This is a genomic window from Streptomyces guryensis (genome assembly GCF_021261325.1).
In the GTDB taxonomy this organism is placed as follows: Bacteria; Actinomycetota; Actinomycetes; order Streptomycetales; family Streptomycetaceae; genus Streptomyces; species Streptomyces guryensis.
In genome coordinates this window covers 226,574-284,244 of the sequence record NZ_JAJSBI010000004.1, presented here as the reverse complement: position 1 = coordinate 284,244, position 57,671 = coordinate 226,574, and the positions used below count along the sequence as shown (strand labels likewise).

47 protein-coding genes and 1 pseudogene (2 of these 48 running past the window's edge) are annotated in these 57,671 nt (G+C 70.5%); 31 read left to right on the top strand and 17 right to left on the bottom strand.

Annotation, left to right across the window (positions count from 1 at the left end):
* From LJ657_RS10810 to LJ657_RS10795, 4 genes are all read right to left on the bottom strand, one after another.
* Positions 1–754: the 5' portion of a phytoene desaturase family protein gene (locus tag LJ657_RS10810; protein WP_232648215.1), read on the bottom strand. Its footprint begins 746 nt before the window's first position; only the first 754 of its 1,500 coding nucleotides appear in the window; the start codon lies at positions 752–754; its stop codon lies off the left edge, out of view.
* A 466-nt stretch (positions 755–1,220) separates the two neighbouring features.
* On the bottom strand, positions 1,221–1,856 hold the full coding sequence (locus LJ657_RS10805) for a TetR/AcrR family transcriptional regulator (protein WP_232648214.1): 636 nt from the start codon (positions 1,854–1,856) through the stop codon (positions 1,221–1,223).
* 47 nt (positions 1,857–1,903) lie between these two features.
* Positions 1,904–3,988, bottom strand: a complete 2,085-nt coding sequence (locus LJ657_RS10800; protein ID WP_232648213.1) for a YhgE/Pip family protein — start codon at positions 3,986–3,988, stop codon at positions 1,904–1,906.
* The gene (locus tag LJ657_RS10795) at positions 3,960–4,715 is read right to left on the bottom strand and encodes an ATP-binding cassette domain-containing protein (RefSeq protein WP_232648212.1); all 756 of its coding nucleotides are present in this window, start codon (positions 4,713–4,715) and stop codon (positions 3,960–3,962) included. The genes LJ657_RS10800 and LJ657_RS10795 overlap by 29 nt, the downstream gene beginning before the upstream one ends.
* A gap of 172 nt (positions 4,716–4,887) precedes the next feature.
* Between LJ657_RS10795 and LJ657_RS10790 the strand changes: the two genes are divergently transcribed.
* The 3 genes from LJ657_RS10790 to LJ657_RS10780 all read left to right on the top strand — a co-directional run bounded on the left by LJ657_RS10790 (position 4,888) and on the right by LJ657_RS10780 (position 7,067).
* Complete coding sequence (locus LJ657_RS10790) at positions 4,888–5,454, top strand: SAV_6107 family HEPN domain-containing protein (RefSeq protein WP_232648211.1); 567 nt, start codon at positions 4,888–4,890, stop codon at positions 5,452–5,454.
* Between the two features lie 172 nt (positions 5,455–5,626).
* Entirely contained in the window at positions 5,627–6,397 is a 771-nt protein-coding gene (locus LJ657_RS10785; RefSeq protein ID WP_232648210.1) for a methyltransferase, read from the top strand.
* 277 nt (positions 6,398–6,674) lie between these two features.
* Complete coding sequence (locus LJ657_RS10780; protein ID WP_232648209.1) at positions 6,675–7,067, top strand: SCO2097 family morphological protein; 393 nt, start codon at positions 6,675–6,677, stop codon at positions 7,065–7,067.
* Positions 7,068–7,178: 111 nt separating this feature from the next.
* Here LJ657_RS10780 and LJ657_RS10775 read toward each other — a convergent pair whose 3' ends face one another.
* The 4 genes from LJ657_RS10775 to LJ657_RS10760 form a co-directional block, all read right to left on the bottom strand.
* Positions 7,179–9,683, bottom strand: coding sequence for a transglutaminase TgpA family protein (locus tag LJ657_RS10775; RefSeq protein ID WP_232648208.1), 2,505 nt, complete (start codon positions 9,681–9,683; stop codon positions 7,179–7,181).
* Positions 9,680–11,053, bottom strand: a complete 1,374-nt coding sequence (locus LJ657_RS10770; RefSeq protein ID WP_232648207.1) for a DUF58 domain-containing protein — start codon at positions 11,051–11,053, stop codon at positions 9,680–9,682. The genes LJ657_RS10775 and LJ657_RS10770 overlap by 4 nt, the downstream gene beginning before the upstream one ends.
* On the bottom strand, positions 11,053–12,093 hold the full coding sequence (locus LJ657_RS10765; protein WP_232648206.1) for an AAA family ATPase: 1,041 nt from the start codon (positions 12,091–12,093) through the stop codon (positions 11,053–11,055). The genes LJ657_RS10770 and LJ657_RS10765 overlap by 1 nt, the downstream gene beginning before the upstream one ends.
* Before the next feature lie 238 nt (positions 12,094–12,331).
* The gene (locus LJ657_RS10760) at positions 12,332–12,940 is read right to left on the bottom strand and encodes a beta-class carbonic anhydrase (protein ID WP_372487897.1); all 609 of its coding nucleotides are present in this window, start codon (positions 12,938–12,940) and stop codon (positions 12,332–12,334) included.
* A 359-nt stretch (positions 12,941–13,299) separates the two neighbouring features.
* Between LJ657_RS10760 and rsmH the strand changes: the two genes are divergently transcribed.
* The 16 genes from rsmH to LJ657_RS10680 all read left to right on the top strand — a co-directional run bounded on the left by rsmH (position 13,300) and on the right by LJ657_RS10680 (position 31,195).
* Entirely contained in the window at positions 13,300–14,256 is a 957-nt protein-coding gene (gene rsmH, locus LJ657_RS10755) for a 16S rRNA (cytosine(1402)-N(4))-methyltransferase RsmH (RefSeq protein WP_269786292.1), read from the top strand.
* A gap of 58 nt (positions 14,257–14,314) precedes the next feature.
* Positions 14,315–14,818 (top strand): cell division protein FtsL, encoded by a 504-nt coding sequence (gene ftsL / locus LJ657_RS10750; protein ID WP_232648204.1) that lies wholly within the window; start codon positions 14,315–14,317, stop codon positions 14,816–14,818.
* Between the two features lie 5 nt (positions 14,819–14,823).
* The gene (locus tag LJ657_RS10745; RefSeq protein ID WP_308117019.1) at positions 14,824–16,761 is read left to right on the top strand and encodes a peptidoglycan D,D-transpeptidase FtsI family protein; all 1,938 of its coding nucleotides are present in this window, start codon (positions 14,824–14,826) and stop codon (positions 16,759–16,761) included.
* A gap of 215 nt (positions 16,762–16,976) precedes the next feature.
* Positions 16,977–18,497, top strand: coding sequence for a UDP-N-acetylmuramoyl-L-alanyl-D-glutamate--2,6-diaminopimelate ligase (locus LJ657_RS10740; RefSeq protein WP_232648202.1), 1,521 nt, complete (start codon positions 16,977–16,979; stop codon positions 18,495–18,497).
* 4 nt (positions 18,498–18,501) lie between these two features.
* Complete coding sequence (locus LJ657_RS10735; protein ID WP_232648201.1) at positions 18,502–19,908, top strand: UDP-N-acetylmuramoyl-tripeptide--D-alanyl-D-alanine ligase; 1,407 nt, start codon at positions 18,502–18,504, stop codon at positions 19,906–19,908.
* Entirely contained in the window at positions 19,908–20,978 is a 1,071-nt protein-coding gene (gene mraY, locus LJ657_RS10730; protein WP_232648421.1) for a phospho-N-acetylmuramoyl-pentapeptide-transferase, read from the top strand. Before LJ657_RS10735 ends, mraY begins: the two co-directional genes overlap by 1 nt.
* Positions 20,960–22,387 (top strand): UDP-N-acetylmuramoyl-L-alanine--D-glutamate ligase, encoded by a 1,428-nt coding sequence (murD, locus tag LJ657_RS10725; protein WP_232648200.1) that lies wholly within the window; start codon positions 20,960–20,962, stop codon positions 22,385–22,387. Before mraY ends, murD begins: the two co-directional genes overlap by 19 nt.
* A gap of 234 nt (positions 22,388–22,621) precedes the next feature.
* Complete coding sequence (gene ftsW, locus LJ657_RS10720) at positions 22,622–23,983, top strand: putative lipid II flippase FtsW (RefSeq protein ID WP_232648199.1); 1,362 nt, start codon at positions 22,622–22,624, stop codon at positions 23,981–23,983.
* Between the two features lie 6 nt (positions 23,984–23,989).
* On the top strand, positions 23,990–25,087 hold the full coding sequence (murG, locus tag LJ657_RS10715; protein ID WP_232648198.1) for an undecaprenyldiphospho-muramoylpentapeptide beta-N-acetylglucosaminyltransferase: 1,098 nt from the start codon (positions 23,990–23,992) through the stop codon (positions 25,085–25,087).
* Between the two features lie 34 nt (positions 25,088–25,121).
* Entirely contained in the window at positions 25,122–25,916 is a 795-nt protein-coding gene (locus tag LJ657_RS10710) for a cell division protein FtsQ/DivIB (RefSeq protein WP_232648197.1), read from the top strand.
* Between the two features lie 278 nt (positions 25,917–26,194).
* A complete protein-coding gene (gene ftsZ / locus LJ657_RS10705) occupies positions 26,195–27,391 on the top strand; it encodes a cell division protein FtsZ (protein WP_232648196.1) in 1,197 nt (398 codons plus the stop codon).
* A gap of 26 nt (positions 27,392–27,417) precedes the next feature.
* The gene (pgeF, locus tag LJ657_RS10700; RefSeq protein WP_372487896.1) at positions 27,418–28,125 is read left to right on the top strand and encodes a peptidoglycan editing factor PgeF; all 708 of its coding nucleotides are present in this window, start codon (positions 27,418–27,420) and stop codon (positions 28,123–28,125) included.
* A 5-nt stretch (positions 28,126–28,130) separates the two neighbouring features.
* Entirely contained in the window at positions 28,131–28,850 is a 720-nt protein-coding gene (locus LJ657_RS10695) for a YggS family pyridoxal phosphate-dependent enzyme (protein ID WP_232648194.1), read from the top strand.
* Positions 28,851–28,978: 128 nt separating this feature from the next.
* On the top strand, positions 28,979–29,620 hold the full coding sequence (locus tag LJ657_RS10690) for a cell division protein SepF (RefSeq protein WP_099928165.1): 642 nt from the start codon (positions 28,979–28,981) through the stop codon (positions 29,618–29,620).
* 73 nt (positions 29,621–29,693) lie between these two features.
* Positions 29,694–29,978 (top strand): YggT family protein, encoded by a 285-nt coding sequence (locus LJ657_RS10685; protein WP_007448661.1) that lies wholly within the window; start codon positions 29,694–29,696, stop codon positions 29,976–29,978.
* Between the two features lie 56 nt (positions 29,979–30,034).
* The gene (locus tag LJ657_RS10680) at positions 30,035–31,195 is read left to right on the top strand and encodes a DivIVA domain-containing protein (RefSeq protein ID WP_232648193.1); all 1,161 of its coding nucleotides are present in this window, start codon (positions 30,035–30,037) and stop codon (positions 31,193–31,195) included.
* 183 nt (positions 31,196–31,378) lie between these two features.
* On the opposite strand, the gene ileS is transcribed toward LJ657_RS10680, so the two are convergent.
* Positions 31,379–34,522, bottom strand: coding sequence for an isoleucine--tRNA ligase (ileS, locus tag LJ657_RS10675; protein ID WP_232648192.1), 3,144 nt, complete (start codon positions 34,520–34,522; stop codon positions 31,379–31,381).
* A gap of 604 nt (positions 34,523–35,126) precedes the next feature.
* Here ileS and LJ657_RS10670 point away from each other — a divergent pair.
* From LJ657_RS10670 to LJ657_RS10645, 6 genes and pseudogenes are all read left to right on the top strand, one after another.
* Positions 35,127–36,650 (top strand): TraR/DksA family transcriptional regulator, encoded by a 1,524-nt coding sequence (locus LJ657_RS10670; RefSeq protein ID WP_269786291.1) that lies wholly within the window; start codon positions 35,127–35,129, stop codon positions 36,648–36,650.
* 61 nt (positions 36,651–36,711) lie between these two features.
* Entirely contained in the window at positions 36,712–37,287 is a 576-nt protein-coding gene (gene lspA, locus LJ657_RS10665; protein WP_232648191.1) for a signal peptidase II, read from the top strand.
* A gap of 88 nt (positions 37,288–37,375) precedes the next feature.
* Positions 37,376–38,320: an RluA family pseudouridine synthase gene (locus tag LJ657_RS10660; protein ID WP_232648190.1), complete on the top strand. Its 945-nt coding sequence runs from the start codon at positions 37,376–37,378 to the stop codon at positions 38,318–38,320.
* A complete protein-coding gene (locus LJ657_RS10655) occupies positions 38,317–38,790 on the top strand; it encodes a GNAT family N-acetyltransferase (RefSeq protein ID WP_232648189.1) in 474 nt (157 codons plus the stop codon). The genes LJ657_RS10660 and LJ657_RS10655 overlap by 4 nt, the downstream gene beginning before the upstream one ends.
* A gap of 85 nt (positions 38,791–38,875) precedes the next feature.
* A complete protein-coding gene (locus LJ657_RS10650; RefSeq protein ID WP_232648188.1) occupies positions 38,876–40,462 on the top strand; it encodes a Na+/H+ antiporter in 1,587 nt (528 codons plus the stop codon).
* A gap of 76 nt (positions 40,463–40,538) precedes the next feature.
* Positions 40,539–41,278, top strand: a pseudogene (locus LJ657_RS10645) (SDR family NAD(P)-dependent oxidoreductase).
* Between the two features lie 6 nt (positions 41,279–41,284).
* Here LJ657_RS10645 and LJ657_RS10640 read toward each other — a convergent pair.
* The gene (locus tag LJ657_RS10640; RefSeq protein WP_232648187.1) at positions 41,285–42,385 is read right to left on the bottom strand and encodes a mechanosensitive ion channel family protein; all 1,101 of its coding nucleotides are present in this window, start codon (positions 42,383–42,385) and stop codon (positions 41,285–41,287) included.
* 107 nt (positions 42,386–42,492) lie between these two features.
* On the opposite strand from LJ657_RS10640, the gene LJ657_RS10635 reads away from it, so the two are divergent.
* Positions 42,493–43,062: a dienelactone hydrolase family protein gene (locus tag LJ657_RS10635; RefSeq protein WP_232648186.1), complete on the top strand. Its 570-nt coding sequence runs from the start codon at positions 42,493–42,495 to the stop codon at positions 43,060–43,062.
* A gap of 22 nt (positions 43,063–43,084) precedes the next feature.
* On the opposite strand, the gene LJ657_RS10630 is transcribed toward LJ657_RS10635, so the two are convergent.
* The 4 genes from LJ657_RS10630 to LJ657_RS10615 all read right to left on the bottom strand — a co-directional run bounded on the left by LJ657_RS10630 (position 43,085) and on the right by LJ657_RS10615 (position 47,882).
* The gene (locus LJ657_RS10630; protein ID WP_232648185.1) at positions 43,085–44,755 is read right to left on the bottom strand and encodes an alkaline phosphatase D family protein; all 1,671 of its coding nucleotides are present in this window, start codon (positions 44,753–44,755) and stop codon (positions 43,085–43,087) included.
* 75 nt (positions 44,756–44,830) lie between these two features.
* On the bottom strand, positions 44,831–45,655 hold the full coding sequence (locus LJ657_RS10625) for a thioredoxin domain-containing protein (RefSeq protein ID WP_232648184.1): 825 nt from the start codon (positions 45,653–45,655) through the stop codon (positions 44,831–44,833).
* A 118-nt stretch (positions 45,656–45,773) separates the two neighbouring features.
* On the bottom strand, positions 45,774–46,478 hold the full coding sequence (locus LJ657_RS10620) for a hypothetical protein (RefSeq protein ID WP_232648183.1): 705 nt from the start codon (positions 46,476–46,478) through the stop codon (positions 45,774–45,776).
* Positions 46,479–46,556: 78 nt separating this feature from the next.
* Complete coding sequence (locus LJ657_RS10615) at positions 46,557–47,882, bottom strand: DUF2252 domain-containing protein (RefSeq protein ID WP_232648182.1); 1,326 nt, start codon at positions 47,880–47,882, stop codon at positions 46,557–46,559.
* Between the two features lie 204 nt (positions 47,883–48,086).
* Here LJ657_RS10615 and dnaE point away from each other — a divergent pair, with 204 nt between their 5' ends.
* Entirely contained in the window at positions 48,087–51,626 is a 3,540-nt protein-coding gene (dnaE, locus tag LJ657_RS10610; RefSeq protein ID WP_232648181.1) for a DNA polymerase III subunit alpha, read from the top strand.
* Between the two features lie 119 nt (positions 51,627–51,745).
* On the opposite strand, the gene LJ657_RS10605 is transcribed toward dnaE, so the two are convergent.
* Entirely contained in the window at positions 51,746–51,910 is a 165-nt protein-coding gene (locus LJ657_RS10605; protein WP_232648180.1) for a hypothetical protein, read from the bottom strand.
* Positions 51,911–52,144: 234 nt separating this feature from the next.
* On the opposite strand from LJ657_RS10605, the gene LJ657_RS10600 reads away from it, so the two are divergent.
* From LJ657_RS10600 to LJ657_RS10585, 4 genes are all read left to right on the top strand, one after another.
* Positions 52,145–53,356, top strand: coding sequence for an NYN domain-containing protein (locus tag LJ657_RS10600; RefSeq protein WP_232648179.1), 1,212 nt, complete (start codon positions 52,145–52,147; stop codon positions 53,354–53,356).
* A gap of 146 nt (positions 53,357–53,502) precedes the next feature.
* On the top strand, positions 53,503–54,477 hold the full coding sequence (locus tag LJ657_RS10595; RefSeq protein ID WP_232648419.1) for an ABC transporter ATP-binding protein: 975 nt from the start codon (positions 53,503–53,505) through the stop codon (positions 54,475–54,477).
* 118 nt (positions 54,478–54,595) lie between these two features.
* Positions 54,596–55,417 carry an ABC transporter permease gene (locus LJ657_RS10590; RefSeq protein WP_232648178.1) on the top strand — a complete coding sequence of 274 codons (822 nt, stop codon included), beginning with the start codon at positions 54,596–54,598 and terminating at the stop codon, positions 55,415–55,417.
* A gap of 34 nt (positions 55,418–55,451) precedes the next feature.
* Positions 55,452–56,147: an AAA family ATPase gene (locus LJ657_RS10585; protein ID WP_232648177.1), complete on the top strand. Its 696-nt coding sequence runs from the start codon at positions 55,452–55,454 to the stop codon at positions 56,145–56,147.
* Between the two features lie 309 nt (positions 56,148–56,456).
* Here LJ657_RS10585 and ybaK read toward each other — a convergent pair whose 3' ends face one another.
* Together ybaK and LJ657_RS10575 are read right to left on the bottom strand one after the other, a co-directional pair.
* Complete coding sequence (ybaK, locus tag LJ657_RS10580) at positions 56,457–56,960, bottom strand: Cys-tRNA(Pro) deacylase (RefSeq protein ID WP_232648176.1); 504 nt, start codon at positions 56,958–56,960, stop codon at positions 56,457–56,459.
* Positions 56,961–56,972: 12 nt separating this feature from the next.
* Positions 56,973–57,671, bottom strand: partial view of an LON peptidase substrate-binding domain-containing protein gene (locus LJ657_RS10575; protein WP_232648175.1) — the 3' portion only. Its footprint extends 42 nt past the window's final position; only the last 699 of its 741 coding nucleotides appear in the window; its start codon lies off the right edge, out of view; it ends in the stop codon at positions 56,973–56,975.

Genomic DNA, 57,671 nt, shown 5'->3' with positions numbered 1-57,671 from the left:
CGAAGTGGAACTCGACCCTGCGGGCCACGCATCGCTCGTACACCGCGCGCGCCAACTCCCGTACGCCGCCGCGGACGTACCAGGTCCCGAAGGCGTGCTCCATGTACGGCAGCACGGCCGCGCTCGCCGGGGTGACCCGCGGGTCGAGGCCGTGTGCGAGGGCATAACTCTCCAGGAGCGCCGTGAGCCGGGGGTCGCGCAGCTCCCAGGCGCCGACCTCGGCGAGTGTGGCGGCGCGGCGGGTGCGCAGCAGCCGCTTGTGCGGCACCGCCGGATACGGCTCGCGGCCCGCCAGCACTGGCCAGTTGGGCCACAGGGGCTCCTCCAGCAGCGGCCGACGGGTGCGGTCCCAGGCCTCACGGGACCGCACCAGGAAGTCGCCCCAGCGGCTGCCCGCGCCCGCCCCGAGCGCCTCGTCCAGAGCGGCGACCACCCCCGCGCGGGAGGCGTTCGGCAGCGCGACCGCGGTGCCGTCCGCGAAGACGTGCCGCGAGGACGGGTCGACCTGGACCAGCTCGACGCGGTCCTCCAGCGGCTCCTTGCCGGTCTTGATGAACAGATCGCGCCAGACCGCGGGGAGCGTCAGCAGCCCGGGACCGGTGTCGAAGCCGAACCCGTCCCGCTCGAAGCGGCGCACCGCTCCGCCGTACGTCTGCGCACGCTCGTACACCGCCACCCGGTGGCCCGCGACGGCCAGCCGGGCGGCGGCCGCCATCGCGCCCATCCCGGCGCCGATCACCGCAATCCGTCCCATGCCTGCGACTTTATCGACCGCCACTGACAGTCACCGCACGGGCGGTCCGCCGGACGGACTCCCAGCCCCCGGGCCCGAGGGGAGTACGGACACGGACGTGTTCATCACCAGTCGGCAACGGGGCGTTCTGGGCATGAGTGCGGAGGTCTGAGTATCCGTACCTAGGGGGTGAGATGAGTACGCGCGCGGATGGGGCCCGACCTGCGCGAACGAGAGAGTGGAGACACGGAAAGGGGCACGGCTCCGGCACCGGCGACACGGGGCGCCGGAACGGAGCCGCCCCGGATCCGCTCCTTCCGCGGGCCGAGGTCGGCGGGAGCGAGGCACGGGGTAACCCGGGGGAACGACCGATACGGGGGCCCAACAGGGGAAAACCGGGGGAGCACAACGGGGGAGCACGAGAAGGCGCCGGTTCGAGGTGGCCCGCGGGGGACGCGGCCACACCGGACCGGCGCTTTCGTGTCGGTCAGCTCCCGCTGCGGCCGCTGACGCGCCCCTGGAGCAGCCGGGAGAGCGCCGCATGGACGTCGTCCAGGGAGCGCTCCGGCTGGAAGGACTGCCAGTCCAGGGCGGCCACCAGGACCATGCCGACCAGCGCCGACGCGGTCAGCGGCACATCGATCTCTGCGCTGAACTCGCCCGCTGCCACGCCCTCGTGCAGCACGCCCTCGACGACCGCGACCGCCTGCTGTCTCACCACCATCAGGGTGGACTGCCAGGCCCGGTTGGTGCGCCACAGCTCGGCCACGTACAGCTGGGTGAAGGCCGGATAGCGTTCGATGAAGACGAGACCGGCCCGGATCATCGCGTCCAGGGCGTCCACCTTGGTGCCGCCGTCCCTGGCCGTGCGCTCGGCCGCTTCCCGGAGGGAGGCGGTGAGAAGGCCGACCCCGTGCCGCAGCAGCTCCTCGAAGAGGACCGACTTGCTCGCGAAGTTGTAGTAGACCGTGCCCTTCGCGACCCCGGCCCGCTCGGCGATCTCGTCCACCGTGGTGGCGGAGAAGCCCTGCTCGGCGATGAGCGTGACGGCGGCCTCGTAGAGCTTCTGCCGGGTGGCCTCGCGGCGGGTGCTGCCGCCCCGCGTGGCGCTGCTGCTTTCCATGGGCCTGATTGTCACAGGAGCCGTGCCTGAGGACGTCACCTCCGGGCTCACAGGCTCAGCTCCGGGTGCAGCCGGTCCAGCGTCCACACCTGCCGGCGGCGGGCGGACACCGCGGTCAGCGCGAGGGCGCCCGCGGCGAACGCGACGAGCACCACGCACGCGTGCCACACCGGTCCCAGGCCGCCGCCCGTGATGAGCCTGCGCAGGGCGCCCACGATGTAGCTCATCGGGAGGAAGGGGTGGAGCGCGTTGAAGAAGCCGGGGCTGGTCTGCACCGGGTAGGTGCCGCCCGCGGACGTCAACTGGAGCATCAGCAGGGCGAGGACGAGGATCCGGCCCGCCGCTCCGAAGCGCGCGTTCAGCCACTGCACGATCGCCCCGAAGCACGCCGTGACCAGGAACAGGAAGCCGATCGTTCCGGCCGCCCGGGTCATCTGGAGGCCGATCGCCCAGTGCAGTACCGCCATCAGGGACACCGTCTGCAGGACGCCGATCGCCACCACCGGGAGCCAGCCGGCCAGCGCGATCCGCCACGCGGGGGCGCCCGTGGCGAGCGCGCGCCGGTTCATCGGCGGGATCAGCATGTACGCCACCATCGCGCCCACCCACAGGGACAGCGGGATGAAGTACGGGGCGAACCCGGTGCCGTAGTTGGGCGCCTTGTGCAGGTCCTTGGAGACCAGCTTGACGGGGTCGGCCATGACGTCGGTGCGCCGGTCGCGATCCTGCTTGTCGTAGTCGGGGATCTTTCCGGCGCCGTCGTGCAGGCCGCCCGCGAGTTTCCCGGAGCCGTCGACGAGCCTGAACATGCCGCCGTTGAGGGTCTCGGCGCCGGTCTTCAGCTTGCCGAGGCCCTCGTCCAGGTCTCCAGCGCCGCTCGTGGCGGTACCGAGCCCCTGGTGCAGCTTCCGCGCTCCGGCGGCGACCTTTCCGGCGCCCTCGTTCAGCTTGTTGATCTTGGAGACGGCGTCATCGAGGTCCTCGGACAGGTGCGGCGCCCGGTCGGCGAGCGCCTGGGCCTGCGTCTGGAGTGTGGCCAGGTTGCCGTCGAGCTTCTTCAGGTCGCCGTGCTGGTCGCCGATCAGCGAGTTCAGGTCGTCGGCGACCGTCGCCACGTCGGCGGCCGCGTCCTTCGCCTTCTTCAGGTCGGAGCAGGCCGGATCCGGCAGTACGGCGTCCTCGCAGCGCGCCCGGTAGACGTCGTTCAGTGCGGTGGAGGCCGCGTGGGCGCCCTTGGCGGCGGCCGGGGCCGTCTTCACCAGGGTGTCCAGGTTGTCGCGGATCGCCTTCGAGGAGTCGGCGACGAGCCGGGCGGTGTCCCCGATGGTCTTCTCGTTGCCCTTGAGGAAGGGGCCCACCTTCTCGTCGATCCCGTCGACCTTGTCGGCGAGCGTCTGTGTGCCCGCGGCGACCTGCTTCGAGCCGTCCGCCAGGGCGCCCGCGCCGGTGTCGAGCCTCGTCAGGCCCTTCGACAGCCTGCCGCTGCCGTCCTTGGCGTCCTTCAGGCCGTCGGCGAGGTCCTTGGATCCCTGCTCCGCCTTGCCGATGCCGCCGTTGAGCTGGTCGGCGCCGTTCGCTGCCTTCACCGTCGCCCCGTGGATGTCGGAGAACGAGATGAAGATCTTGTCCAGGAAGGACCGCGACGCCTTCGTGGACGCGGCCTGGCGCACCTCGCTGAAAACCGTCCGGGAGATCTGCCCGACGATGTAGTTGTTGGCGTCGTTCGTGCGCACCTGGAGCGCGCCCGTCTCCGGGGAGGCGCCCGCACTGGACGCGATCCGCTTGCTGAAGTCCGACGGCATGGTCAGCGACAGGTAGTACGTCCCGTCCTCCACGCCCGCGCGTGCCTCGCCGGCACTCACCTCGTGCCAGTCGAAGGTGTCGCTGTCGCGCAGCCCCTCGGTGATGGCGTCGCCCGCAGCGATCTTCTTCCCGTCGGCCGTCGCCCCCTTGTCGTCGTTGACGAGCGCCACGGGGATGCGGTCCAGACGGCCGTACGGGTCCCAGAACGACCACAGGTACAGCGCGCCGTACAGCAGCGGCAGCACCAGCAGCGCCACCAGTGCGGCGCGCGGCAGCCTGCCCCGGCGGAACCGCCTGAGCTCAAGAGCGGCCAGTTTCGGCGAGCGCATCGGCCTTCCCCTTCCCCGTGATGGCCTTCTCCGTTGCGGCCTTCTCCGTTGTGGCTACGACGACCGTGTCCTGTGGGGCCTCGCTGCACACCGCGACGACGGTCGTCCCGGCCCCGGCGATCGACCTCAACAGCGTCCAGACCTCGGCGCGTTCGGCGTCCGAGAGCTTCAGGTCGGTGTCGTCGACGCCGAGCAGCCTGGGGCGGCCGAGCAGGGCGAGCGCGATGGACAGCCGCAGCGCCTCCAGCCGCTCCAGGTCGCGTACGGCCGTCCGGGAACCCTTGGGCAGGGCCTCCCGGTCCAGCCCCGCGGCGGCCAGTGCGGTGTCGATCCGCTGTCTGGCCTCGGCCGTGCGCTCCTTGCGCGGCCGCAGCAGCGCGCGCAGCGAGTCGGCGAACCGCCGCTGCAGCAGGGCCCGTTCGAGCAGATGCTCGCCCACGGTCAGGGCCGGTTCGAGGTCGGTGACCCCGGCGACGTGCGCGAGCCCGCTGACCCGGCGCACGGCCGCCATCTGCTTGGGCAGTGTCCATTCACCCACCGCGGCTGCTCCCGCGGTGGGCTTCATCCGTCCCGTGAGCGCGAGCAGCAGGCAGGTACGGCCGGACCCGGACGGTCCCTCGATCGCGATCAGCGAGCCGGGCTCCGCGTCGAACGTGACGTCGCGGAACGCCCAGCCGCGAGGGCCCCTGACTCCCAGGCCGCGGGCCGTGACACCGATTCCGGGCACGGTTCCCCCATCCCCTGTAATTGAACTGACTGGTCAGTGCAAAAACTACTCCGAACCTTCGATCGAAGCAAAAGTGCAGGTCGGAACGGATTGTCAGTGGCATACCGCACGATGGGCACATACGGCATCCCGTATCAGGGCATGCCGTCACGCAGACGACAGGAGGTTCGTCATGGCCAGCTATCACGCAGCCGCCGCCCGCCGGCGCCGCGCCACCGGCCCTGCCCCCTCACTGACCGGCCCGGCGAGCGACGTCCACCCGGTGCTCCGCCGGTCCACGGCCCCGCCCGCCGCCCTCGACCTGCTCGCCCAGGCCCGCGCAGGACTTGACGAGGCAGCAGTCCTCGAAACGCCCAACGAGCGCTATGCCACCGCGCACCTCGCCGCTCTGCGCACGGCCGCCGCCGTGCTCGCCGCGCGAGGCCGCCCCGAGCCCACCTCCCGACGCCGCGCCCGCATCAGGAGCGCCTGGGAAGTGCTCCCCGAGATCGCGCCCGAACTGACCGAGTGGAGCGCGCTGTTCGCCTCCGGGGCGCGGCGCCGCGCCCTGGCCGAGGCGGGCATCCAGGGCGCGGCCGGCCGCCGGGACGCCGACGACCTGATACGCGACGTGGCGATGTTCCTGCGCCTCGTCGAGCGGATGCTCGTCCTCCAGCCGGTCCTGCCGCAGCCGCGCCAGGACGCCGACCATCCGCAGGCCGACGCGGAGAGCGACCGCGGCTTCCCCGACACGGGCTGAGCGCGTCCGCCGTACGAGACGTTCGGCGGGCAGGCCCGCGCGGTGACCAGGTGGGGCGGCGGAGGCAATAGGGTGGAGGGCGCCTGAAGCCTTCCCTCCGTACCCCGGCCGGGGAGGCGCCCCGTTCGCTCCGCCGTGCAATGGGCGGTGCCGCGCCGAGGAGTCAACTGCCGTGTCGGATCCGAGCCGCCCCCGCGCCTCCCTCCGTACCGCCGTGGTCTGGGAGGTCCTCCAGGACGCCCTCGAACGCCGGGTGAAGGCCACCGGGCGGGAGTCGCTGGACGTGCTCGACACCGGGGGCGGCAGCGGCAAGTTCGCGGTGCCCGTCGCCCGCCTCGGCCACCGGGTCACCGTCGTCGACCCCAGCCCGAACGCGCTGTTCGCGCTGGAGCGCCGCACCGCCGAGGCCGGCGTCGCCGATCGGGTGAAGGGTGTCCAGGGCGACGCCCACGGCCTCTTCGACGTCGTCGAGCGCGGTGGCTATGACGTGGTGCTGTGCCACGGCGTCCTGGAGTACGTCGACGACCCGGCCGAGGGCGTGCGCAACGCGGTGGCCGCCCTGCGCTCCGAGGGCGTCCTCAGCGTGCTCGCCGCCGGCCTCGGCGGCGCCGTGCTCGCACGCGCCCTCGCCGGCCACTTCAAGGAGGCGCGGCAGGCCCTCGCCGATCCGAACGGCCGCTGGGGCGCGGGCGACCCCGTGCCGCGCCGCTTCACCGCAGAACAGCTCACCGGGCTGGTCGAGGGCGCGGGCCTCAGGGTCGGCGCGGTGCACGGCGTGCGGGTCTTCGCCGACCTCGTCCCGGGCGTCCTCGTGGACACCGAGCCCGGTGCCCTGGAGGCGCTGCTGAAACTGGAGGAGGCAGCGGCGGAACTCCCCGCCTTCCACTCCGTGGCCACCCAGCTCCATGTGCTCGGCGAGACACAGGGGGCCACCGAGGCCTGAGCCGCCTCCTGTGGTGCGCCGCTGATCAGGGACTTGGCCGCACATGGAGTACGCCACAGGCCCCCCGATCGGGCGTTCAGCGCCGTATGATCGAGGGAGACCGCTCGGCATGACGGGTCGGCCGCTGGGGAATGCAAGATTCAGCGAGCCGGGACGTCCATGGCGGATTCCGGTTGGCCAATTGGCGTAGAGGGGCGGGTTTCACGGGGGCGATTCCCTGCCTATCCTGAAGGGACCCCCCGGGTCGCCCCGGCGACTGCACGATGAGGAGGACTCCGTGCCGCTCTCGGAGCACGAGCAGCGCATGCTCGAGCAGATGGAGCGAGCGCTGTACGCCGAAGATCCCAAGTTCGCGACAGCGCTTGAGGGAAGCGGGCTGCGTACGTACACCCGGCGACGGGTCTACCAGGCGGTCGCGGGCTTCCTCGTGGGTATCGCGCTCCTCATGGCTGGAATGGTCGCCAAGCAGGTCTGGCTCAGCGTGGTGGGCTTCCTGGTCATGCTGGGGTGTGCCGTGCTCGCCGTGACCGGCTGGCGCAAGGCCCCCAAGCCGGGCGAACAGCCCGCGGCCGGTGCTCCGCACGCGCGCCGTCAGGGACGGCAGAAGCGTTCCATGATGGACCGCATCGAGCAGCGGTGGCAGCGCCGCCGCGACGAGCAGGGCCACTAGCCCGGCTCCCACCGTTCATCGCGGACGGTTCCTCGCAGACGCAGGTGAGGGGGTGACCACCCCGCCGGGGTGGTCACCCCCTCACGTATGCCCGGAAGAGGGGCGGTGCCGTCAGCCGCTCTGCTGCCCGGACGGGCGTCGCACCAGCGTCGACCAGCGGTCGGCACAGCGGGCCTTGAAGGCAGTCCAGCGGTCCGAGAGGTCCCACACCGCGCGGATGGCCGACCGGGGCGCCACGACCGCCCGCACCCGGGTGGTCCAGCCGGCCCCGGACCGCAGTGCCGCCCGCAGCCTGCGCACATCGTCGGCCAGTCCGGGCACGTCCTGCGGCTCAGGCGCGAACAGCACCTGCTCCACCGCACCCGCCACCCGGTGCACCGATTCGGCGGTCGCCGGATCCAGTTGGCCGAGCCGCACGATGCGTGCGGCCGCCTTGCGCGGGGTCAGCGCGTCGTCCGGCACGATGCCGTAGTCCCAGGCCGTGTCGGTGAGTTCGCGCCAGACGGCCAGGACGTGGCCCGCGGCGACCTCCGCGGCGTACCGCGCATCCGCCTCGACCGGCAGGGCCGTCACGTCGACGTCGCCCGTGCTCCCCGCGTCCGCGTCCCGTGCCTTGCGGCCGTCCCGGCTCAGCGCCGGGCCGGAGACGGTGTGCTGGGCCGAGGCCAGTCGCACCGAGCGCCGCCGCAGCCGCCACAGCATGGGCAGCAGCGGCACGGCGACCGCCAGGAGCCCCAGCAGGGACCATCCGGCGATCTTGTACCAGGGAAGACCGTCGTCGCCCGGCGTGGCCGTGTTCAGCGGGAGCGCGGCGGCACAGGCATCGAGCCTCTTCTGCTGCGGCGAGCAGCTCGTGCTCGCCGACGGCGCCGCCGACGCCGACAAGCCGGCCGACTGCGAGGACTGCGGCACGGGCGGAAGGTTGCTGTCCGGCGTGTCCGACTGTGTGTACGACGGGGTCACGCCCCGGTTCGGCGTCGGCTCGAACCGGGTCCAGCCCACGCCCTCGAAGTACAGCTCGGGCCAGGCGTGCGCGTCCTTCAGCCCCACCGACACCGAGCCGTCCGCCTGCGGAGTACCCGGGGCGAAGCCCACCGCGACCCGGGCCGGTATGCCCAGGCTGCGGGCCATCGCCGCCATCGCGAAGGAGAAGTGGACGCAGAAGCCCTGCTTGTCCTTCAGGAACTTGGCGATCGCCTGGGGGCCGGTGCCGACCTGCACCTGGGTGCTGTACTGGAAGCCGCCGCTCAGGGCGAAGTAGTCCTGGAGCTTGACCGCCTGCTCGTAGTGGCTGGTCGCGCCGTCGGTGACCTTGCGGGCGGTCCTGGCCACCACCGCGGGCACCGAGTCCGGCAGCTTGGTGTAGTCGCGCTTCAGGGACGCGGGCGGCTCAGGGGCGTCGGCGAGCTGCTCCGCCGTCGGCTGCACATCGAGGCTCTTGACCAGATAGGTCTTCCCGCGGGTGGTCTCGCCGTGGTCGCCCACCAGCGTCATGCCCACCGGTTCGTAACGCCATTTCCCGCCGACGTCCACGCCGCTGGGCGGGTAAGGCATCGGCAGCCAGTCCTGGGCGTACCAGTCGGCCGCCGAGATACGGGTCTCTATCTCCGCCCGCTTGACGTCCCCACCGAGGCCGGCCGGGGTCGGGAAACTGTCCGGTACACCGGTGACGTGCCGTTTGGACGGCTTCCAGGTGCTGCCGTCGAAGTCGTCCAGGGACACGATCCGCAGATACAGATTCGAGATGTCGTTGCTGTTCGTCTTCAGGGACATGACCTGGCGGTCCTCGTCCACGTTCAGACTGTCGCGCAGTGACACCAGCGGGTTCACCGCCGAGATGGTGCCACCGCTTCCGTTGCCGTTGCCCACGCCGGTCCGGGCCGCGTCCAGCAGGCCGCCGTTCATCGCGGGCAGGGCGATCGGCACCATCAGGGCGACACCCAGGGCGACCGCTCCGATACGGCGCCCGGTACGCACCGGCGCCACCGCGCCGAGCTCCCCGCCCGGGTTGCGCGCCGCCCCGCCGAAGACCCGGCCCCACTGCGAGAGCCGCTCGCGTCCCTCGGCCAGGAGCAGCATCAGATAGCCGGCCGCCGCGACCAGGAACCACAGCCAGTCGGTGCCGCCGTCGGACAGCCCCGCGGCCACGGAGTACAGCGCCAGCAACGGCAGCCCCGCCGGGGCCGCGCTGCGGAAGGTCACCGCGAGGGCGTCCACCGCGAGGCCGATCACCAGGACCCCGCCGAGGATCATCAACCGGATGCCGGCCGATTCCAGGGGCGCCGGGATCGCATATCGCGCGATGTCGTCGCTGCCCTGCTGGAGCAGGTCCGCGAAGTGACGGAACGCGCCGGGGCCGGGGACGATGCCCATGAGGGCCTGCTGCCGTGCGAAGACCAGGGTCAGCATCATCAGCGTGACCAGCGCCTGCGCCGCCACCGTCAGAGGCCGGGCCAGCGGCACCCGCCGGGTCGCCGCGCCCACGCCCGTCTGCACGGCGAGCATGGCCGCCACCTGGATGATCCAGGTGGACGGCGAGACCAGCGGCAGCAGGGCGCAGGACGCCATCAGCGTGGCCGCCCAGGCGCACAGCGCCAGTCGTGCCCGCCCGCTCATGAGCCCGCCCCCCCACCGTTCGTCCCGCTCGTCGCGGCGAGACCCGTGCGATCGCGGTCCGCCTGCCGCCACAACTCGGCGAGCGGTGCGGCCCGCGGCACCTTCAGGGCCGTCCAGCCCGCCTCCCGCAGCATCCGCAGCCGTTCCTCGCTCCTGTCCAACGGGCCGGGCACATCGCTCGGTTCCCGCACCCAGGCGCTGCTGTCCAGCAGGAAGGCGACCGCGCCTCCGCTGCGCTGCCGCATCTTGGCGGCCACCGCCGCCTGCTCCTCGTCGAGGTCGCCGAAGAAGGCCACCAGCAGTCCCTCGTTCCCGCCGCGCAGCACGTCGTACGCCCTCGACAGGCCCGCGCCGTCGGAGTGGTCGACGACCGCGAGGGTGTCCATCATCAGCCCGGCCGCGTCCGCCGTCTCCTGGCTGGCGCCGGCGAACCCGTCGGCGCCCTCGCCGGGAACCGAGTTGCCGGTGTCGGTCAACAGCCGTACGGAGAAGCCCCGTTCGAGCATGTGCACCAGGACGGACGCCGCGCCCGAGACCGCCCACTCGAAGGCCGAGTCGGGGCCCGCGCCCTGGAAGGCGAGGCCCCGGGTGTCCAGCAGCACCGTGCAGCGGGCGCGCTGGGGCTGTTCCTCGCGGCGCACCATCAGCTCGCCGTAGCGGGCGGTGGAGCGCCAGTGGACGCGGCGCAGGTCGTCGCCGTAGCGGTAGCCGCGCGGGATCACGTCGTCCTCGCCGGCCAGGGCGAGCGACCGCTGCCGCCCGTCGCCGTACCCCTTCGCCTCGCCGGCCAGCCGCACAGGCGGCAGCGCCTCCACGCGCGGGATGACCGTCAGGGTGTCGTACGTCGAGAAGGACCGGGTCAGCTCGCACATCCCGAACGGGTCGGTCAGGCGCAGTTGCAGCGGGCCCAGCGGATAGCGGCCGCGCAGGTCGGAGCGGACGCGGTAGGACACCTCGCGGCGGCCCCCCGGCTCCACCCGGTCCAGTACGAAGCGGGGGCGCGGGCCGAGCACGTAGGGCACCCGGTCCTGGAGCATCAGCAGGCCCGTGGGCAGCCGCGAGACGTTGTCCATCCGCAGATGGACGCGGGCCTCGCTGCCGGCGGGCACGCGCGCGGGGGTGAGCCGGCGGCTGCCGGCCACCCGGTAGCGCGTGCGGTAGAGGAACAGCGTGCAGATCAGAGGCAGCACGGCGAGCAGCAGGCCGACCCGCAGCAGGTCGCTCTGTCCCAGGACGTAGGCGCAGATGGCGGCCGCGATACCGGCGGCCAGGAAGGAGCGTCCGCGGGTGGTCAGGCCCGCCAGAGCGGTACGGACGCCGCCCTTCTCGCTGTGGCCTGTGTCCGGGCGGCCCGGCCCCCCGGTGGTCATCACAGCCTCCGCGGCGGCTGCTGGGGGTACGCGGGCGTACCGCGACCGAGGCCGCCGAAGCCGGGCTGCTGCTGGGGCGCCGCGGGCACCGCCGTGCGCTGCAGGATCTCCTGCACGACCTGCTCCGAGGTGCGGCGGTTGAGCTGGGCCTGGGCGGTGGGCAGCAGCCGGTGGGCCAGGACGGCGACCGCAAGGGCCTGCACGTCGTCCGGCAGGGCGTACTCCCGGCCGCTCAGGGCGGCGGAGGCCTTCGCCGCGCGCAGCAGGTGCAGCGTCGCGCGCGGGGAGGCGCCGAGTCTGAGGTCCGGGTGGGTGCGCGTGGCGGAGACCAGGTCCACCGCGTACCGCCGTACCGTTTCGGCGACGTGCACGCCGCGGACGGCCTCGACCAGCTTCACGATGTCGTGCGCGTGGGCCACCGGCTGGAGGTCGTCGAGCGGATTCACCCCGCCGTGGATGTCGAGCATCTGCAGCTCGGCGTCCGCGCTGGGGTAGCCGATGGAGACCCTGGCCATGAAGCGGTCGCGCTGGGCCTCCGGCAGCGGGTAGGTGCCCTCCATCTCTACCGGGTTCTGCGTGGCCACCACCATGAACGGGCTGGGCAGCTCGTAGGTCTGCCCGTCGATGGTGACCTGGCGTTCCTCCATCGACTCCAGGAGCGCGGACTGCGTCTTGGGCGAGGCGCGGTTGATCTCGTCGCCGATCACGATCTGCGCGAAGATCGCGCCCGGCTTGAACTCGAAGTCCCGGCGCTGCTGGTCCCAGATGGACACACCCGTGATGTCCGAGGGCAGCAGGTCGGGGGTGAACTGAATACGTCGCACCGAACAGTCGATGGACTTGGCCAGCGCCTTGGCCAGCATGGTCTTGCCCACGCCGGGGACATCCTCGATCAGAAGATGTCCCTCGGCGAGCAGTACGGTCAGCGAAAGCCGTACGACCTCGGGCTTGCCCTCGATCACTCCTTCCACCGAACTGCGGACCCGCTCCACAGTGGCAGTCAGATCTGTAAGGCTCGCTCGATCGTCATAGGTCGTCACCCGGCCCTCCTCGGCCCGTTCTTTCTCCGGGCCGTCGCTCTGCGATGCGGACCGGCCCACCCCGAAACACGGACACCACGCGTGAATGGTCCCGCGTGACGCCACACCCCGCATTCTTGCTGCCGTTACCGTTTCGTGTCACTCGACTGTGGACAACCGGCTGCGGTATGTCGGGTTTTGTGACGCTTGGGCTCCAGAGTGCGAGGGATTTGCGAAAAACGAGAAGGGCCGGACGCCGTTACGCGGGGTCGATCTCGCGCAGCAGACCCGTCTTCACGTCGAAGACGAAGCCGCGTACGTCGCCGGTGTGCTGCAGGAACGGCGAGGTGCGCACCCGCTGCATGGACTGCCGTACGTCCTGGTCGACATCCGCGAAGGCCTCCGCCGCCCAGGCGGGCCGCTGGCCGACCTCCTCCTCCAGCTCGGTGCGGAAGTCCTCGGTGATCGACTCCATGCCGCAGCCCGTGTGGTGGATGAGGACGATGCTGCGGGTACCGAGCTTGCGCTGGCTGATGGTGAGCGAGCGGATCACGTCGTCGGTGACCACACCGCCGGCGTTGCGGATGGTGTGGCAGTCGCCGAGCTGCAGGCCGAGTGCCTGGTGCAGGTCGAGGCGGGCGTCCATGCAGGCCACGACCGCCACGTGCAGAACGGGGCGGGCGTCCATGCCGGGGTCGGTGAACGCGGCGGCGTACCGTCCGTTCGCCTCGACCAGGCGGTCGGTGACGGTGCCGCCGCGTATGGCGCCCTCGGACTCGGTGGGAATGGATGCGGAAGTCGTCATACCTGTGACGGTACTGGTCACAGACGATTGGGTCGCGGTGTGAGAGCGGGAGAAGAGCGTCATCACAGTCCTCTTGTGAGGTAACCCACATGGGTGGCGGAGGTAAAGCCGTACGGGTGATTTTCCCGGATTTGCCGCTTCACACTCACGCCGGGGCGCGACGCGCAGGCCAGTTGATTGACCGCGAGACACCGTGGACTAAAGTGACGCGAAGCGGGAGGCGAGGCTCTCCCTGCTGGACGGAAATCCCCGGAGACCCCGGCTCGCGCACGGACGGTCTCCCCACGTGCGCGGCGCGTACGTACGGCTCGGCCTCCTCCCGCTCCCGGTCGGCTGACGCTCCTGGCGCCGGCAGGCCTCCCCTTCACGAGCGGGCGGGGACCCGGCGGTGCGTAGGCCCGCGCCGGATCTGAGAGGGCCCCTTGAGCCAGAGTCGACACGTCCCGGTGATGCTCCAGCGGTGCCTGGACCTGTTGGCCCCTGCCCTGCACCGGCCGGGAGCGGTGGTCGTCGACTGCACCCTGGGTCTCGGCGGCCACAGCGAGGCCCTGTTGACGCAGTTCCCCGAGGCCCGGCTGGTCGCCCTGGACCGCGACAAGGAGGCGCTGCGGCTGTCCGGCGAGCGGCTCGCGCCCTTCGGTGAGCGGGCCACCCTGGTGCACGCCGTCTACGACGAGCTCCCGGACGTACTGGACCGGCTCGGCATCGCGCGCGTGCAGGGCGTCCTGTTCGACCTCGGGGTCTCCTCCATGCAGCTCGACGAGGCCGACCGCGGCTTCGCCTACGCCCAGGACGCCCCTCTGGACATGCGCATGGACCAGACGACCGGTGTCAGCGCCGCCGAGGTCCTCAACACCTACCCGGCCGGTGAACTCGTCCGGATCCTGCGCGCGTACGGCGAGGAGAAGCAGGCCAAGCGGATCGTGGGCGCCGTCGTCCGGGAGCGTGAGAAGGAGCCGTTCAGCAACAGCGCGCGGCTCGTCGAGCTGATCCGGGACGCGCTGCCGCAGGCCGCCAAGCGCACCGGCGGCAACCCGGCCAAGCGCACCTTCCAGGCCCTGCGCATCGAGGTCAACGGTGAGCTCTCCGTCCTGGAGCGGGCGATCCCGGCCGCCGTGCAGGCGCTCGACGTGGGCGGACGGATCGCCGTCCTGTCGTACCACTCGCTGGAGGACCGCCTGGTCAAGCAGGTGTTCGCGGCCGGCGCCGCCACCACCGCGCCCCCCGGGCTGCCGGTCGTCCCCGAGCAGTACCAGCCCCGGCTCAAGCTGCTCACCCGCGGTGCCGAACTTCCCACCGAGGAAGAGGTCGCCGAGAACCGGCGGGCGGCTCCGGCGCGGCTGCGCGGAGCCCAGCGCATCAGGGAGTCCATCGAATGAGGGGCGTGAACGAGTTGGCGAGTGAGTGGGCCCGGGAACCGGAGTCACTGGAGGCCGAGTGAGCAGGAAACCCGAACTGAAGGGGCGGGCCGCCCGTCTCGCACGGCTCATCCCAGGAGCGGGGAGCCGGGCGCAGGCGGCCCGTACCCCGTTCGTCCTTCTCGTCGTGCTCCTCCTCGGCGGCGGCCTGATCGCCCTCCTGGTGCTGAACTCCGCGCTCAGCGAAGGCTCGTTCAAGCTCGACGACCTCCAGAAGGACACCAAGAGCCTCACCGACGAGGAACAGGGGCTCCAGCGGGACATCGACTCCTACTCCGCTCCGGAGGCCCTCCAGCAGCGCGCCCGCGAGCTCGGCATGATGCCCGGCGGAGACCCCGCGTTCCTGAATCCCAACGGCACCGTCAAGGGCGTCCCGTCGGTGGCCGGCGAGCAGTCAGTCAGCCGGGCCGTCGCTCAGTCCGCGGTGCAGATGCCGCTCGTCCTGCTCCCACCGGCGCCCGCCGCGGCCCCCGCCGCCCCGGAAGCCGATCCCGCCCAGACGACCACGAACCCCGGCAGGTGACGGAAGTGTCCGACAGGGAACCGCCGCGCCGCCGCGTGCCCGGCCCCGCGCGCCCCGCCGCCGGCGCCCGGCGCCCGGGCCCCGGCGCGCGCCGCCCGGCGCCGGGCCGCCCAGGGGCCTCCAACGCCCTGCGGCTGGGCAGCCCACGCCCCCGGCTGCGTATGGTCAGCCTGGCCCTCACCCTGGTGCTGATCGCCTTCGTCGTACGGCTGCTGCAGGTGCAGGCCGTCGACGCCAGCGCGTACGCGGCCAAGGCCGACCAGAACCGATACGTCGGCCATGTGCTGACGGCCGAGCGCGGCGGCATCCTCGACCGCAACGGCGTGGCCCTCGCGACCAGCGTGGACGCCTACGACCTCACGGCCGACCCCACCATGTTCACCCGCGACCAGCTGAAGATCGGCAACGGACCCGAGCAGGCGGCCGCGCTCCTCGCGCCGATCCTCGGCATGGAGCAGGACACCCTCCTCCACAAGCTCCGCCCCCAGAACAAGAAGCTGCGCTACGTCCTGCTCGCTCGTCGGCAGACCCCGCAGGTCTGGAAGCAGATCAAGGACCTGAAGAGCGCGCTCACGGCGAAGGGGGAGAAGGACAAGTCCACGGTCAACGTCCTCGCCGGCGTCTTCGCCGACCCCAGCAGCAAGCGGATCTATCCCAACGGGGACCTCGCCGCCGGGATACTGGGCTGGGTCAACGACCTGGGCAAGGGCGGCGGAGGCGTCGAGCAGGAGCTGAACAGAGAGCTCGCCGGCAAGGACGGCAAGATCCGTTACGCCCAGTCCGGCGGCCGTCTGGTGCCCACCGCGGGCTCAACCGAGACCCCCGCCGTGCCCGGCAGCGACGTCGAGCTCACCCTCGACCGCGACATCCAGTGGGCCGCGCAGAACGCCATCACCGAGCAGGTGAGGAAGTCCGGGGCGGACCGCGGGTACGTGATAGTGCAGGACACCCGCACCGGCGAGATCCTCGCGATGGCCAACGCGCCCGGCTTCGACCCCAACGACCTCTCCAAGGCGAACCCGAACGCCCTGCACAACTGGGCCGTCGAGGACGCCTACGAGCCCGGCTCCACCGCCAAGATCATGTCGATGGCCGCCGTACTGCAGGAGAACGTCGCCACCCCGCTGACGCATGTCGTCGTGCCGAACCGGCTGCACCGCGGCGACCGGCTCTTCAAGGACGACATCGACCACGACACCTGGAACCTCACGCTCAACGGCGTGCTCGCCAAGTCCAGCAACATCGGCACCATCCTGGCCACCGGCCAGCTGGGCAGCACGCAGGCGCAGGCCAACAAGGTCCTCTACTCGTACCTGCGCAAGTTCGGCATCGGCAGCTACACCGGACTCGGCCTCCCCGGCGAGACCAAGGGCATCCTCGCGCCCCCCGAGAAGTGGTCGACGTCGCAGCAGTACACGATTCCTTTCGGCCAGGGCCTGTCCGTCAGCGCGCTGCAGGCGGCGTCCATCTACTCGACCATCGCCAACGGCGGCGTACGCATCGAGCCCAGCCTGGTGCGCGGCACGAAGGGGCCCGACGGGCGCTTCACCCCGACCGCGAAGCCCAAGAAGACCAGGGTCGTCAGCGCGAAGACGGCGAAGACCCTCGCCCAGATGCTGGAGTCGGTCGTCGACGACCGGGAGGGAACCGGCAACAAGGCGCGCATCCCCGGCTACCGGGTCGCGGGCAAGACGGGTACGGCCAACCGCGTGGATCCGGCCACCGGCCAGTACCGCGGCTACACCTCGTCGTTCGCCGGATTCGCACCTGCGGACAACCCCCGCATCACCGTCTACTGCGCCATCCAGAACGCCACCAGCGGGAGTTACTTCGGCGGCCAGATCTGCGGACCCATCTACAAGGAGGTGATGGAGTTCGCACTGAAGACCCTCCAGGTCCCGCCCACGGGTGCGCCGGCCGCGAACCTGCCCGTCACCTTCTGATCAGTGCAACCAGCCAGGAACGTTCCGTGACCATGATCACTCCCGACTCCGGCAACCCGGGCGCCCCCAGCCCCTCACCCACCCGTCTCCCGCCCCCGCCCTTGCCGGACCGCGCTGCGCGCGGGCCCCTATTTAGCTCGCAAGCGGGTGCGCCCGGTACGCTCACCGCCGTGCCACACGCTGATCAGTCCCAAACCACCCAGAAGGGCGCATCCGTGACATATCCGGGGCCCCCCAGGCCGGTGCAGGTATCCGCCACACCCCTCGCGGAACTCGCCGATCAGCTGGGTGCCACCGCGCCGGAGGGTCCCGCCGAGGTCACGGGCATCACCCATGACTCGCGCGCCGTCCGCCCCGGCGACCTGTACGCCGCCCTGCCGGGCGCTCGTCTGCACGGCGCCGACTTCGTCACCCAGGCCGCCGGCCTGGGTGCGGTCGCCGTGCTGACCGACCCGACCGGCGCCGAGCGCGCCGGGGCCACCGGTCTGCCGGTCCTGGTCGTGGACGAACCACGGGCGCGGATGGGCGAGCTGGCAGCCACGATCTACGGCCACCCCGGCCGTGATCTGCTCCAGATCGGCATCACCGGCACCTCCGGCAAGACGACCACGGCCTATCTCGTCGAGGGCGGCCTGAAGACCAAGAGCAACACCGGTCTCATCGGCACGGTCGAGATGCGCGTCGGCGACGAGCGCATCAAGTCCGAGCGCACCACCCCCGAAGCCACCGACCTGCAGGCCCTGTTCGCGGTCATGCGCGAGCGCGGCGTCGAGGCGGTGGCCATGGAGGTCTCCAGCCACGCGCTGGTCCTCGGCCGGGTCGACGGCTGCGTCTTCGACATCGGCGTGTTCACCAACCTCAGCCCGGAGCACATGGAGTTCCACTCCGACATGGAGGACTACTTCCGGGCCAAGGCGCAGCTGTTCACCCCGCAGCGCAGCAGGCTCGGCGTCGTCAACCTCGACGACGAGTACGGCCGCCGGCTGGCCAAGGAGGCCACCGTCCCGGTCGTCACCTTCTCCGCCGAGGGCCACCCCGACGCCGACTGGCGCGCCGAGGGCGTCGAAATCGGCTCCATGGACTCGACGTTCACCGTGATCGGCCCCGAGGGCGAGCAGATCGCCGCCAAGTCGCCGATCGCCGGCCCCTTCAACGTGGCCAACACCCTCGCCGCGATCGTCGCCCTCGCCGCCGCGGGCCTCGATCCGCAGACCGCCGCCGACGGCATCGCCGCCGTACCGGGCGTGCCCGGCCGCCTGGAGCGCGTGGACGCCGGCCAGCCGTATCTCGCGGTCGTCGACTACGCCCACAAGACCGACGCCGTCGAATCGGTCCTGCGCGCCCTGCGGCATGTCACCGAGGGCAAGCTGCACGTCGTGCTCGGCTGCGGAGGCGACCGGGACCAGACCAAGCGGGCGCCGATGGGCGCGGCCGTGGCCCGCCTCGCCGACACCGCCGTACTGACTTCGGACAACCCCCGCTCCGAGGACCCCCTCGCCATCCTTGCAACCATGCTGGAGGGCGCGGCGTCCGTACCAGCACACGAGCGCGGCGAGGTCCAGGTCTTCGAGGACCGGGCCGCCGCGATCGCCGCAGCCGTCGCCCGAGCGCGGCCCGGAGACACCGTGCTGGTCGCGGGCAAGGGCCACGAGCAGGGCCAGGACATCGCCGGGGTGGTCCGTCCCTTCGACGACCGCCAGGTACTTCGCGAAGCTATCCAGAAGACCCAGGGATGAACTTGTGATCGCCCTCTCTCTCGCCGAGATCGCAGAAGTCGTCGGCGGGCAGACGCACGACATACCGGATCCGTCCGTCCAGGTCACGGCTTCGGTCGTACGGGACTCCCGCGAGGTGCGGCCCGGCAGCCTCTTCGTCGCCTTCGTCGGCGAACGGGTTGACGGCCACGACTTCGCCACTCAGGTCGTCGAAGCGGGCGCGGTCGCCGTACTGGCATCGCGCCCCGTCGGCGTGCCCGCGATCGTGGTCGAGGACGTCCAGAGCGCCCTCGGCGCCCTCGCCCGCCATGTCGTACGACGCCTCGGCGCCACCCTCGTGGCCCTCACCGGCTCCGCGGGCAAGACCAGCACCAAGGACCTGATCGCCCAGGTCCTGCAGCGCAAGGCGCCGACGGTGTTCACGCCCGGCTCGCTCAACAACGAGATCGGGCTGCCCCTCACCGCCCTGTCCGCCACCGAGGAGACGAAGTTCCTCGTCCTGGAGATGGGCGCCCGCGGCATCGGCCACATCCGCTACCTCGCCGACCTGACGCCCCCGAAGGTCGGCCTCGTCCTCAACGTGGGCACCGCCCACATCGGCGAGTTCGGCGGCCGCGAGCAGATCGCGCAGGCCAAGGGCGAACTGGTGGAGTCCCTTCCGGAGGACGGCGCCGCGATCCTCAACGCGGACGACCCCCTCGTACGGGCCATGGCGTCCCGTACGAAGGCGAGGGTGCTGCTCTTCGGCGAGGCCGACGAAGCGGACGTACGCGCCGAGAACGTGCGACTCACGGACACGGGACAGCCTGCCTTCAGACTCCACACACCCTCCGGTGCAAGCGATGTGACCATGCGCCTGTACGGTGAGCATCACGTGTCGAACGCGCTCGCCGCGGCCGCCGTCGCCCATGAGCTGGGCATGTCCGCGGAAGAGATCGCCACCGCGCTCTCCGAGGCGGGCTCCCTCTCCCGGTGGCGCATGGAGGTCACCGAGCGACCGGACGGCGTGACCATCGTCAACGACGCCTACAACGCCAACCCCGAGTCCATGCGGGCCGCCCTGCGCGCGCTCGCGGCGATGGGCCGGGGGCGGCGGACCTGGGCGGTGCTCGGCAAGATGGCCGAGCTCGGGGACGAGGCGCTCGCCGAGCACGACGCGGTCGGACGGCTCGCCGTCCGGCTCAATGTCGGCAAGCTCGTCGCGGTCGGGGGCAGGGAAGCGTCCTGGCTGCAACTGGGCGCATATAACGAGGGTTCGTGGGGTGAGGAGTCGGTGCACGTGTCCGACGCACAGGCGGCGGTCGACCTGTTGCGCAGCGAGTTGCGCCCGGGGGACGTCGTCCTCGTGAAGGCGTCCCGTTCGGTCGGCCTCGAGAGCGTCGCCCAGGCGCTCCTCGAGACCGGGGCCGAGGGTGAGGTTGCCGCCCGATGATGAAGCAGATCCTGTTCTCGGGAGTCATTGGCCTCTTCCTGACGCTGGTCGGCACCCCGCTGCTGATCAAGCTGCTGGCCCGCAAGGGCTACGGCCAGTACATCCGGGACGACGGGCCGCGCGAGCACGCCAGCAAGCGCGGTACGCCGACCATGGGCGGCATCGCCTTCATCCTGGCGACGGTGGCCGCGTACTTCCTCTCCAAGGTGATCACCGGCTACGCCCCGAGCTACTCGGGCGTGCTGGTGCTCGGTCTGATGTGCGGCATGGGCCTGGTCGGCTTCCTCGACGACTACATCAAGATCGTCAAGCGGCGTTCGCTGGGCCTCAGGGCCAAGGCGAAGATGGCCGGCCAGCTGATCGTCGGCATCAGCTTCGCGGTGCTCGCCCTGCAGTTCCAGGACTCCCGTGGCAACGCCCCGGCCTCCACCAAGCTGTCGTTCATCACGGACTTCGGGTGGACGATCGGCCCGGTGCTGTTCGTGGTCTGGGCGCTGTTCATGATCCTCGCGATGTCGAACGGCGTGAACCTCACCGACGGTCTGGACGGTCTCGCCACCGGCGCCTCGGTGCTGGTCTTCGGCGCCTACACCTTCATCGGCGTCTGGCAGTTCCAGGAGTCCTGCGCCAACGCGCAGACCCTCACCAACCCCAACGCCTGCTACGAGGTACGCGACCCGCTCGACCTCGCGGTCATCGCCTCCGCGTTGATGGGTGCCTGCCTGGGCTTCCTGTGGTGGAACACCTCACCCGCCAAGATCTTCATGGGTGACACCGGTTCGCTCGCCCTCGGCGGTGTCCTCACGGGCCTGGCCATCCTCTCCCGCACGGAGCTGCTGGTGGCCATCATGGGCGGTCTGTTCGTCCTCATCACCATGTCGGTGGTCATCCAGGTCGGCTCCTTCCGGCTCACCGGGAAGCGCGTCTTCCGGATGGCGCCACTCCAGCACCACTTCGAACTCAAGGGGTGGTCCGAAGTCCTTGTGGTGGTCCGCTTCTGGATCATCCAGGGCATCTGTGTGATCGTCGGACTGGGCCTCTTCTATGCGGGATGGGCAGCGGACAAGTGACCGACTGGCAGGGCAAGCACGTCACCGTCGCCGGGCTCGGCGTCTCCGGTATCCCGGCGGCCAAGGTGCTGCACGCGCGCGGGGCCGTCGTCACGGTCGTCAACGACGGCGACGACGCACGCGCGCGTGAACAGGCCGCCGAGCTGGAGGCCCTGGGCATCACGGTGCGCCTCGGTGACGGCGCAACCCTGCCCGAAGGCACCGAACTCGTCGTCACCACGCCGGGCTGGAAGCCGGACAAGCCGCTGTTCACGGCGGCCCGCGAGGCCGGCCTGGAGATCTGGGGCGACGTCGAACTCGCCTGGCGTCTGAGAGGCCCCGATGCGGCCCCCTGGCTGGCCGTCACCGGCACCAACGGCAAGACCACCACCGTCCAGATGCTGGCGTCGATCCTCAAGGCCGCCGGGCTGCGCACCGCTGCCGTCGGCAACATCGGCGTCTCGCTGCTCGACGTGGTGCTCGGCGAGGAGCAGTACGACGTCCTGGCCGTGGAGTTGTCCAGCTACCAGCTGCACTGGGCGCCCTCCCTGCGCGCCCACTCCGCCGCAGTCCTGAACCTGGCCCCCGACCACCTCGACTGGCACGGTTCCATGGAGGCGTACGCCGCCGACAAAGGCCGTATCTACGAGGGCAATCGCGTCGCCTGCGTCTACAACGCCGATGCCACCGACAAACCGTCCACCGAGGACCTGGTGCGCGAGGCGGACGTCGAGGAGGGCTGCCGCGCCATCGGCTTCACCCTCGCCACCCCCGGCCCGTCCCAACTCGGCGTCGTGGACGGCATCCTGGTCGACCGCGCCTTCGTGGACAACCGGCAGAAGAACGCCCAGGAGCTCGCCGAAGTCTCCGACGTCGACCCGCCGGCCCCGCACAACATCGCCAACGCCCTTGCGGCGGCCGCCCTCGCGCGCGCCTTCGGGGTGCCCGCCGCGGCCGTACGCGACGGCCTCAGGAACTTCACCCCGGACGCGCACCGCATCGCGCATGTGGCCGACGTGGCCGGGGTCGCCTACATCGACGACTCCAAGGCCACCAACACACATGCGGCTGAGGCCTCGTTGGCGGCCTACGAGTCCATCGTCTGGATCGCGGGCGGGCTCGCCAAGGGCGCGACCTTCGACGAGCTGGTCGCCAAGTCGGCAGAGCGACTCCGTGGTGCCGTCCTCATCGGCGAGGACCGCGCCCTCATCCGTGAAGCCCTCGCGCGACACGCGCCCGAAGTACCCGTCGTCGACCTCGACCGGACCGACACTGGGGCGATGCTCGCGGCTGTCCAGGAGGCCCAGCGGCTCGCGGCCGCAGGCGACACGGTGCTGCTGGCCCCGGCCTGCGCCTCGATGGACATGTTCGCCAACTACAACAAGCGCGGTGACGCGTTCGCAGCAGCGGTCCGCGAACTCGGCGCCTGACCCGGCCGCCTGCAGCCGGGCGACCTTGGGAGGGACGCGTGGGATCGTCCAGGGCTAGGGCCTGTCGTTCGGATCGGGCCAACTGCAACATGCCGCGCCTCTTGGCCGCTCCGAGTGGGGTCATGGGGGTCAGCGGAGCGTCGGCGCGTGACGAGAGGGCGGCAGATGTGCGGGGCAGACCGCGCGTCGCCGGGCCGATGAGCCGCACGGGCTCCACGGACGGCGGAGGATCCGATGCCCGGTAGTCGGACCGGACGTCCGCCCGTGCAGGGGGCCGTCCGGCGGCCCGCCGCATCCGGGCCGGCCCGCGACAACGCCGTACGTCGCCTCTACCTCAACGCCAAGCGCGCCTTGGACCGGCCGCTGACCGCGTACTACCTGATCATGGGCGGCAGTCTGCTGATCACCGTGCTCGGTCTGGTGATGGTCTACTCGGCCTCCCAGATCACGGCGCTGCAGATGTCCCTGCCGGGCTCGTACTTCTTCCGCAAGCAGCTCCTCGCCGCCGTCATCGGCGGTGTGCTGCTGCTGATCGCGGCGGTGATGCCGGTGAAGCTGCACCGGGCGCTGGCCTACCCGATTCTCGCGGGTGCGGTCTTCCTGATGGCGCTGGTGCAGGTGCCGGGGATAGGGATGTCGGTCAACGGCAACCAGAACTGGATCTCGCTCGGCGGCTCCTTCCAGATCCAGCCCAGTGAGTTCGGCAAGCTGGCGCTGGTGCTGTGGGGCGCGGACCTGATGGCCCGCAAGCAGGACAAGAAGCTGCTCACCCAGTGGAAGCACATGCTGGTGCCGCTCGTTCCCGTCGCCTTCATGCTGCTCGGGCTGATCATGCTCGGCGGCGACATGGGTACGGCGATCATCCTGACGGCGATCCTGTTCGGCCTGCTGTGGCTCGCCGGGGCGCCCACCCGCCTGTTCGTGGGGGTGCTGTCCGTCGCGGCCGCCATCGGCGTGATCCTCATCAAGACCAGCCCGAACCGCATGGCCCGGCTCGCCTGCATCGGCGCCACCGAGCCGAAGTCCGGGGTCGCCGACTGCTGGCAGGCCGTACACGGCATCTACGCGCTCGCCTCCGGCGGAATCTTCGGATCCGGGCTCGGCGCGAGTGTGGAAAAATGGGGGCAACTCCCGGAAGCGCACACGGACTTCATCTTCGCCGTCACCGGCGAGGAACTGGGCCTGGCGGGGACGCTGTCGGTGCTCGCCCTCTTCGCGGCTCTAGGCTATGCGGGTATCCGCGTGGCCGGACGTACGGAGGACCCCTTCGTCAGGTATGCCGCGGGAGGCGTGACCACCTGGATCACGGCCCAGGCCGTGATCAACATCGGTGCGGTGCTCGGCCTGCTGCCGATCGCCGGTGTCCCCCTCCCGCTGTTCTCCTACGGAGGATCCGCCCTGCTGCCGACCATGTTCGCCATCGGGCTGATGATCGCGTTCGCGCGTGACGAGCCCGCTGCGCGGGCGGCGCTTTCCATGCGGCAACCCCGCTTTGGTAGAAAGCGGGCGGGAGGCGCCCTGCGGGACCGGGGGCCTCGGAGATGGAACACGATGAGACGGCGTGCCTCGGCGGCGCGCTCGTCCGGAGAGCGGTGAATTTCGGTGCATGTCGTACTCGCCGGTGGGGGGACCGCCGGCCACATCGAGCCCGCGCTCGCCCTCGCGGACGCCCTGCGCAGGCAGGACCCCACCGTGGGGATCACGGCCCTGGGCACGGAGCGCGGCCTTGAGACCACGCTCGTTCCGCAGCGGGGTTACGAGCTCGCGCTGATCCCGGCGGTACCGCTGCCGCGCAGGCCGACCCCCGAACTGATCACCGTCCCGGGCCGGCTGCGCGGCACGATCAAGGCGACCGAGCAGATCCTGGAGCGCACCAAGGCGGACGCGGTCGTCGGCTTCGGCGGCTATGTCGCGCTGCCCGGCTACCTCGCCGCAAAGCGCCTCGGCGTGCCGATCATCATCCACGAGGCCAACGCCCGCCCCGGCCTGGCCAACAAGATCGGCTCGCGGTACGCCGCCAGGGTCGCCGTCTCCACCCCGGACAGCAAGCTGCGCGACGCCCGCTACATCGGCATCCCGCTGCGCCGCACCATCGCCACCCTCGACCGGGCCGCCACCCGCCCCGAGGCCCGCGCGGCGTTCGGCCTCGACCCCAACCTGCCCACGCTGCTGGTCTCCGGTGGCTCGCAGGGCGCCCGCCGCCTCAACGAGGTCGTCGAGCAGGTCGCGCCCTGGCTGCAGCAGGCCGGTATCCAGATCCTGCACGCGGTCGGTCCGAAGAACGAACTGCCACACGTGCAGCAGATGCCGGGAATGCCCCCCTACATCCCGGTAAGTTACCTGGATCGGATGGACCTCGCGTACGCCGCGGCCGACATGATGCTCTGCCGCGCGGGCGCGATGACCGTCGCCGAACTCTCCGCCGTCGGACTCCCGGCCGCCTACGTCCCGCTGCCCATCGGCAACGGCGAACAGCGGCTGAACGCCCAGCCGGTGGTCAAGGCCGGCGGCGGCCTGCTGGTCGACGACGCGGAGCTGACGCCCGACTGGGTACGGGGCAACGTCCTGCCCGTGCTCGCCGACCCGCACCGGCTGTACGAGATGTCCCGCGCCGCCGCCGAGTTCGGGCGACGGGACGCCGACGACCTGCTCGTCGGCATGGTGTACGAGGCGATCGCCGCCGGCCGTGCACGTCAATAGGGCTGTATCTCCCATGTGGTGAAAGGCAGGAAGCGTGGCCGGACCGACCACCGCCGAGCGCGGTGAACGCCAGCAGGAGTCGTCCGGCCCGTCTCCGGCACGCAGGTTGAGGCTGCGCCGCCTTCGTACGATCATCATCCTTACCGTTCTGCTCGTCCTGCTCGGGGCGGGCACGGTCTGGCTGTTGTACGGCTCCCAGTGGCTGCGCGTGCAGCGGGTGTCGATCTCCGGAACCCGGGTGCTGACGCCCGCGCAGGTGCGCGAGGCCGCCCAGGTCCCGGTCGGGGCGCCGATGATTTCCGTCGACACCGATGTCATCGAGGCGCGACTGCGCCGGAAACTGCCCCGAATTGACATGGTTGACGTGGTCCGTTCCTGGCCCCATGGAATCGGGCTGAAAGTGAGCGAGCGTACTCCGGTTCTCATTGTGCAAATGGGTGGAAAGGTCGTCGAAGTGGACCGCAAGGGGGTCCGTTTTGCCACGGTTTCCGTAGCCCCGAAAGGCATTCCCGCGCTGGAATTGAGCACCTCCTCCTCGGGGTCGTCCGCCGCGAGCCTGCGGCGCTTCGGCGAGGACCGGTTGGTGGCGGAGGCGGCGCTCGTCGCCCGCGCCGTTCCGGCCGCCGTCGCGCGCGCCACCGAGACCGTCAAGGTTCGTTCGTACGACGACATCTCACTGGAGTTGGGCGACGGCCGGAACGTCCTGTGGGGCAGTAGCGAGAAGGGTGCCGCGAAGGCCCGTGCGCTCATCGCGCTCATGAAAGCGGCGCCGGATGCGCGGCACTTCGACGTCTCGGTTCCCACCGCCCCTGCGTCATCCGGGAGTTGACGCACATCCGCGCAGGCCAGCACCCTGGTTGGGCAGCGCTACGGCTGATCACATAGGGTGAAAAGAAAAACGGGAGGTTCGGCGTGTTCGTTGAACGTGCGCCACTTGTCGACTTAGTGTCCTGTTCGGAAGACTCCAGCGAACAGTCACACTGGTAACCCTAAACTTCAACGTTAGGGTTCGGGTCGGCGTAACGGACCGTCCCAATCGGCATCAGTCGTCGGATCGCACTGACCCGCGAAACGGCGACACGTAACTCGAGGCGAGAGGCCTTCGACGTGGCAGCACCGCAGAACTACCTCGCAGTCATCAAAGTCATCGGTGTCGGCGGCGGTGGTGTCAATGCCATCAACCGGATGATCGAGGTCGGTCTCAAGGGCGTCGAGTTCATCGCCATCAACACCGACGCGCAGGCGCTGTTGATGAGCGACGCCGACGTCAAGCTCGACGTCGGCCGCGAACTCACTCGCGGACTCGGCGCCGGAGCCAACCCGGCCGTCGGCCGCAAGGCCGCCGAGGATCACCGCGAGGAGATCGAAGAGGTCCTCAAGGGGGCCGACATGGTCTTCGTGACGGCCGGCGAGGGCGGCGGCACCGGCACCGGCGGCGCGCCCGTCGTGGCCAACATCGCCCGCTCCCTGGGAGCCCTGACCATCGGCGTGGTCACGCGCCCGTTCACCTTCGAGGGACGGCGCCGCGCCAACCAGGCAGAGGACGGCATCGCCGAACTCCGCGAAGAGGTCGACACCCTCATCGTCATTCCGAACGACCGGCTGCTGTCCATCTCGGACCGCCAGGTCTCGGTGCTCGACGCCTTCAAGTCGGCCGACCAGGTCCTGCTCTCAGGTGTGCAGGGGATCACCGACCTGATCACCACGCCCGGTCTGATCAACCTCGACTTCGCCGACGTCAAGTCCGTGATGTCCGAGGCCGGTTCGGCCCTGATGGGCATCGGCTCGGCCCGCGGCGACGACCGTGCGGTGGCCGCGGCCGAGATGGCGATCTCCTCGCCGCTGCTGGAAGCCTCCATCGACGGCGCCCGCGGTGTGCTGCTCTCCATCTCCGGCGGCTCCGACCTCGGTCTGTTCGAGATCAACGAGGCGGCCCAGCTGGTCAGCGAGGCCGCCCACCCCGAGGCCAACATCATCTTCGGCGCGGTCATCGACGATGCCCTCGGCGACGAGGTGCGGGTCACCGTCATCGCCGCGGGCTTCGACGGCGGCCAGCCGCCGGCCCGCCGGGAGACGGTCATGGGCTCGTCCTCGTCGTCGGCCCGCCGCGACGAACCCACTCCGGTACGGCAGCCCGAGAGCCGCCCGTCCTTCGGCTCGCTCGGCAGCGTCACGCCGAAGGAGGACCCGGAGCCCGCTCCGGAGCCGGCGAACGACATCACGGCCGCCCCGCCGGTCCCGCCGTCGAGGTCCTACTCGGACAGCGCGGCGGAGGAGCTGGACGTGCCGGACTTCCTGAAGTGATAGGACGGCGCTCCGCAACGAGCACAGTGAACGGCGCGCACTTCGCCTTCACCGACCGGTGGGGCGGGGTGAGCGCCGTTCCGTACGAGGAGCTCAACCTCGGCGGAGCGGTCGGCGACGCCCCCGACGCCGTACGCACCAACCGTGAACTGGCCGCCAAGTCGCTGGGGATCGACCCCGGCCGGGTGGTCTGGATGAACCAGGTGCACGGCGCGGACGTGGCGGTGGTCGACGGGCCGTGGGGTGATCGTCCGGTGCCCGAGGTGGACGCCGTCGTCACCGTGGAGCGTGGTCTCGCCCTCGCCGTCCTGACCGCCGACTGCACGCCGGTGCTGCTCGCCGACCCCGTTGCCGGGATCGTGGCCGCGGCCCACGCGGGGCGGCCCGGCATGGTCGCCGGGGTCGTTCCCGCCGTCGTACGGGCCATGACGGAACTCGGCGCCGAGCCGGGCCGGATCGTGGCCCGCACCGGACCCGCCGTCTGCGGCCGGTGCTACGAAGTGCCGGACGAGATGCGCGCCGAGGTGGCCGCCGTCGAGCGGGCGGCGTACGCCGAGACGAGTTGGGGCACTCCGGCGGTGGACGTGACCGCCGGAGTGCACGCGCAGCTCGAGCGGCTCGGGGTGCGTGACCGGGAGCAGTCGCCGGTGTGCACGATCGAGTCGGGCGACCACTTCTCGTACCGCCGCGATCGGACCACGGGGCGACTCGCGGGATATGTCTGGCTGGACTGAGGGACATGAAGGATCGTAAGGACGAACTCGCCGAAAACCTGGCGAAAGTGGAGCGTCGTATCGCTGCCGCCTGTACGGCCGCCGGGCGAAAGCGCGAGGAGGTGACCCTGATCGTGGTCACCAAGACGTATCCGGCGAGCGATGTGCGGATTCTGGCGGAACTCGGTGTGCGGCACGTGGCCGAGAACCGGGACCAGGACGCGGCACCCAAGGCCGCGGCCTGCTCGGATCTGCCCTTGACTTGGCATTTTGTGGGTCAACTGCAGACCAACAAGGTGCGTTCCGTGGTCGGTTATGCCGGCTCGGTACAGTCCGTCGACCGCGCTCGGCTCGTCACGGCGCTGTCGAAGGAGGCGGTGCGGCAGGAGCGCGAACTCGGCTGCCTGATCCAGGTCGCGCTCGACGCGGACGAGAGCGGACGCGGGGAGCGCGGGGGCGTCGGGCCCGGCGGAATCGAAGAGTTGGGCGAGCTGGTGGCCCGGGCGCCGGGTCTGCGGCTGGACGGTCTGATGACCGTCGCGCCGCTCACCGGCCCCTATGCCGGGCGTGAACTGGCTGCGTTCGAGCGGTTGATGGATTTGTCGACGGACCTGCGGCGGGCCCATCCGGCTGCGAACATGGTCTCGGCAGGAATGAGTGCGGACCTCGAACAGGCCGTGGCCGCCGGAGCGACACATGTACGCGTCGGTACCTCGGTACTCGGAGTCCGCCCCAGGCTCGGGTAACGTCGCCAGGAAGTCGGACCACAGCAGAAAATATGGTCAGTGCCACCGAAGGCGGGCGCAACGACCTCGTGGATCGCGGGCACTTGGCAGTCGTCAGCCGATCCACCACAGAGCGGAGGACTCAGAGCATGGCCGGCGCGATGCGCAAGATGGCGGTCTACCTCGGCCTCGTGGAGGACGATGGGTACGACGGCAGGGGATTCGACCCCGACGACGACTTCGAGCCCGAACTGGACCCCGAACCCGAACGGGACCACCGGAGGCACGAGCCGTCCCACCAGTCCCACGTAGCACATCAGTCCCAAAGGGATGAAGAGGTGCGAATCGTGCAACCGCCCGCGTCACGCGAGCCGGTCGCACGTTCCGCTTCGCTACCCGCGGAATCCGGCCGTCCGGCGCGTATCGCGCCCGTGGCGTCCATCACACAAGAACGCGCAAACCTGGAGAAGAACGCACCGGTGATCATGCCCAAGGTCGTGTCGGAACGAGAGCCTTACCGGATCACCACGCTTCACCCGCGGACCTACAACGAGGCCCGTACCATCGGGGAACACTTCCGTGAGGGCACCCCGGTGATCATGAATCTGACTGAGATGGATGACACAGACGCGAAGCGACTTGTCGACTTTGCGGCCGGTTTGGTGTTTGGTCTTCACGGCAGCATCGAGCGGGTGACCCAGAAGGTGTTCCTGTTGTCTCCTGCTAACGTCGATGTCACGGCGGAGGACAAGGCCCGCATCGCAGAGGGCGGGTTCTTCAACCAGAGCTGAGACGCACGACCGGAAACAGCAGTACAAAGTAGTACCCAGCAGCACGGAAACAGGGGAGAGGGAAGCACCAGCAATGAGCGTGGTCCTGGATGTCGTCTACATCGCGCTGATGTGCTTCCTCATCGTGCTCATCTTCCGGTTGGTCATGGACTACGTCTTCCAGTTCGCCCGCTCATGGCAACCCGGCAAGGCGATGGTGGTCGTTCTGGAGGCCACCTACACTGTCACCGATCCACCGCTCAAGCTTCTGCGGCGGTTCATCCCGCCGCTGCGTCTCGGGGGCGTGGCGCTCGACCTGTCCTTCTTCGTACTGATGATCATCGTCTACATCCTGATCTCGATCGTGAGCCGGCTGTGATGAGCGATGTGACCTACCGTCTTGCCGAATGCCGACGACTACGTTGAGGTGAAGAGATGCCGTTGACCCCCGAGGACGTGCGGAACAAGCAGTTCACGACCGTCCGCCTCCGAGAAGGCTATGACGAGGACGAGGTCGATGCCTTCCTCGATGAGGTCGAAGCCGAACTGACCCGCCTGCTCCGCGAGAACGAGGACCTGCGCGCCAAACTGGCCGCCGCCACGCGCGCTGCTGCCCAGAACCAGCAGAACATGCGCAAGCCCCCGGAGGGTCCCGGCGGTCCCGGTCCGCAGGATCAACAGCAGGGCATGCCCCCGCAGGGGATGCGCGGTCCGGGTGCTCCCGTACCCGCCGGCATATCGGGCCCGCCGCAGCAGCAGATGGGTGGCCCCATGGGTGGTCCGCCCCAGCTGCCGAGCGGTGCCCCGCAGCTGCCCGCCGGTCCCGGCGGCGGTCAGGGTGGTCCCCAGGGTCCCGGTCCGATGGGTCAGGGTCCGATGGGCCAAGGCCACATGGGCCAGGGTCCGATGGGCGGCCAGCCTCCCATGCAGCAGCAGATGGGTGGTCCGATGGGCGGCCCCATGGGCGGTCCGATGGGCGGCCCCGGTCAGGGCCCCGGTGGCGACAGCGCCGCCCGTGTCCTCTCGCTGGCCCAGCAGACCGCCGACCAGGCGATCGCCGAGGCCCGCTCCGAAGCCAACAAGATCGTCGGCGAGGCCCGCAGCCGCGCCGAGGGTCTCGAGCGTGACGCCCGCGCCAAGGCCGACGCGCTGGAACGGGACGCGCAGGAGAAGCACCGCGTCGCGATGGGCTCCCTGGAGTCCGCCCGCGCCACGCTGGAGCGCAAGGTCGAGGACCTGCGCGGCTTCGAGCGCGAGTACCGTACGCGCCTGAAGTCGTACCTCGAGTCCCAGCTGCGTCAGCTGGAGACCCAGGCCGACGACTCGCTGGCCCCGCCGCGCACCCAGGCCGCCGCGTCGCTTCCGCCGTCCCCGGCGCCCTCCATGGCACCGGCAGGCGCGAGCGCCCCGTCGTACGGCGGGAACCCGACCATGGGTGGCGCCCCGGCCCCCGCTGCTCCGTCCTACGGCGGCCAGCAGCAGATGTCCCCGGCGATGACCCAGCCGATGGCACCGGTGAGGCCGCAGGGCCCGTCGCCGATGGGTCAGGCTCCCTCGCCGATGCGCGGGTTCCTCATCGACGAGGACGACAACTGACGGACAGTAGTACGTCTTAGACGTCGGCAGCGTTCAGGGCGGGGCCCCGGATTTCGATCCGGGGCCCCGCCCTTTTATGCGCGTTGAGCAAGGTTCGGGCCCCGCCGCCGGACATGCCGGAGGGCCCGGCTCTCCCGAGTGGGAAAGCCGGGCCCTCGTAGGTGCTCGCGCCGGAGCTTGCCCTTACACCTTGCGGAGGCGGAACGTGAGGGACAGGCCCTCGTCGGTGAACACGTCACCGTAGGAGTCGTCCGCCTCGCCCTGGCCGAAGTCGGTGGCCAGGACCTCGTCGGCGATCAGGGCCGCGTGCTCGGTGAGGGCCGCGATGACCGCCGGGTCCGTGGACGTCCAGCGCAGGGCGATACGGTCGGCCACGTCCAGGCCGCTGTTCTTGCGTGCCTCCTGGATCAGGCGGATCGCGTCACGGGCCAGGCCCGCCTGCCGCAGCTCCTCCGTGATCTCCAGGTCGAGGGCGACCGTGGCACCCGAGTCGGAGGCCACCGACCAGCCCTCGCGCGGGGTCTCCGTGATGATCACCTCGTCCGGGGCGAGGGTGATCGCCTCACCGTCGACCTGGACCGATGCCGTGCCCTCACGCAGGGCGAGTGAGAGCGAGGCCGCGTCCGCGTTCGCGACGGCCTTGGCCACGTCCTGGACGCGCTTGCCGAAGCGCTTGCCCAGGGCCCGGAAGTTGGCCTTCGCGGTCGTGTCGACCAGGCTGCCGCCGACCTCGCTGAGCGACGCCAGGGATGTGACGTTCAGCTCCTCCGTGATCTGCGTGTGCAGCTCGCGGTCGAGGGCGTCGAAGCCGGTCGCGGCGATGAGCGCCCGGGACAGCGGCTGTCGGGTCTTCACACCCGACTCCGCGCGCGTGGCCCGGCCCAGCTCGACGAGCCGGCGCACCAGCACCATCTGCTTCGACAGCTCCGGGTCGATCGCGGACAGGTCGGCCTGAGGCCAGGAGGCGAGGTGCACCGACTCCGGGGCCCCCGGCGTGACCGGCACGATCAGGTCCTGCCAGACCCGCTCGGTGATGAACGGGGTCAGCGGGGCCATCAGCTTCGTGACCGTCTCGACGACCTCGTGCAGGGTGCGCAGCGCCGCCTTGTCGCCCTGCCAGAAGCGGCGGCGCGAGCGGCGGACGTACCAGTTGGAGAGGTCGTCGACGAACGCCGACAGAAGCTTGCCGGCGCGCTGGGTGTCGTACGCCTCCAGCGCCTGCGTCACCTGGTCGGTCAGCGCGTGGAGTTCGGACAGCAGCCAGCGGTCCAGGACCGGGCGGTCGGCCGGAGCCGGATCCGCCTCGCTGGGCGCCCAGTTGGAGGTCCGGGCGTACAGGGCCTGGAAGGCGACCGTGTTCCAGTAGGTGAGGAGCGTCTTGCGGACGACCTCCTGGATGGTGCCGTGGCCCACGCGGCGTGCCGCCCACGGGGAGCCGCCGGCCGCCATGAACCAGCGCACCGCGTCGGCGCCGTGCTGGTCCATCAGCGGGATCGGCTGCAGGATGTTGCCCAGGTGCTTGGACATCTTGCGGCCGTCCTCGGCGAGGATGTGGCCCAGGCAGACCACGTTCTCGTAACTGGACTTGTCGAAGACCAGCGTGCCGACGGCCATCAGCGTGTAGAACCAGCCGCGGGTCTGGTCGATGGCCTCGGAGATGAACTGCGCCGGGTAGCGGCTCTCGAACAACTCCTTGTTCTTGTACGGGTATCCCCACTGCGCGAAGGGCATCGAACCCGAGTCGTACCAGGCGTCGATGACCTCCGGCACGCGCGTGGCGGTCCTGCCGCAGGCGTCCTTCGGGCAGGCGAAGGTGACGTCGTCGATGAACGGGCGATGCGGGTCGAGGCCGGACTGGTCGGTGCCCGTGAGCTCGGTGAGCTCCGCGCGGGAGCCGACCACCGTGAGGTGGTCGTCCTCGCAGCGCCAGATGGGCAGCGGGGTCCCCCAGTAGCGGTTGCGGGACAGCGCCCAGTCGATGTTGTTGTTCAGCCAGTCGCCGTACCGGCCGTGCTTGACCGTGTCGGGGAACCAGTTGGTGTTCTCGTTCTCCTGGAGGAGGCGGTCCTTGACGGCCGTGGTGCGGATGTACCAGGAAGGCTGCGCGTAGTAGAGGAGCGCGGTGTGGCAGCGCCAGCAGTGCGGGTAGCTGTGCTCGTACGGGATGTGCCGGAAGAGGAGGCCGCGCTGCTGGAGGTCCTCGGTGAGCTTCTCGTCCGCCTTCTTGAAGAAGACGCCGCCGACCAGGGGGACGTCCTCCTCGAAGGTGCCGTCCGGGCGCACCGGGTTCACCACGGGCAGGCCGTAGGCGCGGCAGACCTTGAGGTCGTCCTCACCGAAGGCGGGGGACTGGTGGACCAGGCCCGTACCGTCCTCGGTCGTGACGTACTCGGCGTTGACGACGAAATGCGCCTCGGCCGGGAACTCCACGAGCTCGAACGGACGTCGATAGGTCCAGCGCTCCATCTCCTTGCCCGTGAAGGTCTGGCCCGTGGTCTCCCAGCCCTCGCCGAGTGCCTTGCCGACGAGCGGCTCGGCGACGACGAGCTTCTCCTCGCCGTTCGTCGCGACGACGTAGGTGACCTCGGGGTGGGCGGCCACGGCAGTGTTGGAGACCAGCGTCCAGGGAGTCGTCGTCCACACGAGGAGCGCGGCTTCGCCGGCGAGCGGACCGGAGGTGAGGGGGAAGCGGACGTACACGGACGGGTCGACGACCGTCTCGTAGCCCTGCGCCAGCTCGTGGTCCGAGAGGCCGGTGCCGCAGCGGGGGCACCAGGGGGCGACGCGGTGGTCCTGGACCAGCAGGCCCTTGTTGAAGATCTCCTTGAGCGACCACCAGACCGACTCGATGTACTCGGGGTCCATCGTGACGTAGGCCTCTTCGAGGTCCACCCAGTAGCCCATGCGGGTCGTCAGCTCGGAGAACGCGTCGGTGTGGCGGAGCACGGAGTCACGGCACTTGGCGTTGAACTCCGCGATGCCGTACGCCTCGATGTCCTTCTTGCCGCTGAAGCCGAGTTCCTTCTCCACCGCCAGCTCCACCGGGAGGCCGTGGCAGTCCCAGCCGGCCTTGCGGGCCACGTGGTAGCCGCGCATGGTGCGGAAGCGGGGGAAGACGTCCTTGAAGACCCGCGCCTCGATGTGGTGGGCGCCCGGCATGCCGTTGGCGGTGGGCGGACCCTCGTAGAAGACCCACTCGGGGCGGCCCTCGGACTTCTCCAGGCTCTTGGCGAAGATCTTCTGCTCGCGCCAGAAGTCGAGCACGGCGTGCTCGAGCGCGGGCAGGTCGACCTGGGCGGGTACCTGGCGGTACGTCGGCGATGTCATCAGCGAGCTTCCTCCGGCGGACTTGCTGCCTTCCGTCCGGAGGGACGAGAGCCGTGTCTTTCTCTACGCCGGTGTCGGCGCGCTCCCGCGGTACCACCCTCCTTGGCTCTCCGACGCAGGCTGTGCGGCGGCGAGCCCCCTCATTGGGGTCGCGATGCCGGTTCTACCGGCCGCAGCCCTTGGGCTGTGGCTTTCTTCCGGCGGCTCCGGGGTGATCTTCACGTCGCGCCTGCCCCCGGGCTCCCACCGTCCCCGGGTCGCTCTGGGCTGCGTACGCCGCTACTCGTCCCCATCCACGCTTTTCGCTCCGCCCAGTGTACGGCGCCGCGCGGACAGCGGCCGACCGGTTTTCCCGCTCCCGTGGGAGGGGGCGCCGTACGGACGGAGCTGACCCGAATGGAGCGGTACGCGTGTTCGGATCCTGGGACGGGCGGTCCGGCGGATTACCCCGCGGGGAGCTGGGCACAACGCATGCAGGCTTGCGGAGCGGCGTGCGTGAGCCGGGCGAATCGGGCGGTGTGCCCCGTTGCCGCGGGGCTGAAGTCGATTTATCGTCCCAGCACGATTCGCGTGCAAGATCACAATATGTGAAGGGGCCGCGGCCATGGTGGCGAAGAAGACCGCCGTACAGCAGTCGGCGTCCGACGGGTCCACCCAGGCGTCCGGCGGTGCGGCCAAGGATGTGAGCGGGAAGAAGAGCGCGCGGGAAGGGCCCACGGCGCGTGCGGGGAAGGCGGCCAGGGGGGCTACGGGGACGGAGGCGGCCAACGCGGGGAAGGCCGCGACGCCGGTGAAGACGGTGCGGGGGATAGCTGCAGGGAGAGGGGCACCGGCCGCAGGGAAGACGGCCGGCAAGAAAGCGCCTGGTGAGACGGCCGGCGAGAAGAAAGCCGCCGTAAAGGAGGCGACCGCCTCCCACGTGTCGCCTTCGAAGAAGACGGCCGGGGACGAAGGGCCCGGGAAACCGGTGGCCACCGCGACGGCGGCCACCGGAAGGAAGGCGACGGCCACTGGCCGGAAGACTGCGGGCGGCAAGAAGGCGGCTGCCCGCAACGGAGCGGCCGACAAGCGCGCGGCGAAGAAGGCGGCGACGGAGAAGGCCGCCGAGAACGAGAAGGGGACCGTCGCGAAAAGGGCCGCTGCGAAGAGAACTCAGGCCGAGCAGGGCGGCGTTTCCAAGGGCGTCGTCGAGGAGGGTGCTGCGGAGCAGGCGGGGGCGGCGGCGAAGAAGGCGGCCGGCAGGAAGGCGGGGGCGAAGGGCTCGGCGGTGAAGGAGTCGACGGTGAAGAAAGCGGCAGGCAAGACAGACGCAGCCGGGAGGGCCGTCGGCCCTGAGCACGTCGCCGAACCGGCCCGGGTCGGCCGGGGCGCGAAGGAAAGTGCCGGGAAGAAGGCGGTGGCGAGGAAGAGCACGGGCGGAAAGGCCGCGACCGGGACGAGTGCGGCGGCGAAGAGCACGGCCACGAAACGTGCGAGCACGGCCACGAAGAGCGCGGCCACGAAGAGCGCGGTCGAGAAGACCGCGCCCACGAAGGGTGCCGACGTGGAGCGGGCGGGTAGGGAGACCCCTGTCGCGAAGCGAGTGGGCAGGAAGAGCACGGCCAAGAAGGCGGGCGCGGCCAAGGCCGCGGAGCAGACGGGAGCCACGACAGTGGTTGCGAAGAAGACTCCTGGCACGGCCACGGCGGACAAGACAGCCCTACCCAAGGCACGGGTCGCCGCGGCGGAGCCGGGCGAGCTTGCGGTGCGCCCCGGTGAGGACCCCTGGACCCCGGAGGAGGCCGAGGAGGCGCGTGCCGAGCTGCTGTCGGAGATGGAGCGGCTGCGCGACGAGATCACCTCGTCCGAGAGCGCCGTCGCCGGCCTGATGCGGGACTCCGGGGACGGCGCGGGCGACGACCAGGCGGACACCGGCACCAAGAACATCACGCGCGAGCACGAGCTGGCCCTCGCGGCCAACGCGCGCGAGATGCTCACGCAGACCGAGCGGGCCCTGGTACGGCTGGACGCCGGCACCTACGGGCTGTGCGAGAACTGCGGCAATCCCATCGGCAAGGCCCGGATGCAGGCGTTCCCCCGGGCCACCCTGTGCGTGGAGTGCAAGCAGAAGCAGGAACGCCGGTACTGAGGGACCACACAGGCGTGTCGTACCCTCGTCCTCAGTCAGGTACCTAGGTTGAGGGACTCACGTGGCAGAGGCGGAGCGCATCATCGGTACGCCGGATACCCCAGAGGCGGCGGGGACCGAGCCGGAGCAGGGCGAGACCGCACGCCCCAGGGGCAAGCGCCGTATCGCCGTGCTGTTCGCGGTCGCCGCGTTCGCGTACGCCCTCGACCTGGTCAGCAAGATGATCGTGGTCGCCAAGCTGGAGCACCACGCGCCGATCAGGATCATCGGGGACTGGCTGCAGTTCGAGGCGATCCGCAACGCGGGCGCGGCCTTCGGCTTCGGCGAGGCCTTCACCGTGATCTTCACGGTGATCGCGGCGGCCGTGATCGTGGTGATCGCCCGGCTCGCCCGCAAGCTCTACAGCCTGCCCTGGGCGGTCGCGCTCGGTCTGCTGCTCGGCGGTGCGCTCGGCAACCTCACCGACCGGATCTTCCGCTCGCCCGGCGTCTTCGAGGGCGCCGTCGTCGACTTCATCTCACCCAAGGGCTTCGCCGTCTTCAACCTGGCGGACTCGGCGATCGTGTGCGGCGGCATCCTGATCGTGCTGCTGTCGTTCAAGGGGCTCGACCCGGACGGGACCGTCCACAAGGACTGATCCGGCAGAACCGATGAGCAGGGGCTGATCCGCAGGTGCAGAGGGGCTTGCTTACGGGGCTGCCGGTGGTGTCCGGCATACTCGACGGGTGAGCACGATTCCCGAGATCCGTACCCTGCCCGTGCCCGACGGCCTGGAGGGCGAGCGCGTCGACGCCGCCATCTCCCGGATGTTCGGCTTCTCCCGGACCAAGGCGGCAGAGCTCGCCGCCGCGGGGAAGGTCACGGTCGACGGGTCGGTGGTCGGCAAGTCAGAGCGGGTGAGCGGTGGCGCCTGGCTCGAGGTCGAGATGCCGAAGGCGCCCGCGCCCGTGCAGATCGTCGCGGAGCCCGTCGAGGGCATGGAGATCGTGTACGACGACGATGACGTGGTCGTGATCGTCAAGCCGGTCGGAGTCGCCGCGCACCCCAGCCCCGGCTGGACCGGACCGACCGTCATCGGTGGCCTCGCCGCGGCCGGCTACCGCATCTCCACCTCCGGCGCCGCCGAGCGCCAGGGCATCGTGCACCGCCTGGACGTCGGTACGTCCGGTCTGATGGCCGTGGCCAAGTCCGAGCGCGCGTACACCTCGCTCAAGCGCCAGTTCAAGGAGCGCACGGTCGACAAGCGCTACCACACGCTGGTCCAGGGCCACCCCGACCCGACCAGCGGCACCATCGACGCCCCCATCGGCCGCCACCCCAACCACGACTACAAATGGGCGGTCACGGCCGACGGGAAGCCCTCGGTCACGCACTACGACCTCATCGAGGCCTTCCGCGCCGCGTCGCTTCTCGATGTCAAGCTCGAGACCGGCCGCACCCACCAGATCCGCGTCCACATGGCCGCCCACCGCCACCCCTGCGTCGGCGACCTGACCTACGGCGCCGACCCGACGCTCGCCAAGCGGCTGCATCTGACCCGCCAGTGGCTGCACGCCGTGCGGCTCGGCTTCGAGCACCCCGGGGACGGGCAGTGGGTGGAGCTCGCCAGCGACTACCCGGCCGATCTGCAGAAGGCCCTCGACCTGGTCCGCGAGGAGACGTACGGATGAGAACGCACGCGTACGTGGTGCGCGTCGCCGAGGACCCCGCCGACCAGGAGGCGTGCTTCGCGGTCCGCAAGGAGGTCTTCGTCGGCGAGCAGGGGGTGCCGGAGGACCTCGAATACGACGCGTACGACGCCGTGGCCGTGCATGTGCTGGCCGTACGGGAGGACGACGGGGTGCCGCTCGGCACCGGGCGGCTCCTGTACGGCGAGGCGGCCGCGGCCAAGGTCGACGGCGACCTGACGGTGGGGTCGCTGGGGCGGCTCGCCGTCACCAAGCAGGCCCGCGGGCTCGGCGTCGGGGTGGCGCTGGTGCGGGCCATCGAGGACGCGGCACGCGCGCGTGGGCTCGCGGCGGTGGATCTGCACGCGCAGACGCATGCGCTGGGGTTCTACGAGCGGCTCGGATACGAGGCCTACGGGCCGGAGTACCCGGAGGCGGGCATCCCGCACCGGGCGATGCGGCGCGCTCTGTAGCCGGAGGCCGGGAACCCCGGAGGGGCGGCGGCGTGGCAGGCTTGAGAACCGCTGCCCGTACGTCGACCTTCCCGGAGCGCTGACCGTGGATCAGTTGGCCCTGCTGTTCGTGCTGTTGCTCGGGGCCCTGGTGAGCGTCCCGGTGGGGGACCGGTTCGGGCTTCCGGCGCCGGTGCTGATGACCCTTTTCGGGATCGTGCTCGCCGTAGCGGACTTCGTCCCCAACGTCGACGTACCGCCGGATCTGATCCTGCCCCTGCTGCTCCCGCCGCTGCTGTACGCGGCGGCCCGGCGCACGTCCTGGCGGCAGTTCGCGGCGAACCGGCGGCCGATCTTCCTGCTGGCCGTGGCGCTGGTCTTCGTCACCACCGTCTGTGTGGCCGTCGTGGCGCACACGATCGTGCCGGGGCTGCCCGTCGCCGCCGCCGTGGCGCTCGGCGCGCTCGTCGCACCGCCCGACCCGGTCGCCGCGACCGCGGTCGCCGGGCAGCTGGGGCTGCCGCGCCGGCTCGTGTCCATCCTGGAGGGCGAGGGGCTGTTCAACGACGTCACGGCGATCGTGCTGTACCACGTGGCGATCGCCGCCGCTGTCAGCGGCAGCTTCACACCCGGGCGGGCCGCGCTCGACCTGGTGCTCTCCGCCGTGGTGGCCGTGGCGGTGGGGCTCGCGCTCGGCTGGGGCGCCAACCGGCTCATGGATCTGCTGGACGACCCGACCCTGCAGATCGGGATGACGCTGCTCGTGCCGTACGCCTCGTACGTGCTCGCGGAGGAGCTGCACGGGTCCGGTGTGCTCGCCGTGCTCACGACCGCGCTGTTCCTCGCCGAATACGCCACCGACGCCGACGATGTGCTGACCCGGCTGACCGGGCACGCGTTCTGGGACATCGTCGACACGCTCGTCACGGGCGTCGCCTTCGGGCTGATCGGTCTCGAACTGCACAACGCGATCAGGACGGCGTCCGGGCGGTGGGGCGAGATGCTCGGCTGGGCGGGCGTGGTCCTGGCCGTCGTGGTCGTCGTACGCCTGGTGTACCTGCTGCCGGCGACCTGGCTCACCAAGCGGCTGCACGCGAAACGGGACTACGACGAGGACATCCCGATGAGCTTGCGGGAGACCGTCGTCATGTGGTGGTCGGGGATGCGGGGAGTGGCCTCGGTGGCGCTGGCGCTGGCGATTCCGCTGACGACCGACGACGGCTCGGCCTTCCCCGACCGGGACGAGATCGTCTTCGTCGCCTTCGGGGTGATCATGGGGACGCTGGTGCTGCAGGGGCTGACCCTGCCGTGGCTGGTGAGGCGGCTGGGCGTGCAGGCCGACACGGAGCGGGAGAAGGAGTTCGAGAAGTCCCTCGCCGTCCGGGCGGCCAAGGCGGCCAAGCGGCGGCTGAAGGAGATCGAGGAGGTGGAGGAGCTGCCGGAGGAGCTGTCCGAGCAGATGCTGCGGCGGGCCTTCGACATCGGGGTGCGGATCAGTCCTGACATGGGGGACGAGGAGCGGCGGGAGGCGCATGAGAACCGGGTGCGCCGGCTGCAGCGGGTGCGGCGGATCCAGGGCGAGATGCTCAGCGCGGCCCGGCATGAGGTGCTGGCGGCGCGCAGCGAGCCCGGGGCGGATCCGGAGATCGTGGACCGGGTGCTTCGCCATCTCGACGTGCGCAGTCTGCGCTGACGCCGTGTCCGTGATCCGCGCATGGCGGGTGTGTAAAAGCAGCGACCGGGCCGCATGCGGTGCGTAGGGTCGGATCATGGCTCGTAATGTCGTAATCAGCGGTGGCGGTACGGGAATCGGATGTGCCGCGGCGCAGGTCTTCGCGGCGGACGGGGATCGGGTCCTGCTGCTCGGGCGGCGGGCGGAGGTGCTGGAGAAGGCCGGGGTGCCGGGGGCGTCGGTCTACGCGGCCGATCTCAGCGATCCGGCCGACGTGCGCGGGGTCGCCGGCTTCGTGGAGCGGGAGTTCGGGACCGTGGACGTACTGGTCCACGGTGCCGGGGGCGCCGGGCACCTGGAGCCCGCCTCCGACAGCGACGACCCGCTCGACCGCGTCGCGCACGACTGGACCGTCAACTTCCGGATCAACACCCTCACCGCGGCCCTGCTCACGGAGGCCCTGAAGGACCGGCTGGCCACGCCCGGCGGGCGGGTGCTGTTCGTCAGCTCCATCGCCGCCTACCGGGGGTCCGGCAGCGGGGCGTACGGGGGCGCCAAGGCCGCGCTGCACCCGTACGCCCATGATCTCGCCCGGGAGCTGGGGCCGCGCGGGATCACCGTCAACGTGGTCGCGCCCGGGTACATCGAGGACACGGAGTTCTTCGGGCCGCGGATCGACCCCGCGCGGCGCGAACGGCTCGTCGAGGACACCTTGGACAAGCGCGCCGGCACCCCCGGCGACGTGGCCGCGACCCGCACTGGCTCGCCTCCCCGGGCGCCGGGCATGTCACCTCGCAGGTCGTCCAGGTCAACGGGGGTGCGGAGCGCGGCCACTGAGACGGTTCAGCCGCGGCCCGTCCTCGACGACTGGTGGTTGCGGATTGCCGCGCCGTCCGGGGAGCGCCGGCTCGACGGCAGGGCCGCGTCCGAGGTGTTGACGCGGGGCAGGGCGTACGGGTGCTGCTCGTACAGCCAGCGGACCATGTGCTCGCGGACGGTGACCCGTACCGTCCATATGTCGTCCGCGTCCTTGGCCGTCACCAGGGCCCGTACCTGCATGGTGTTCGGGGTGGTGTCGGTGACGGCCAGGCCGTAGTCGCGGCCGTCCCAGGCCGGGCACTCGCGCAGGATGTCGCGGAGCTTCTCGCGCATCAGCTCCACTGGCGCCGAGTGGTCGAGGTGCCAGTAGACGATGCCCGTCATCTGGCTGCCGCCGCGGGACCAGTTCTCGAACGGCTTCGAGGTGAAGTACGAGACCGGCATGGTGATCCGCCGCTCGTCCCAGGTCCGCACGGTGAGGAAGGTCAGCGTGATCTCCTCGACCGTGCCCCACTCGCCGTCCACCACGACCGTGTCGCCGAGCCGCACCATGTCGCCGAAGGCGATCTGCAGCCCCGCGAACAGGTTGCTGAGCGTCGACTGGGCCGCCACACCGGCGACGATGCCGAGGATGCCGGCCGAGGCCAGCAGCGAGGCGCCCGCGGCACGCATCGCCGGGAACGTCAGCAGCATCGCGGCCGAGGCCACGACGCCGACGATCGCGGCGACCACCCGCATGATCAGCGACACCTGGGTACGCACGCGCCGTACGCGGGCCGGATCGCGGTGCAGGCGGGCGTAACGCGAGTAGGACGTCTCCACGACGGCCGCCGCGATACGGATCACGAGCCAGGCCGTCGACCCGATCAGCACCAGCGTCAGCGTCCGGCCGACGCCGACCTCGTGCTCCTGCAGCAGTCGGGCCTCGTCGTAGGACCCTCTGAGCATGGCCGAGCAGAGCACCAGCTGGTAGGGGATGCGGCCGCGGCGCAGCAGACCCCACAGCGGGGTCTCGCCGTGCCGCTCGTCGGCCTTGCGCAGCAGCAGGTCGCTGGCCCAGCCGATGAGCAGCGTGAGCAGGACCGAGCCGCCGATCACGATCAGCGGGCGGAGTACGTTCTCCATGCCTGCGAACCTAACCGGACCCGGGGGGTCATGAACATGTGAGTTCGGGCTCGTAGGGGGTATGGCCACCGAGCGGCGTTGTCAGTCCCGGCTGGCACGATGGCCTCATGAACATCATGCTCTTTCACTCGACCTACGGCCTGCGGCCCGCCGTGCGCGAGGCCGCGGACCGGCTGCGCGCCGCCGGGCACGAGGTGTGGACCCCGGACCTCTTCGACGGGCGTACGTTCGAGACGGTCGAGGAGGGCATGGCCTTCAACGACGGGATCGGCAAGGACGAGCTGCTCAGGAGGGCCGTCCTGGCCGCCGCGCCTTACTCGGAGCGGGGCCTTGTGTACGCCGGGTTCTCGCTCGGCGCCTCCGTCGCGCAGACCCTCGCGCTCGGCGACGAGAGGGCCCGCGGGCTGCTGCTCCTGCACGGCACGTCGGACATCGCGCCCAATGCGTCGGTGGACGACCTGCCGGTCCAGCTGCATGTCGCCGAGCCGGACCCGTTCGAGACGGACGACTGGCTGAGCGCCTGGTATCTGCAGATGGGCAGGGCGGGCGCGGACGTGGAGATCTACCGATACGCGGGAGCCGGCCACCTCTACACCGACCCCGAGCTGCCGGACCACGACGAGGAGGCCGCCGAGGCCACCTGGCGGGTGGCCCTCGGCTTCCTCGAGACCCTCTAGGAGCCCTCTGTCCGGGAGCCCTCTATACGGGGTCGTAGGTCCGCTCGACCTTCTGCGTGCCGGTGAGCGTGCGGTACGAACGGGCCCAGGAGGACGTCGCGTCGGCCTTCGTACGGTCGGACAGGACGTAGTAGTCCATCTGCGCGCGCTCGGCGGTGATGTCCAGGACGCCGTAGCCGTGGCGGTCGGTGTCGACCCAGTGGACGTGCCGGTTGGCCGCCTTGATGATCGGCGAGGCGATCGCGGAGACCGTGCCCTCGGGGACCTTCACGATGTCGTCGAGGTTGTCGGAGGTCACCGAGGTGACGACGAACTCCGTGGCGGCAGAGGCCGACAGCGGGTATGTACCGGCGTCCACCGGTACGTCGTTGGCCCACGCCATGTGGATGTCGCCGGTCAGGAAGACGGTGTTGCCGATCGCGTTCGAGCGCAGATGGGCCAGCAGTTCGCGCCGGTCGTCCGTGTAGCCGTCCCACTGGTCGGTGTTCACGGCGAGGCCGTCCTGCGGCAGGCTCAGCAGCTTGGCCAGCGGTTTGAGCAGGTCGGCGGTGAGTGAGCCGATGACGAACGGCGCGATCATCACCGAGTTGCCGACCAGCCGCCAGGTGGTGTCGGACGCCTTCAACCCGGCCTTCAGCCAGTCGAGTTGGGCCCGCCCGGTGATCGTGCGGTCCGGGTCGTCGACCGAACCGCTGCCCGAGGACGCCTGCTGGGAGCGGAAGGAGCGCAGGTCGAGGAGGGAGAGGTCGGCGAGCTTGCCGAAGCGCAGCCGGCGGTAGGTGGTGCCCGCGATCGCCGGGCGGACCGGCATCCACTCGAAGTAGGCCTGCTTGGCGGCCGCCCTGCGGTCGGTCCAGGTGCCCTCGGCGCCCTCGGTGTGGTTGACCGCGCCGCCGGACCACGCGTTGTCGGCGAACTCGTGGTCGTCCCAGATCGCGACGACCGGCGCCTTGTGGTGCAGGGCCTGCAGATCCGGGTCGGTCTTGTACTTGCCGTGCCGGGTGCGGTAGTCGGCGAGCGTGATGATCTCGTTCGTCGGCGCGTGCGGGCGGACGACCGTGCCGCGGGCCGCGTACTCGCCGGACTTGTACTCGTAGATGTAGTCGCCGAGATGGAGCCACGCGTCCAGGTCGTTACGGGCCGCGAGGTGCCGGTACGAGGCGAAGTAGCCGCCCTCCCAGTTGGCGCAGGAGACCACGCCGAAGCGCAGGCCGGGTACGGCGGCGTCGGCGGAGGGCGCGGTACGGGTGCGGGCGACCGGGGAGTCGGTGGGGCCGGCGGAGAAGCGGAACCAGTAGTCGGTGGCCGGCTCCAGGCCCCGTATGTCCGCCTTGACGGTGTGGTCGGAGGCGGCGCTCGCGGTGATCGAGCCCTTCGCGACGATGTTCGTCAGCGCCTTGTCCCTGGCGACGATCCAGCTGACCTCGGTGTCCGGGCCGACTCCGGACCCCGGTACCGCCTCCGCGGTGGGCGTCACGCGGGTCCACAGCAGGATGCCGTCGGGCAGCGGATCGCCGGAGGCGACGCCGTGCAGGAAGGCGGGCGCCTCGGCGGCGGCCCGGGCGGGCAGGGCGGCGGCGAGCGGGCCGGCCAGAACAGCGGTGGCCGCCGCGGCCTTGACGACCGTACGGCGGCGGGGCGAGAGGGAGTTGGCGCCCTCGGAGGCTTCGGATGATCTGTATCGACTGGTCACGACCGATCAGGTTACTGATCGGTACGAAGGGAGGGCGGGCGAACTCCGTAAGTTCGCCCGCCCTTCATGCCGTGGCTATGCCTTCAGGGCCGCGTCCACCAGCCGGTTGAAGTCCGCCACCGACATGGGCGGGTTGCCGGTGGGCTGGCCGTTGGTGGTGATCAGCTTGCCGTTCATCACGAAGCTCGGCGTGCCGGAGACGCCGTCCTTGTTGTTGTTGAAGGTCGCTGACATGGCCATGGCCCAGGCGTCGTAGGTGCCCTTCTTCACCGCGTTCTGGAACTGGGTGTTGTTCTTCAGCGCGGGAACGGTGTCGGCGACCTTGATGAGGTAGGCGTCGTCCTTGAACTTGTCGGTCGTCTCGTCCGGGTGCCACGTCGTCGAGTACAGCGCGCTCTTGTACTCAAGGAACGCCTCCGGGCTGACGTTCAGCGCGGCGCCCAGCGCGCTCAGCGCGTTCTTGGAGCCCTGCCCGTTGTCCTTGTTGTCGATGAACGTGCCACCGATGTACTGGATCTTGTACTTGCCGTCGTCGACGTCCTTCTTCACCGTCGCACCGACGGTCTGCTCGAACGAGGCGCAGATCGGGCAGCGCGGGTCCTCGTAGACCTTCAGGGTCTTCTTGGCGGTGTTCTTGCCGATGACGACGGTGGTGCCCTTGGCACCGGTGGTGTTGGCGGGGGCGACGACCTTGGCGTCCTTCAGACCCGCCCAGTAGGCGGGCTTGTTGGCCTGGACGACGGCGTAACCTATGCCGCCGGCCGCCGCCAGTACGGCCACGACCGAACCGGCCACGATGGCCTGCCGCTTGGCCTTGGCCCTCTTGGCCTGGCGCTCGCGCTCCTGCCGCAGCCGCTCTCGGGCCGCCGTCTTCGATGCCTGGCTGTTCCGCTGGCTCATGTCGGTGTTCTCCATGTGGGACGCGCATACGTCGTACGCGGGATACGTGTGGGGGACTGGTCGTGCTCAGGTGCTGTGCGGAGTGACGGTGCGCGCTGTACCACGCACCAGGAGTCGCTCAGGCGAAGACGACCGAGTACGGCGGTCCACGCCGTCCCAGGGAGTGCACGAGGATGCGCTCGCGTGCGCCGGCCGCGGGGCGGCCGGTGTGCCGTACGCGTCGCACCGGCGCAGCCGACCGGACGGTCACCGCGGCGACGGCCAGCAGCAGCGGACGGAAGGTGGTCGCGGTCACCGCGCGGACCAGCTGGGCCAGCGCCCGCTCGCCGCGGCGCAGCCAGGCGGCGGCCAGCAGGCCGACGCCGACGTGAGCGGCCAGCAGCAGCCAGGCGGTGGCCGGGTCGGCGTGGGCGAGCAGGGCGGCGAGCCGGTCGGTGCCGTTGCCGGTCACACGGGCCAGCGGGGCGGTCGCCCCGGTACCGAGGCCGGTGCCGTTGCCGCAGAGCAGGTCGAAGCCGACCGAGCGCAGGGGGCCCGCGACGGGGCCGCCCGCGCGGCCGTAGCAGACGTGCTGGCCGGTGGTGAAGACCGTGTCGGCGGCCAGCTCCAGCGGGATCAGCAGGGCGGCGATCCGCGCGAAACCGCGCTCGCGGCCGGCCAGGGCGTAGGCCACGGCGAACACGGTGGCGGCGACCGCGGCCACCGTGTTCAACGGCAGCGGGACCCGCGACAGCAGCACGTGCGACGCGGTGCTGAGCGTCACGACGAGTGCCGTGAACAGCGCCGCGCGAAGCGCTCTGATGCGGGTCCCGAATATGTCCATTGCGTGGAGAGTCTGTCACGCGGCCCTGTAAGGGACCCCTAAAAGTGCCCTGTGAGACAGCGGACCGAGAGCAGACCGTTAGAGCCCCGGGATCCGGCCGTTGCGGAACAGGTCCACGAAGGTCTGGTGGTCGGCACGCGCGCGTGCGCCGTAGCTGTGCGCGAAGTCGGTCAGCACGCCCGCGAAGCCGTCCTCGTCGGCGGCGATCGCCGCGTCGATGGCCCGCTCGGTGGAGAACGGCACCAGGGACTCGCCGGACTGGTCGTCCGCCGCCGCGTGCATGGTGGCCGTGGCCCGGCCCAGGTCGGCGACGACGGCCGCGATCTCCTCCGGGTCGTCGATGTCGCCCCAGTCGAGGTCGACGGCGTACGGTGACACCTCGGCGACCAGCTGCCCCGAGCCGTCCAGCTCGGTCCAGCCCAGCCACGGGTCGGCGTGCGCCTGCAGGGCGCGCTGCGAGATCACCGTGCGGTGGCCCTCGTGCTGGAAGTAGTCGCGGATCGCCGGGTCGGTGATGTGCCGGGAGACGGCCGGGGTCTGGGCCTGCTTGATGTAGATCACCACATCGTTCTCCAGGGCGTCGCTGTGGCCCTCCAGAAGGATGTTGTACGACGGCAGGCCGGCCGACCCGATGCCGATGCCCCGGCGCCCGACCACGTCCTTCACCCGGTACGAGTCCGGGCGGGCCAGGGAGGCGTCCGGCAGCGTCTCCAGATAGCCGTCGAAGGCGGCGAGGACCTTGTAGCGGGTCGCGGCGTCCAGCTCGATCGAGCCGCCGCCGGGCGCGAAGCGCCGCTCGAAGTCGCGGATCTCCGTCATGGAGTCCAGCAGCCCGAAGCGGGTCAGAGAGCGCGCGTCACGCAGGGCGTCCAGGAGCGGCCCCTGCGCGGTGTCCAGCGTGAACGGAGGCACCTCGTCGCTCTTCGCGCCGGTCGCCAGGGCGTGGATGCGCTCGCGGTACGCGCCCGCGTACACCTCGACCAGCTCGGTGATCTGGTCGTCGGCGAGCGCCTTCGCGTACCCGATGAGGGCGATGGAGGCGGAGAACCGCTTCAGGTCCCAGGTGAAGGGGCCGACGTACGCCTCGTCGAAGTCGTTGACGTTGAAGATCAGACGGCCGTTCGCGTCCATGTACGTGCCGAAGTTCTCCGCGTGCAGATCGCCGTGGATCCACACGCGCGAGGTGCGCTCGTCGAGGTACGGGCCGCCCCGCTTCTCGGCGTCCAGGTCGTGGTAGAAGAGGCACGCCGTACCCCGGTAGAAGGCGAAGGCCGAGGCCGCCATCTTCCGGAACTTCACGCGGAACGCTGCCGGGTCGGCGGCCAGGAGCCGGCCGAAGGCGGTGTCGAAGACGGCGAGGATCTCCTCGCCGCGCTGCTCGTCGTTGAGCTGGGGAACCGACATCGCGGGGTGCCTCCTGGTGCATGGATGTGTACGACGGCGTTTCTGTTTTTCCAACGGCCGAGGGTGCGCGGAAGTGCCCGCGATCCTCGCAGTGAAGGTACGCGGGGCAGCGCCCGGATTGTCAGTCCCGAGGCATAGACTTCGACGCTGACCCCAGGACTGTCCGCCAGCCCGTCGTCCAGCGTTTCCCTTGGAGGCCCGACCGTGTCAAAGCCGCCGTTCACGCACCTGCACGTCCACACCCAGTACTCGCTGCTGGACGGTGCCGCGCGGCTGAAGGACATGTTCGACGCCTGCAACGAGATGGGCATGACCCATATCGCCATGTCCGACCACGGCAACCTCCACGGGGCGTACGACTTCTTCCATTCCGCGAAGAAGGCCGGGGTCACCCCGATCATCGGTATCGAGGCGTATGTCGCCCCGGAGTCGCGGCGCAACAAGCGCAAGATCCAGTGGGGCCAGCCGCACCAGAAGCGGGACGACGTCTCCGGTTCGGGTGGTTACACCCACAAGACGATGTGGGCCGTGAACTCCACCGGTCTGCACAACCTCTTCCGGCTCTCCTCCGACGCCTACGCCGAGGGCTGGCTGCAGAAGTGGCCCCGGATGGACAAGGAGACGATCTCCCAGTGGTCCGAGGGGATCGTCGCCTCCACCGGCTGCCCCTCCGGCGAGCTCCAGACGCGGCTGCGCCTCGGCCAGTACGACGAGGCACTGAAGGCGGCCGCCGACTACCAGGACATCTTCGGCAAGGACCGCTACTTCCTGGAGCTGATGGACCACGGCATCGAGATCGAGCACCGGGTCCGCGACGGCCTCCTGGAGATCGGCAAGAAGCTCGGCATCCCCCCGCTGGTCACCAACGACTCGCACTACACGTACGCGCACGAGGCGACCGCCCACGACGCCCTGCTGTGCATCCAGACCGGCAAGAACCTCTCCGACCCGGACCGCTTCAAGTTCGACGGCACCGGCTACTACCTGAAGTCCACGGAGGAGATGTACGCCATCGACTCCTCGGACGCCTGGCAGGAGGGCTGCGCCAACACCCTCCTGATCGCCGAGATGGTCGACACCACCGGCATGTTCGAGGCCAAGAACCTCATGCCGAAGTTCGACATCCCCGAGGGCTACACCGAGGTCACCTGGTTCAAGGAGGAGGTCCGCCGCGGCATGGAGCGCCGCTTCCCCGGCGGCATCCCCGAGGACCGCCAGCGCCAGGTCGAGTACGAGATGGACGTCATCATCCAGATGGGGTTCCCGGGCTACTTCCTCGTCGTCGCCGACTTCATCATGTGGGCCAAGAACAACGGCATCGCGGTCGGCCCCGGCCGAGGCTCCGCGGCCGGCTCGATCGTCGCCTACGCCATGGGCATCACCGACCTCGACCCGATCCCGCACGGCCTGATCTTCGAGCGGTTCCTCAACCCCGAGCGCGTCTCCATGCCCGACGTCGACATCGACTTCGACGAGCGCAGGCGCGTCGAGGTGATCAGGTACGTGACCGAGAAGTACGGCGCCGACAAGGTCGCCATGATCGGCACGTACGGCAAGATCAAGGCCAAGAACGCGATCAAGGACTCCGCGCGCGTGCTGGGCTACCCGTACGCGATGGGCGACCGCATCACCAAGGCCATGCCCGCCGACGTCCTCGGCAAGGGCATCGACCTCAACGGCATCACCGATCCCTCGCACCCCCGGTACTCGGAGGCGGGCGAGGTCCGCGGGATGTACGAGAACGAGCCCGACGTGAAGAAGGTCATCGACACCGCCAAGGGCGTCGAGGGCCTGGTCCGGCAGATGGGCGTGCACGCCGCCGGCGTGATCATGTCCAGCGAGACCATCACCGAGCACGTGCCCGTGTGGGTCCGGCACACCGACGGCGTGACCATCACACAGTGGGACTACCCGAGCTGCGAGTCGCTCGGCCTGCTGAAGATGGACTTCCTCGGCCTGCGCAACCTGACGATCATGGACGACGCCGTCAAGATGGTGAAGTCCAACAAGGGCATCGACCTGGAGCTGCTGAGCCTCCCGCTGGACGACCCGACGACCTTCGAACTGCTCCAGCGCGGCGAGACCCTCGGCGTCTTCCAGTTCGACGGCGGCCCCATGCGCTCGCTGCTGCGCCTGATGAAGCCCGACAACTTCGAAGACATCTCCGCCGTCTCCGCGCTCTACCGTCCCGGCCCGATGGGCATGGACTCACACACCAACTACGCGCTGCGCAAGAACAAGCTCCAGGAGATCACCCCGATCCACAAGGAGCTGGAGGAGCCCCTCCAAGAGGTCCTGGCCGTCACCTACGGCCTGATCGTCTACCAGGAGCAGGTGCAGAAGGCCGCCCAGATCATCGCGGGCTACTCGCTCGGCGAGGCCGACATCCTGCGCCGCGTGATGGGCAAGAAGAAGCCCGACGAACTGGCGAAGAACTTCACCATCTTCCAGGCCGGCGCCCAGAAGAACGGCTACAGCGACGAGGCCATCCAGGCCCTGTGGGACGTGCTGGTCCCCTTCGCCGGATACGCCTTCAACAAGGCGCACTCGGCCGCGTACGGCCTGGTCTCGTACTGGACGGCATACCTCAAGGCGAACTACCCCGCCGAGTACATGGCCGCGCTGCTGACCTCCGTCAAGGACGACAAGGACAAGTCGGCCGTCTACCTCAACGAGTGCCGCCGCATGGGCATCAAGGTGCTCCCGCCGAACGTCAACGAGTCGGTGCACAACTTCGCCGCCCAGGGTGACGACGTGATCCTCTTCGGCCTCGAAGCCGTGCGCAACGTCGGCACCAACGTGGTCGAGTCGATCATCAAGAGCCGCCAGGCCAAGGGCAAGTACGCCTCCTTCCCCGACTACCTCGACAAGGTCGAGGCGGTCGCGTGCAACAAGCGCACCACTGAGTCGCTGATCAAGGCGGGCGCGTTCGACACACTGGGGCACACCCGCAAGGGCCTGACCGCGCACTTCGAGCCGATGATCGACAACGTGGTCGCGGTCAAGCGCAAGGAGGCCGAGGGCCAGTTCGACCTCTTCGGCGGCATGGGCGAGGAGGAGAGCGACGAGCCAGGCTTTGGACTCGACGTGGAGTTCACCACCGACGAGTGGGACAAGACCTATCTGCTCGCCCAGGAGCGGGAGATGCTCGGTCTGTACGTCTCCGACCACCCGCTCTTCGGCCTGGAGCACGTGCTGTCCGACAAGGCCGACGCGGGCATCTCCCAGCTCACCGGCGGTGAGCACGCGGACGGCGCGGTCGTCACCATCGGCGGCATCATCTCGGGCCTGCAGCGCAAGATGACCAAGCAGGGCAACGCCTGGGCGATCGCCACCGTCGAGGACCTCGCGGGCTCCATCGAGTGCATGTTCTTCCCGGCGACCTACCAGCTGGTGTCGACCCAACTCGTCGAGGACGCCGTCGTGTTCGTCAAGGGCCGCCTCGACAAGAGGGAGGACGTGCCGCGGCTGGTGGCGATGGAACTCCAGGTCCCTGACCTGTCCAACGCGGGCACCAACGCCCCCGTGATCCTCACCATCCCGGCAACGAGGGTCACCCCGCCGATGGTCAGCCGCCTCGGCGAGATCCTCAGCCACCACAAGGGCGACAGCGAGGTCCGCATCAAGCTCCAGGGCCCGACCAGGACCACCGTCCTGCGCCTGGACCGGCACCGCGTCAAGCCGGACCCGGCGCTCTTCGGCGACCTGAAGGTGCTGCTCGGACCGTCCTGCCTGGCCGGCTGAGCGACGTACACACGCAGGCGGACGAGCCGAGGACGAAGGGCGCACCCGGTGAGCCGGGTGCGCCCCTCTGTGTGCCTGGGTCTCAACAACCCGTTATGAAGATGTCAGTTGTGAGCCGGTCAGTTGTGACCGAAGCGCTTCTGCTTGCCCTTGCGCGCCATGTCACCAGGCGTCGCCTGACTCAGGCGCTGCTCGGCCTGCGACTCCATCGAGGAGTGCTGGGGCGTCTGCTGGGCGCGCTCGGTCTGCGGCTGCTTTCGCTCACGGTTCTTGTTCTTGGCCATGGTTCTGCCTCCTGTGGGGGATCTAGGGGCCAGGGCCGCGACCAGATTCACATAGGCTGACAACGAGCGCATTTCGGATAATTACCGTCTGTGACAGGGCATCTCGGAGCGCAAGGACGCTGGGCGCGACCCGAAACGCCACGCCGAAGATCGAGTTCGGGCCGTTAACCCCCGCGCAGTCGGGCAGACTCGAAGGAAGCCCGAAGCAAACCTCCCGGAAAGAGGGTGGATCGCGTGGACCGCTGCATCGTCCTGGTGGACGCCGGGTATCTGCTGGGGGCCGCCGCCAGTCTCCTCGCCGGGGAGCCCTCACGATCCCGCATCACCGTCGATCACGCCGCCCTCATCCAGGCCCTGCGTGAACGCGCCGAGTCCGAGACGGAACGGCCGCTGCTGCGCATCTACTGGTTCGACGGCGCCCCCGACCGCGTCCCGCAGCCCGAGCACCGCAGGCTGCGCGTGATGCCCCGGGTCACCGTCCGGCTCGGCGCCCTGACCCGCAGCGACGGACGCTGGGCGCAGAAGGGCGTCGACGCCGCCATGCACGCCGAGCTCACCGAGCTGGCCCGCAACCGCGCCTGCTCCGACATCGTCCTGGTCACCGGCGACGGAGATCTGCTGCCGGGCATGATGGCCGCCAAGGAGCACGGGGTCGCCGTACACCTGTGGGCCGTGCAGGCCGCCGACGGGGACTACAACCAGTCCGAGGACCTGGTCGCCGAGGCCGACGAGCGGCGCGTCCTGGACCGTACATGGATCACCAAGGCCGTACGGGCCAAGGAGCTCGGCGGGATCTGCGCTCCGCCGCCCGTGCCGCGGCCCGAGATCGCAGCGATCCTCTCCGCGCCGCTGCCGGAGTCCGCGCTCGCCGCTGCGGCCGAGCGGAGTGCCGAGGAGGGCGAGCACGCCTCCGCGGCCCGCTCCGAGAACGGCACGCAGGAGCGGGTGCCGGCGCCCAAGGGCGTGCCCACCCCGAAGGACCTGGCCGCGCTGCGCGCCCCCGGGGTGCAGCCGGCCCAGCCTCCCGCGAACGCGACCCTGCGCTGGTCCTCCGACAAGGGCTGGGTCGACCGGCCCACGGCCGAGCCGCCCGATGCCGCCTCGATGCCGACGCTGGCCCAGCTGACCACGGCGGAGCAGCGGTGGGCCGACCGCGAGGAGGACATCACCACGGTCGGCGGCGACCCGTACGAGGTCGGGCAGGTGTTCGCGCGGCGGTGGATGGAGCGCCTGGGCGACCAGAGCCATCTGCAGAAGCTGTCCGGGATGTACCCGCGCGTCCCGCACCGCATCGACGGGGAGCTGCTGCGCTATGCCGCCCGGTTCGGGCTGCTCGCGCACAAGGACGACCAGATCGACGAGCACGACCGGTATGCGATCCGGGCCGGCTTCTGGAGGGAGATCGACGTGCGGACGGCCGCCGAGCACGCTCCCGTGGGTGAGTAGTTCCTCACCGGTGTGCTGACGGCGCTCTTTACCGGGGGATGTGCCGTTATGGACCAACCCGAGAGCGGGCGGGGCCTGCGGACCCCGTACCCTCGTCCCTTGTGAGTACGCGCGCGGCACAGGCACTTCGGCACGGTGGGGATGTCGTGTGCGCGGTGCGCGGACTGACCAAGACCTATCCGGCGGTGCGGGGGCGGCGGGGTGCGCCGGGGACGCCCGCGGTGCGGGCCACCGACGACGTGCGCCTCGACATCCGGCGCGGTGAGATCTTCGGTCTCCTCGGGCCGAACGGTGCCGGCAAGTCCACTCTCGTGCGCCAGCTGACCGGGCTGATGCGGCCCGACGCGGGCCGCGTCGAGATCCTCGGGCACGACATCGTGCGGCACCCGGAGCGGGCCGCACGCATCCTCGCCTACCTGGGGCAGGAGTCGAGCGCCCTCGACGAACTCACCGTGTCCCTCGCCGCCGAGACGACCGGGCGGCTGCGCGGGCTGGAGGCCCGGCAGGCACGGGACGAGCGGGACGCCGTACTCGAGGAGCTGGGGCTCACGGCCATCGCCGGACGGCCGCTGAAGAAGCTGTCCGGCGGGCAGCGGCGGCTGGCGTGTCTCGCCGCCGCGCTGGTCGGGGAGCGGCCCCTGCTGGTGCTCGACGAGCCCACCACCGGGATGGATCCGGTGGCCCGGCGGGCGGTGTGGGCGGCCGTGGACCGGCGGCGGGCCGAGCGCGGGACGACCGTGCTGCTGGTCACCCACAACGTCATCGAGGCCGAGACCGTCCTCGACCGGGTCGCCGTCCTCGACCAGGGACGGGTCATCGCCTGCGACACCCCCGCCGGGCTCAAGGAGCAGGTCGCCGGGGAGGTCCGCGTCGAGCTGGTGTGGCGCGAGAGTGCGCCGCTGCACGTTCCCGAGGTGGCTGCTCTGCGTGAGCGGGCCACCGAGGCCGGGCGCCGCTGGACGCTCAGGCTCGCCCCCGAGGAGGCACGCGCGGTCGTCGCCACCGTCACCGGCGGCAGCGCCTTCGTCGCGCTCGACGACTTCACGCTGGCCACGCCCAGCCTGGAGGACGTGTACCTGGCGCTGGGCGGCGCCGCGCAGCAGGGGCTGGTGAAGGCATGAGCGTCGTCACCGGTGTGAGTGCGCGGGCCGCCGCAGCCGTATGGTCCCTACGGGAGAGGGCGATCGCCCCGGTGGGCCCCGGCTCCGTGGGCCCGAGTGTGAAAGGGAGCAGCGCGACGTGAGTGTCGTACCCGCCGATGTTCTGCCGGGCGGTGCCCTGGCCGCGGAGGAGGCCGACCGCGGAGCGGCCGAGCTCGGGCCTCGGGCGCGGATGTGGCCTGCCCTCGTGGCCATGTACCGGGCGCAGCTCTCGCGCGCGCGGGTGGCCCGGATTCCGCTGCTGTTCGTGGCGACCTTCCAGTCGATCGGGATCATGATCCTGATGCGCGGGGTCGTGGACGGCGGCGGTGAGGCCGAGTCGGTGGTGGCCGGGGCGTCGGTGCTCGTGGTGGCGTTCGTCGCGCTGAATCTGCTTGCGCAGTACTTCGGGCAGCTGCGGGCCAGCGGCGGGCTCGACCACTACGCGACGCTGCCGGTGCCGCCTGCGGCCGTGGTGCTGGGGGCGGCCGGGGCGTATGCGTCCTTCACCGTGCCCGGGGCCGTGGTCACGGCGGTGTTCGGGTGCGTGCTGTTCGGGCTGCCGCTGGCGCATCTGTGGGTGCTCGCCGCGGTGATTCCGCTGGCGGGGGCGGCCCTGGCCGGACTGGGCGCGGCGCTGGGACTGCTCGCGCCGCGGCCCGAACTGGCCACCCTGCTCGGCCAGTTGGGCATGTCCGCGGCCCTGCTGCTCGGGGTGCTGCCGGCCGACAGGATGCCCGAGGTCGTCCGGCTCGCACGGGATCTGCTGCCGTCGACATACGGCGTCGAGGCCTTCGCACGGACCTTCGGGGCGCATCCCGACTGGGCCTTCGTGGTCGGGGACCTCGCCGTGTGCGCCGGAGTGGGCGTGATCTCGCTGGCCGTCGCCACCTGGGCGTACCGTCGGGCGGCCGTCCGGTGACGCGCCGCACAGACGGGCCTGGCACGATGGCAGGGTGACCGCACCGTTGACTCCGCCTCCGCCGCCGCATGAACAGTCCTCGCAGGATGCGTGGCAGCCCCCGGCTGCCGGGTACGTGGCTCCTGTGGCGCATGACGCCGTATGGGACGGCACGTACGGACAGGACGGGCCCGGAATGAAGACCGAATTGCGCGAGGCCGCCGTGGTCACGGTGGCGGTGGCGGTCGCGGGTGTACTGCTCGGGGTGCTGTGGTGGTGGCTGGCGCCGCATGTGCCGCTCGTCGGTGACGTGGTCGACAAGAGCTGGGTCGTCTATCTCTCCGACAGCGAGGGGGAGCAGGCGATCGGGGTGGACGGAACGTTCACGCTGCTCGCGGTGGCCTTCGGTGCGGTGAGTGCCCTCGGGGTCTTCTTCTGGCGGCGGCGCGGGGGTGTGCCGTTGGCTGTGGCGCTGGGGGTCGGGGGGCTGCTCGCGTCGTTGCTGGCCTGGAAGCTCGGGGTGCGGCTTGGGCCCTCGCAGGATGTGATCGCTCATGCGAAGCAGGTGGGCAAGGGGGTCACGTTCTCCGCGCCGCTGAAGCTCGGGGCGAAGGGGGCGTTGCTGGCGTGGCCGTTGGCTGCGCTGGTGGTGCATCTCGGGCTGACGGCGTTGTTCGGGCCTCGGGATCCGGAGCCGTATCAGGAACACGGGGGTGTTCCCAAGGATCCCTATGGGGAGCCGATGGCGTAGGTGCGGTGCCGTTGGGGTTGCGGCGGGTTTTTCGCCCCCGCCGCCCCTGCCCATTCCCGTCCCTGGGGGGCTGCGCCCCCCAGACCCCCGGTTTCGGCCTGGACGGCCTCGTCCTCAAACGCCGGACGGGCTGGAGAGACAGAGCCGGACGGGCTGAACCATGCCGCCCGGCGCTTGAGGGCTTGAGGCTGTCCTACGCGGGGCGGTGGCCGTGGTTGGAGCGGCCTTTCTTCAGGCGCCACTTGCGTTTGCGTGTTTTCTTCGACATGTCCCTCGTACCTAGTCGAGGTCGGGGCAGTCGTCGAGGGGTCACGCACGTCCGATGGGGGCCACTACCGCTTCCGTCAGCTTGGTCAGGTCGTCGGGGGAGAGTTCGACCTCCAGGCCGCGGCGGCCCGCCGAGATGCAGATCGTGGGGTGGGCGGCGGCCGAGGCGTCCAGGACCGTGGGGAGTTTCCTGCGCTGGCCCAGGGGGGAGATGCCGCCCCGGACGTAGCCCGTGGTGCGCTCGGCGAGGGCCGGGTCTGCCATGGCGGCTCGTTTGCCGCCCACCGCCGAGGCCAGGGCCTTGAGGTCCAGCTGGCCCGCCACGGGGACCACGGCCACCGTCAGGGCGCCGTCCACGTCCGCGACCAGGGTCTTGAAGACGCGGTCCGGAGAGACGCCCATCGCCTCAGCGGCCTCCTCGCCGTAGGAGGGTTGGGACGGGTCGTGGTCGTAGGCGTGGATCGTGTACGGGACCCCGGCCGAGGTCAGGGCCACCGTCGCCGGCGTGCCGCCCGCCTGTTGCTGCTTCCTGGACTTCTTCGCCATCCTCGGCCCGTTTCAGTTGAGGCTCGTGCGGCCGCGCGTCAGTTCCGACGCCGGCAGTGACGGCAGGTTACGGATGATCGCCGTCTCGGAGCGAAGGAGTTTCAGTTCGTCGCGCAGCCGGGAGGCGGTGTCCGGGGCCTGGAGCAGGCGCTGCTTGGTGGGGATGTCCAGCATCATCGCCGCCGCCACCAGGTAGGAGACCACGGACGGTTCGTCGGGGAGGTCGGAGCCGGTCGAGAGGGACCGCTCGCGTGCGCCTGCCAGGCGTTTCTGGTACTGGCGAAAGGCCCTCAGGACGCCTTCGGCCAGTGCGCCCGCCCCGTCGCCCGGTTCCTCCGGGAGTTCTTCCAGCTCCGCCGTCAGAAAGGGGCCCGAGGCGTCCACGGACACCAGGCGTGCCCGGGTCGTGCCAGTTGCCAGGACCTCGAAGGTGCCGTCCTCGTGTTCGCGGATCGTCGCCGCGTCCGCGACGCAGCCCGTCGCGTGGAACGACCTGACCGGGTCGGGGCCGAAGCCGGCCGAGGGGCCCACTTCGGGCAGGGCCGTGGGGTCGGGCATGCCGGGCGCGCTCAGTGCCACCTCGTGGCCGTCACGGATCGCCACCACGGCGAACCGGCGCGGTTCGTCCTCCGGGGTCTTGAGCAGAGTGCGCAGCATGGCGCGATAGCGCTCCTCGAACACGTTCAGGGGCAGTACCAGCCCCGGGAACAG

Excerpts from the sequence above, each read along its gene's own strand:
- mraY (WP_232648421.1), top strand. The coding sequence starts at position 19,908 with ATGAAGCAGATCCTGTTCTCGGGAGTCATTGGCCTCTTCCTGACGCTG.
- LJ657_RS10690 (WP_099928165.1), top strand. The coding sequence starts at position 28,979 with ATGGCCGGCGCGATGCGCAAGATGGCGGTCTACCTCGGCCTCGTGGAG.
- LJ657_RS10790 (WP_232648211.1), top strand. The coding sequence starts at position 4,888 with ATGGCCAGCTATCACGCAGCCGCCGCCCGCCGGCGCCGCGCCACCGGC.
- LJ657_RS10805 (WP_232648214.1), bottom strand. The coding sequence starts at position 1,856 with ATGGAAAGCAGCAGCGCCACGCGGGGCGGCAGCACCCGCCGCGAGGCC.
- LJ657_RS10655 (WP_232648189.1), top strand. The coding sequence starts at position 38,317 with ATGAGAACGCACGCGTACGTGGTGCGCGTCGCCGAGGACCCCGCCGAC.
- murD (WP_232648200.1), top strand. The coding sequence starts at position 20,960 with ATGGGCAGCGGACAAGTGACCGACTGGCAGGGCAAGCACGTCACCGTC.
- ftsW (WP_232648199.1), top strand. The coding sequence starts at position 22,622 with ATGCCCGGTAGTCGGACCGGACGTCCGCCCGTGCAGGGGGCCGTCCGG.
- LJ657_RS10800 (WP_232648213.1), bottom strand. The coding sequence starts at position 3,988 with ATGCGCTCGCCGAAACTGGCCGCTCTTGAGCTCAGGCGGTTCCGCCGG.
- LJ657_RS10625 (WP_232648184.1), bottom strand. The coding sequence starts at position 45,655 with ATGAGCCAGCGGAACAGCCAGGCATCGAAGACGGCGGCCCGAGAGCGG.
- LJ657_RS10770 (WP_232648207.1), bottom strand. The coding sequence starts at position 11,053 with ATGACCACCGGGGGGCCGGGCCGCCCGGACACAGGCCACAGCGAGAAG.
- LJ657_RS10670 (WP_269786291.1), top strand. The coding sequence starts at position 35,127 with ATGGTGGCGAAGAAGACCGCCGTACAGCAGTCGGCGTCCGACGGGTCC.
- LJ657_RS10760 (WP_372487897.1), bottom strand. The coding sequence starts at position 12,940 with ATGACGCTCTTCTCCCGCTCTCACACCGCGACCCAATCGTCTGTGACC.
- LJ657_RS10695 (WP_232648194.1), top strand. The coding sequence starts at position 28,131 with ATGAAGGATCGTAAGGACGAACTCGCCGAAAACCTGGCGAAAGTGGAG.
- LJ657_RS10680 (WP_232648193.1), top strand. The coding sequence starts at position 30,035 with ATGCCGTTGACCCCCGAGGACGTGCGGAACAAGCAGTTCACGACCGTC.
- LJ657_RS10640 (WP_232648187.1), bottom strand. The coding sequence starts at position 42,385 with ATGGAGAACGTACTCCGCCCGCTGATCGTGATCGGCGGCTCGGTCCTG.
- LJ657_RS10685 (WP_007448661.1), top strand. The coding sequence starts at position 29,694 with ATGAGCGTGGTCCTGGATGTCGTCTACATCGCGCTGATGTGCTTCCTC.
- LJ657_RS10775 (WP_232648208.1), bottom strand. The coding sequence starts at position 9,683 with ATGAGCGGGCGGGCACGACTGGCGCTGTGCGCCTGGGCGGCCACGCTG.
- LJ657_RS10620 (WP_232648183.1), bottom strand. The coding sequence starts at position 46,478 with ATGGACATATTCGGGACCCGCATCAGAGCGCTTCGCGCGGCGCTGTTC.
- LJ657_RS10635 (WP_232648186.1), top strand. The coding sequence starts at position 42,493 with ATGAACATCATGCTCTTTCACTCGACCTACGGCCTGCGGCCCGCCGTG.
- LJ657_RS10615 (WP_232648182.1), bottom strand. The coding sequence starts at position 47,882 with ATGTCGGTTCCCCAGCTCAACGACGAGCAGCGCGGCGAGGAGATCCTC.
- LJ657_RS10605 (WP_232648180.1), bottom strand. The coding sequence starts at position 51,910 with ATGGCCAAGAACAAGAACCGTGAGCGAAAGCAGCCGCAGACCGAGCGC.
- ileS (WP_232648192.1), bottom strand. The coding sequence starts at position 34,522 with ATGACATCGCCGACGTACCGCCAGGTACCCGCCCAGGTCGACCTGCCC.
- ybaK (WP_232648176.1), bottom strand. The coding sequence starts at position 56,960 with ATGGCGAAGAAGTCCAGGAAGCAGCAACAGGCGGGCGGCACGCCGGCG.